This is a genomic window from Collinsella sp. TM05-38, from assembly GCF_003466445.1.
Lineage (GTDB): Bacteria > Actinomycetota > Coriobacteriia > Coriobacteriales > Coriobacteriaceae > Collinsella.
Map to the genome: position 1 here is coordinate 986 of NZ_QSPM01000015.1, position 56544 is coordinate 57529.

Annotated in this window: 49 protein-coding genes, 4 tRNA genes, 1 other RNA gene and 3 pseudogenes; 18 read left to right on the forward strand and 39 right to left on the reverse strand. The window is 61.0% G+C overall.

Annotated features, from left to right (window positions below):
* The 6 genes from rfbA to DXD49_RS08320 all read right to left on the reverse strand — a co-directional run.
* Positions 1-843: glucose-1-phosphate thymidylyltransferase RfbA (gene rfbA, locus DXD49_RS08295; RefSeq protein ID WP_117794737.1), on the reverse strand; the 843-nt coding region annotated here is incomplete at its 3' end.
* Between the two features lie 3 nt (positions 844-846).
* Positions 847-1716: a glycosyltransferase family 2 protein gene (locus DXD49_RS08300; RefSeq protein WP_117794703.1), complete on the reverse strand. Its 870-nt coding sequence runs from the start codon at positions 1714-1716 to the stop codon at positions 847-849.
* Complete coding sequence (locus tag DXD49_RS08305) at positions 1717-2418, reverse strand: sugar transferase (RefSeq protein ID WP_199569017.1); 702 nt, start codon at positions 2416-2418, stop codon at positions 1717-1719.
* Positions 2419-2502: 84 nt separating this feature from the next.
* A complete protein-coding gene (locus DXD49_RS08310; RefSeq protein ID WP_117794705.1) occupies positions 2503-3093 on the reverse strand; it encodes a hypothetical protein in 591 nt (196 codons plus the stop codon).
* A gap of 326 nt (positions 3094-3419) precedes the next feature.
* Positions 3420-5183, reverse strand: a complete 1764-nt coding sequence (gene thrS / locus DXD49_RS08315) for a threonine--tRNA ligase (RefSeq protein WP_117794706.1) — start codon at positions 5181-5183, stop codon at positions 3420-3422.
* A gap of 236 nt (positions 5184-5419) precedes the next feature.
* Entirely contained in the window at positions 5420-5851 is a 432-nt protein-coding gene (locus tag DXD49_RS08320; RefSeq protein ID WP_117794707.1) for a zinc ribbon domain-containing protein, read from the reverse strand.
* Between the two features lie 407 nt (positions 5852-6258).
* On the opposite strand from DXD49_RS08320, the gene DXD49_RS08325 reads away from it, so the two are divergent.
* The 4 genes from DXD49_RS08325 (at position 6259) to DXD49_RS08340 (ending at position 11088) form a co-directional block, all read left to right on the forward strand.
* Positions 6259-7713, forward strand: coding sequence for an NAD(P)/FAD-dependent oxidoreductase (locus DXD49_RS08325; RefSeq protein ID WP_117794708.1), 1455 nt, complete (start codon positions 6259-6261; stop codon positions 7711-7713).
* A gap of 1 nt (position 7714) precedes the next feature.
* Positions 7715-9103, forward strand: a complete 1389-nt coding sequence (locus DXD49_RS08330) for an NAD(P)/FAD-dependent oxidoreductase (protein ID WP_117794709.1) — start codon at positions 7715-7717, stop codon at positions 9101-9103.
* A gap of 3 nt (positions 9104-9106) precedes the next feature.
* Positions 9107-9499: a DUF1667 domain-containing protein gene (locus DXD49_RS08335; RefSeq protein WP_117794710.1), complete on the forward strand. Its 393-nt coding sequence runs from the start codon at positions 9107-9109 to the stop codon at positions 9497-9499.
* Positions 9500-9999: 500 nt separating this feature from the next.
* Complete coding sequence (locus tag DXD49_RS08340) at positions 10000-11088, forward strand: Xaa-Pro peptidase family protein (RefSeq protein ID WP_117794711.1); 1089 nt, start codon at positions 10000-10002, stop codon at positions 11086-11088.
* A gap of 151 nt (positions 11089-11239) precedes the next feature.
* Here DXD49_RS08340 and DXD49_RS08345 read toward each other — a convergent pair whose 3' ends face one another.
* From DXD49_RS08345 to DXD49_RS08425, 19 genes and pseudogenes are all read right to left on the reverse strand, one after another.
* The gene (locus tag DXD49_RS08345; RefSeq protein ID WP_117794712.1) at positions 11240-12583 is read right to left on the reverse strand and encodes a folylpolyglutamate synthase/dihydrofolate synthase family protein; all 1344 of its coding nucleotides are present in this window, start codon (positions 12581-12583) and stop codon (positions 11240-11242) included.
* A gap of 243 nt (positions 12584-12826) precedes the next feature.
* Positions 12827-15523 (reverse strand): valine--tRNA ligase, encoded by a 2697-nt coding sequence (locus tag DXD49_RS08350; RefSeq protein ID WP_117794713.1) that lies wholly within the window; start codon positions 15521-15523, stop codon positions 12827-12829.
* 287 nt (positions 15524-15810) lie between these two features.
* The gene (gene clpX, locus DXD49_RS08355) at positions 15811-17220 is read right to left on the reverse strand and encodes an ATP-dependent Clp protease ATP-binding subunit ClpX (protein ID WP_117794714.1); all 1410 of its coding nucleotides are present in this window, start codon (positions 17218-17220) and stop codon (positions 15811-15813) included.
* 1 nt (position 17221) lies between these two features.
* Complete coding sequence (locus tag DXD49_RS08360) at positions 17222-17842, reverse strand: ATP-dependent Clp protease proteolytic subunit (RefSeq protein ID WP_117794715.1); 621 nt, start codon at positions 17840-17842, stop codon at positions 17222-17224.
* 163 nt (positions 17843-18005) lie between these two features.
* Entirely contained in the window at positions 18006-19307 is a 1302-nt protein-coding gene (tig, locus tag DXD49_RS08365) for a trigger factor (protein ID WP_233540282.1), read from the reverse strand.
* Between the two features lie 89 nt (positions 19308-19396).
* Positions 19397-19480, reverse strand: a tRNA-Leu gene (locus DXD49_RS08370).
* 13 nt (positions 19481-19493) lie between these two features.
* Positions 19494-20090 carry an FAD binding domain-containing protein gene (locus tag DXD49_RS08375; RefSeq protein ID WP_233541779.1) on the reverse strand — a complete coding sequence of 199 codons (597 nt, stop codon included), beginning with the start codon at positions 20088-20090 and terminating at the stop codon, positions 19494-19496.
* 236 nt (positions 20091-20326) lie between these two features.
* Positions 20327-21682 (reverse strand): NADP-specific glutamate dehydrogenase, encoded by a 1356-nt coding sequence (gene gdhA / locus DXD49_RS08380; protein WP_117743617.1) that lies wholly within the window; start codon positions 21680-21682, stop codon positions 20327-20329.
* 263 nt (positions 21683-21945) lie between these two features.
* Positions 21946-22042 (reverse strand) — tRNA-Sec (locus tag DXD49_RS09685).
* 101 nt (positions 22043-22143) lie between these two features.
* Positions 22144-22371: pseudogene (locus tag DXD49_RS10075) on the reverse strand (SelB C-terminal domain-containing protein); the annotation flags it as partial.
* A 52-nt stretch (positions 22372-22423) separates the two neighbouring features.
* Positions 22424-22915, reverse strand: a complete 492-nt coding sequence (locus DXD49_RS09945; protein ID WP_233541780.1) for a hypothetical protein — start codon at positions 22913-22915, stop codon at positions 22424-22426.
* Between the two features lie 17 nt (positions 22916-22932).
* Positions 22933-23982, reverse strand: coding sequence for a hypothetical protein (locus DXD49_RS08390; RefSeq protein ID WP_158564886.1), 1050 nt, complete (start codon positions 23980-23982; stop codon positions 22933-22935).
* Between the two features lie 185 nt (positions 23983-24167).
* Positions 24168-25004, reverse strand: coding sequence for a formate/nitrite transporter family protein (locus DXD49_RS08395; protein WP_117794738.1), 837 nt, complete (start codon positions 25002-25004; stop codon positions 24168-24170).
* A gap of 316 nt (positions 25005-25320) precedes the next feature.
* A tRNA-Gly gene (locus DXD49_RS08400) sits at positions 25321-25394 on the reverse strand.
* A 6-nt stretch (positions 25395-25400) separates the two neighbouring features.
* Positions 25401-25477 (reverse strand) — tRNA-Pro (locus DXD49_RS08405).
* A gap of 91 nt (positions 25478-25568) precedes the next feature.
* Positions 25569-26927: a branched-chain amino acid transport system II carrier protein gene (brnQ, locus tag DXD49_RS08410; protein ID WP_117794718.1), complete on the reverse strand. Its 1359-nt coding sequence runs from the start codon at positions 26925-26927 to the stop codon at positions 25569-25571.
* A gap of 118 nt (positions 26928-27045) precedes the next feature.
* Positions 27046-27546 (reverse strand): MBG domain-containing protein, encoded by a 501-nt coding sequence (locus DXD49_RS08415; protein WP_117794719.1) that lies wholly within the window; start codon positions 27544-27546, stop codon positions 27046-27048.
* Positions 27547-27699: 153 nt separating this feature from the next.
* Complete coding sequence (locus DXD49_RS08420) at positions 27700-28179, reverse strand: molybdenum cofactor biosynthesis protein B (RefSeq protein WP_117794720.1); 480 nt, start codon at positions 28177-28179, stop codon at positions 27700-27702.
* A gap of 10 nt (positions 28180-28189) precedes the next feature.
* Positions 28190-28597, reverse strand: a complete 408-nt coding sequence (locus DXD49_RS08425; protein WP_233541781.1) for a hypothetical protein — start codon at positions 28595-28597, stop codon at positions 28190-28192.
* 217 nt (positions 28598-28814) lie between these two features.
* Between DXD49_RS08425 and DXD49_RS08430 the strand changes: the two genes are divergently transcribed.
* Complete coding sequence (locus tag DXD49_RS08430; protein ID WP_117794721.1) at positions 28815-30236, forward strand: chloride channel protein; 1422 nt, start codon at positions 28815-28817, stop codon at positions 30234-30236.
* A gap of 84 nt (positions 30237-30320) precedes the next feature.
* Complete coding sequence (locus DXD49_RS08435) at positions 30321-31283, forward strand: diacylglycerol kinase family protein (protein WP_117794722.1); 963 nt, start codon at positions 30321-30323, stop codon at positions 31281-31283.
* Between the two features lie 21 nt (positions 31284-31304).
* Here DXD49_RS08435 and DXD49_RS08440 read toward each other — a convergent pair.
* The 4 genes and pseudogenes from DXD49_RS08440 to DXD49_RS08455 form a co-directional block, all read right to left on the reverse strand.
* A pseudogene (locus tag DXD49_RS08440) lies at positions 31305-31613 on the reverse strand (peptide chain release factor-like protein); the annotation flags it as partial.
* 156 nt (positions 31614-31769) lie between these two features.
* Positions 31770-32348, reverse strand: a complete 579-nt coding sequence (locus DXD49_RS08445) for a xanthine phosphoribosyltransferase (protein WP_117762870.1) — start codon at positions 32346-32348, stop codon at positions 31770-31772.
* 157 nt (positions 32349-32505) lie between these two features.
* Entirely contained in the window at positions 32506-33810 is a 1305-nt protein-coding gene (locus DXD49_RS08450) for an MFS transporter (protein ID WP_117794723.1), read from the reverse strand.
* A gap of 141 nt (positions 33811-33951) precedes the next feature.
* Positions 33952-35235, reverse strand: a complete 1284-nt coding sequence (locus DXD49_RS08455; RefSeq protein WP_117794724.1) for an O-acetylhomoserine aminocarboxypropyltransferase/cysteine synthase family protein — start codon at positions 35233-35235, stop codon at positions 33952-33954.
* A 233-nt stretch (positions 35236-35468) separates the two neighbouring features.
* Here DXD49_RS08455 and DXD49_RS08460 point away from each other — a divergent pair, with 233 nt between their 5' ends.
* Complete coding sequence (locus DXD49_RS08460; protein WP_117794725.1) at positions 35469-35915, forward strand: C-GCAxxG-C-C family protein; 447 nt, start codon at positions 35469-35471, stop codon at positions 35913-35915.
* 67 nt (positions 35916-35982) lie between these two features.
* Here the strand turns inward: DXD49_RS08460 and DXD49_RS08465 are convergent, their stop codons facing one another.
* From DXD49_RS08465 to rpsA, 3 genes are all read right to left on the reverse strand, one after another.
* Positions 35983-36621 carry a YigZ family protein gene (locus tag DXD49_RS08465; protein ID WP_199569023.1) on the reverse strand — a complete coding sequence of 213 codons (639 nt, stop codon included), beginning with the start codon at positions 36619-36621 and terminating at the stop codon, positions 35983-35985.
* Between the two features lie 330 nt (positions 36622-36951).
* Positions 36952-37313: RNase P RNA component class A (gene rnpB / locus DXD49_RS08470), an RNA gene on the reverse strand.
* Positions 37314-37656: 343 nt separating this feature from the next.
* A complete protein-coding gene (gene rpsA / locus DXD49_RS08475; RefSeq protein ID WP_022095232.1) occupies positions 37657-38823 on the reverse strand; it encodes a 30S ribosomal protein S1 in 1167 nt (388 codons plus the stop codon).
* Positions 38824-39138: 315 nt separating this feature from the next.
* On the opposite strand from rpsA, the gene DXD49_RS08480 reads away from it, so the two are divergent.
* Entirely contained in the window at positions 39139-39897 is a 759-nt protein-coding gene (locus DXD49_RS08480; RefSeq protein WP_117794727.1) for an HAD family hydrolase, read from the forward strand.
* An 87-nt stretch (positions 39898-39984) separates the two neighbouring features.
* On the opposite strand, the gene DXD49_RS08485 is transcribed toward DXD49_RS08480, so the two are convergent.
* On the reverse strand, positions 39985-40374 hold the full coding sequence (locus DXD49_RS08485) for a hypothetical protein (RefSeq protein WP_118098410.1): 390 nt from the start codon (positions 40372-40374) through the stop codon (positions 39985-39987).
* 298 nt (positions 40375-40672) lie between these two features.
* Between DXD49_RS08485 and trpS the strand changes: the two genes are divergently transcribed.
* From trpS to DXD49_RS08505, 3 genes are all read left to right on the forward strand, one after another.
* Positions 40673-41722, forward strand: coding sequence for a tryptophan--tRNA ligase (gene trpS / locus DXD49_RS08495; RefSeq protein WP_117794728.1), 1050 nt, complete (start codon positions 40673-40675; stop codon positions 41720-41722).
* Between the two features lie 149 nt (positions 41723-41871).
* A complete protein-coding gene (locus DXD49_RS08500; protein WP_255413642.1) occupies positions 41872-42555 on the forward strand; it encodes an HAD-IIB family hydrolase in 684 nt (227 codons plus the stop codon).
* Between the two features lie 51 nt (positions 42556-42606).
* Positions 42607-42939 (forward strand): MGMT family protein, encoded by a 333-nt coding sequence (locus DXD49_RS08505; protein WP_117794729.1) that lies wholly within the window; start codon positions 42607-42609, stop codon positions 42937-42939.
* A 455-nt stretch (positions 42940-43394) separates the two neighbouring features.
* On the opposite strand, the gene DXD49_RS08510 is transcribed toward DXD49_RS08505, so the two are convergent.
* Positions 43395-44645 (reverse strand): MFS transporter, encoded by a 1251-nt coding sequence (locus DXD49_RS08510; protein ID WP_117794730.1) that lies wholly within the window; start codon positions 44643-44645, stop codon positions 43395-43397.
* Positions 44646-45039: 394 nt separating this feature from the next.
* Between DXD49_RS08510 and DXD49_RS08515 the strand changes: the two genes are divergently transcribed.
* The 5 genes and pseudogenes from DXD49_RS08515 to DXD49_RS10080 form a co-directional block, all read left to right on the forward strand.
* The gene (locus DXD49_RS08515; RefSeq protein ID WP_117794731.1) at positions 45040-46059 is read left to right on the forward strand and encodes an SPFH domain-containing protein; all 1020 of its coding nucleotides are present in this window, start codon (positions 45040-45042) and stop codon (positions 46057-46059) included.
* 63 nt (positions 46060-46122) lie between these two features.
* Entirely contained in the window at positions 46123-46314 is a 192-nt protein-coding gene (locus DXD49_RS08520) for an Arc family DNA binding domain-containing protein (RefSeq protein WP_117743601.1), read from the forward strand.
* A 343-nt stretch (positions 46315-46657) separates the two neighbouring features.
* Complete coding sequence (locus DXD49_RS08525; protein WP_117794732.1) at positions 46658-47278, forward strand: helix-turn-helix domain-containing protein; 621 nt, start codon at positions 46658-46660, stop codon at positions 47276-47278.
* A gap of 95 nt (positions 47279-47373) precedes the next feature.
* Positions 47374-47733, forward strand: a complete 360-nt coding sequence (locus DXD49_RS08530) for a hypothetical protein (RefSeq protein ID WP_117794733.1) — start codon at positions 47374-47376, stop codon at positions 47731-47733.
* Between the two features lie 478 nt (positions 47734-48211).
* Positions 48212-48295 (forward strand): annotated as a pseudogene (locus DXD49_RS10080) (helix-turn-helix transcriptional regulator); the annotation flags it as partial.
* A gap of 414 nt (positions 48296-48709) precedes the next feature.
* Here DXD49_RS10080 and DXD49_RS08540 read toward each other — a convergent pair.
* Entirely contained in the window at positions 48710-50023 is a 1314-nt protein-coding gene (locus DXD49_RS08540; RefSeq protein ID WP_117794734.1) for a serine dehydratase subunit alpha family protein, read from the reverse strand.
* 267 nt (positions 50024-50290) lie between these two features.
* Here DXD49_RS08540 and rpiB point away from each other — a divergent pair, with 267 nt between their 5' ends.
* Positions 50291-50758 (forward strand): ribose 5-phosphate isomerase B, encoded by a 468-nt coding sequence (gene rpiB / locus DXD49_RS08545; protein WP_055251633.1) that lies wholly within the window; start codon positions 50291-50293, stop codon positions 50756-50758.
* A 234-nt stretch (positions 50759-50992) separates the two neighbouring features.
* Here rpiB and ndk read toward each other — a convergent pair whose 3' ends face one another.
* From ndk to DXD49_RS08560, 4 genes are all read right to left on the reverse strand, one after another.
* On the reverse strand, positions 50993-51397 hold the full coding sequence (ndk, locus tag DXD49_RS08550) for a nucleoside-diphosphate kinase (RefSeq protein ID WP_055251725.1): 405 nt from the start codon (positions 51395-51397) through the stop codon (positions 50993-50995).
* Positions 51398-51783: 386 nt separating this feature from the next.
* The gene (gene argH, locus DXD49_RS08555) at positions 51784-53214 is read right to left on the reverse strand and encodes an argininosuccinate lyase (protein ID WP_117794735.1); all 1431 of its coding nucleotides are present in this window, start codon (positions 53212-53214) and stop codon (positions 51784-51786) included.
* A gap of 118 nt (positions 53215-53332) precedes the next feature.
* Positions 53333-53503, reverse strand: coding sequence for a hypothetical protein (locus tag DXD49_RS09690; protein WP_158550218.1), 171 nt, complete (start codon positions 53501-53503; stop codon positions 53333-53335).
* A gap of 234 nt (positions 53504-53737) precedes the next feature.
* Positions 53738-54964, reverse strand: coding sequence for an argininosuccinate synthase (locus DXD49_RS08560; RefSeq protein WP_035138001.1), 1227 nt, complete (start codon positions 54962-54964; stop codon positions 53738-53740).
* Between the two features lie 553 nt (positions 54965-55517).
* Here DXD49_RS08560 and DXD49_RS08565 point away from each other — a divergent pair.
* Positions 55518-56345 carry a Cof-type HAD-IIB family hydrolase gene (locus DXD49_RS08565; protein ID WP_117794736.1) on the forward strand — a complete coding sequence of 276 codons (828 nt, stop codon included), beginning with the start codon at positions 55518-55520 and terminating at the stop codon, positions 56343-56345.
* The last annotated feature ends 199 nt before the right edge of the window (positions 56346-56544 follow it).

Here is a 56544-nt window from a genome sequence, read left to right on the forward strand (position 1 = left end):
GCCGTAGACCGACTTGCCGTAGGCCTTGGCGGCCTCCTCCAGCTCGGCGGTCGTGATCCAGCCGTTCTCCCAGGCGATCTCCTCGGGCACGGACACGGGAAGGTCCTGGGAGTGCTCGACGGCGCGGACGAACTCCGCGGCCTCGTGCAGGCTCTCCATGGTGCCGGTGTCCAGCCACGCGTAGCCGCGGCCGAGGGTGACCACGGACAGCGTCCCCTCCTCAAGGTACATCTGGTTGAGCGTGGTGATCTCGAGCTCGCCGCGGGCCGAGGGCTTAACCCCATGCGCCTTGGCGGCCACGTCGCCCGGGTAGAAGTACAGGCCGGTGACGGCGTAGGAGCTCTTGGGCTCGGCGGGCTTCTCCTCGATGGAGACGGCCCTCCCCTCGCCGTCGAACTCCACGACGCCGAAGCGCTCGGGGTCGTCGACGTGGTAGCCGAAGACCGTGGCGCGGCCCGACTCTGCGTTCTGCACGGCGCGCGTCAGGTGGCGGGACAGGCCGTTGCCGTAGAAGATGTTGTCGCCGAGCACCAGCGCGCACGGCTCGCCGTCAATGAACTCCTCGCCGATGGTGAAGGCCTGCGCCAGGCCGTCCGGGCTCGGCTGCTCGGCGTAGGAGAGGTTCACGCCGTAGCGCGAGCCGTCCCCGAGCAGGCGCTCGAAGTTGGGGAGGTCGGTCGGCGTGGAGATGACCAGGATGTCCCGGATACCCGCCAGCATGAGGGTGCTGAGCGGGTAGTAGATCATGGGCTTGTCGTAGACCGGAAGCAGCTGCTTGGAGGTCACGAGCGTGAGCGGGTACAGGCGGGTGCCGGAACCGCCGGCGAGGATGATGCCTTTCACTGGCTATGGCCTTTCTTTTTTAGCGGCCCTACGGCCAGCACGGTTTCCCAGAAGGCGGGCGCAACAGTCGACACCGAAGGCGATGAACTCGACTAAATTGCCCTCCCGGAGAAGCTGAGAGGAGACAGACTTGACGAGCCGGCTCCCTTCACCGATCTCACTTGCCTGCATGAGGTCGTTCGCATGCGTTTCGAGAAAGAAGCCGACGGCACGGTTGCGGGCATACTGTTGGGATGGCGTCAAGTTGTGCGAGTGATAGACCTCGGCACGTGGCTCATAGGCGACCTTCATACCCGAGGCGATAAACCTGGCGGCCATGAGCATGTCCTCGTTGGTGTTGACATGCTCGAATCCACCGCATTCGAGATATGCAGTTCGTCGATAGGCGGAACAGGTGTCGGAGGCAAAGAACGTCTTAATACCGTATTTTTTGAGATCACGTTTTGAACGGACGGAAGAAGAGTCAGGGTAGTTGAAACCACGCACCAGCTGTTCAAAACGGCGAGCATCGGCCTTGGGTAGTTGCCTACCACTAACAAGAGCAATCTCCGAATCATCTACCATAGGAGCAACAAGCAGCTCAAGGTAATCATCGGAAACAGGCACGGCATCTTGGGTGAGAAAACAGACAAAATCGCCACGTGACTCCCTCAGTGCCAAATCCCTTGTGCCGCCATGGTTAAAATCCTGCCGATCAATTTGCAATAGGCGAACGCCTTTATGCTTCTGGATTAACTCGATAGTTCTATCTTCCGATGCGGAATCGACGACCAAAATCTCAATCGGCTGTATTGACTGCCGTCCGAGCACAGTCAAAAGTCCCTCGATATCATGTTCCGCATTAAGGGTCGGAATGATGACGGAGATGTCCATCTATCGCCCCGTCCTCTCTTTACCGAACATAGCGCCGAAAGTGCCGGTAAAGCACTTCCAATCCATACGGAAGCAGCGATTCTGAACGTAGCGAAGTTCTATCTTTTGCCTCAGACCACTCTCAAAGGTCGCTTCATTGCGATCAGTCGCTTGCCAAAGTCCAGTAATTCCAGGCTGAACTGAGAGCAGCTCAGCCTTTTCTCCATCCGAAAAATGCTGCTCAAGCTCATCCCTTGTAATGGGACGGGGGCCAATGACTGAAAGATCGCCGTTCAGCACATTGAGAAACTGAGGCATCTCATCGATGGAGCATTTACGAATGAATTGACCAATCTTGGTAATGCGGGGATCATCGTCGACTTTGCGTTCGACTTCCCACTGATGTAGCTGCTCAGGACTCAAATACTTCTGCACATCACCCGCATCGGCGACCATACTACGAAGCTTGAAGATCTTGATGGTCTTTCCGCCCTTGCCGACGCGCTCTTGCGTATACATAGGACTGCCGGGTGATTCAAGGCTAATGAGCGCGCACACGATGGCGATGGGGATAAGCAGCAGCACACTCATCAAAAGACTGAATACAAGATCAAACAGCCTCTTAATAAAGCGGTAGCCAAGCGTACCGCTCGGTTTAATCTCTTTAATAGCCAGTGCATCCCCCACAGATACACAGCTCTCAGTTACTTCTTTAGCAGCCACAGTCAAACTTACGTTCCTGTCCCCAGGAACCCCCCCCCCATCTATGAATCCAAAATCAAGTAATTTGCCGGCGCAACGTCTCCCTTACGTTTTGCTGGGCACGTCTAACGGAAGCAGTTCCCTAAATGTGGAGTCACCCTCGCCCACGTCTACCAGGCACCAGCGTTTATGACGGTCGATCTTCTTTACGCGGGCCTCTTGCCCCACCAAGGGCCCCTGTTCTATGTGCAGCACACCGTCTTCTATGCGCGCAACGCTGTTGCGCACCACGCCGTCGTCGTCCAGTACACTGCGGTACCAATCCTGCGCATCGTCCGGCATGGGCATGTACGCCCGCTCCCTACTACCGGCGATGCGACAGCCAAAGCTCAACTGGGCCAAAGCCCTATCGAGCGCGGCGGCATCGTGCGTGGCGACGAAGAAATATTCCTTGTACATAGGTTTGGTTTGGAGCGACCAGGCGCCATCCCGCTTAAACCAGAACTCCTTCTGCATCACAAAAGCGTCCTGCAACAGGTTGTGCGGGATAATGCGGCGGACCTTTTCGCAGGTCTCGCGCTCTTTTCCATGGGGGGTGTGAACCAGATACCAGCGGACGCGGCCGTGCTGGCTGTTGGTGGTGGCGCCATTAAATGCGCCCGGTAGCTGCTCTTGGCGCCGTGCCGTCTGTTCCATGTTCTCGCCCCCTCTTTTGGCTTTGCGATGCACGCAAATGCAGGGGCGTTTAGAACAGGCTTCTCGCTCGCAGCTAGGCGCAGTCGCAAAAGTACAGGTTTTTGTATCTTTCGACAAACGACATTATACGAGCAATTAATCAGCGTTTGTCCAGATTACGTAAAATGCACTGCCGGTAGATATATCTCCATACCCCTCTACAAAAACCTGTACCTTTTTGTGCAACAAAAAAAGCCGCTCGACCAGCGGCTTTTCTCATTTTGGCATGAAAAAAGGCGACAGCCCTTTGTGGACGGTCGCCTTTGTTAATTGTTGTGGTGCTTGCCTTAGGCGCGGGTCTTGATCTCCTCGGTCACCTTAGCAACAAACTCGTCGACGCTCATCTGAACGGTCTCGTTGGAGCGGTCGCGGACGGAGATGTTGCCGGCCTCGACCTCCTTCTCGCCCAGGATGAGCATGTAGGGAACGCGGTCGATGCTGCGAGCCTCGCGGATCTTGTAGCCGATCTTCTCGTCGCGGTCGTCGCAGACCACGCGAATGCCGGCCTCCTCAAGCTTGGCGCACACCTCGTGGGCGTAGTCGCGGCTCTTCTCGGAAACCGGAAGTGCCTTGACCTGCACGGGAGCCAGCCAGGTGGGGAACTTGCCCGCAAAGTGCTCAATCAGAATACCGATGAAGCGCTCGATGGAGCCAAAGCATACGCGGTGCAGCATGATGGGGCGCTTCTTGGTGCCGTCGGCGTCCACATACTCCAGGTCAAAGTTGAGCGGCATCTGGAAGTCGAGCTGTACGGTACCGCACTGCCAGGTACGGCCGAGCGAGTCCTCCAGGTGGAAGTCGATCTTGGGACCGTAGAAGGCGCCGTCGCCCTCGTTGACCTCGTAGTCCATACCCAGCTTCTCCAGAGCGGTGCGCAGGCCCTCCTCGGCGCGCGCCCAGTCCTCGTCCGAACCCATGGAATCCTCGGGGCGGGTGGAAAGCTCTACGTGGTACTTAAAGCCAAACTTCTGGTACACGGAGTCGATGAGGTTGACCACGCCCACGATCTCGTCGGTCAGCTGGTCGGGACGCACAAACAGGTGGGCGTCGTCCTGGTTAAAGCAGCGCACGCGGAACAGGCCGTGCAGGGCGCCGCGCAGCTCGTGGCGGTGCACCAGGCCAATCTCGCCGGCGCGAATGGGCAGCTCGCGATAGGAGTGCGGCTTAGAGGCGTACACCAGCACGCCGCCCGGGCAGTTCATGGGCTTAATGCAGTACTCTTCGTCGTCGATGACGGTGGAGTACATGTTGTCCTTGTAGTGGTCCCAGTGGCCCGAGGTCTTCCACAGCTGCTTGTTCATGATGAGCGGCGTGGAAATCTCCACGTAGCCGGCCTTGTGGTGGATCTCGCGCCAGTAGTCCAGCAGCGTGTTCTTAAGGATCATGCCGTTGGGCAGGAAGAACGGGAAGCCGGGAGCCTCGTCGCGCATCATAAAGAGGTCCATCTCGCGGCCGATCTTGCGGTGGTCGCGCTTCTTGGCCTCCTCCAGCATGTGCATGTGCTCGTCGAGCTCTTCCTTGGTGGCGAAAGCGACGCCGTTGATGCGGGTGAGCATCTTGTTGTCCTTGTCGCCCTTCCAGTAAGCGCCCGAGACGCCGGTGAGCTTAAAGGCCTTAAGGGCCTTGGTGTAGCAGATGTGGGGGCCGACGCACATGTCGATGTAGTCGCCCTGCTGGTAGAAGGTGATGCGGGCGTCGTCGTCCAGGTCGCCGATGTGCTCGACCTTGTACTTCTCGCCGCGCTCCTCCATAAGGGCGATGGCCTCGGCGCGGGGCTTCTCGTACACGGAGAATTTGAGGTTCTCCTTGACGATCTTTTTCATCTCGGCCTCGATCGCGGGGAAGTCGTCTTCGCTGATCTTGACGCCCTCGGGCAGGTCGACGTCGTAATAGAAGCCGTTGTCGGTCGCGGGACCGTAGGCAAAGTCGGCCTGGGGGTACAGGCGCTTGATGGCCTGCGCCATGATGTGCGCGGCAGAGTGGCGGATGACGTGCGTGACCTCGTCCTGCGGGAGCTCGGCCACCGAACCGTCATTGTAGAGTGCCTTCATGAGTATGTTTTCTCCTCTCGGATGCCTGGTGCAAGTGCGTGCGATGCGCTCGGCGTTTTTGACTTGCATCATTATAGGCAGGTTGCCTTGGTATACAAGCGCCCGCCGCACCTTAATGGCACGGCGGGCGATTTTCTACGCATGCTTCATCGTGTGGGGCGCGGGGTGTGGGGCGCGCGCGGCTTGCGTGTGGCGCGAGGTGCCCGTGGCTTGCGGCCGGCCCGGCGATGGATGCGTTACTGGATGCGAGTTCGGCAGTAGGGGCAGACCTTCCAGTGCGCATCGAGCGGGCGATGGCAGCTGGGGCACACGTTGCGAACCTGGGTGTCGCACACCGGGCACACGACAAAGTCCTTCTCGATAGGCGCGCCGCACTGCGGGCAGGTGCCGTACTGGGCAAGCTGGCGCTCGCGCAGGGCCATGTCCAGCTCCTGCTCCTCGCGGTCGGCAGCGTAGGAGTGCGGGCGAAGGACCAGGTAGGCGATGAGGCCCACAAACGGGATGAGGGCGATAACGCCCCATGCCACGTAGGCGCTGGCGCCGCGGCGGCGAGCGTCGATGAACACATAGACGACCGACAGCACGTACAGGGCGATGATAAAGCCCACGAAGGCATAGATGACGCCCATAAGCTGCGGCGACATGAGCTCGTTGATGTATTTGGACATTGGGGTGTACCTTTCGGAATAATTACAGTCCGGTCAAGTTTACCACGGGGTTTGTTTATATGGGACCACGGCTGGGTATGGGGCTGGCGCGGACACAAACATCTCAATCTGTAACAGGTGGGAGCGGAATCCGGGTCTAGGTGTTACAGATCGAGACGAACGGAAGGGGCGCCAGACTAACGTCTCAATCTGTAACATCTGGAACCCAAATCCTCGTCTAACTGTTACAGATCGAGGCGAACGGTTTCCATAGTTGTCGGCAGACGAGGTTGTCGACGTTACCGGGTCTCGCCTCGTCTGCCGTTGGCGGGTGTTGCGGAGCTGTTCGCCGCATTGACGCCGCTCTGGGGACGCGCAGACCGTAGGATAGTCTTATTGACAGCCTGTCAACTCGTCTGGGAGGCACTGTGACAGAAACGTTTGATATCGCGATTGTCGGCGCGGGCATCACCGGATGCGCCATCGCGCGGCAGCTCGCGCGCTATGACCTGTCCATTTGCGTGGTCGAGGCGGCTAACGATATTGCGCTGGGCGCGTCCAAGGCCAACGGAGGCCTGGTGCACGCCGGCTACGATCCGGCGCCGGGCACCGTAAAGGCGCAGGTCAATGCCCGCGGTTGCGAGCTATATGGCACGTGGGCCCAGGAGCTCGGCTTTTTGTTCCGCCGCACCGGGTCGATGGTGCTGGGCTTCAACGATGAAGACCGCGCGCACCTGGAGAAGCTGCGCCAGAATGGCATTGCCAACGGCGTGCCCGAGCTGTCGATTATCGGCCCCGAGCGCATCCACGAGTTGGAGCCGCGCGCGAGTGCCGAGGCAACGTGTGCGCTGTGGTGCCCCTCGACCGGATTTGTCGATCCGTTTGAAGTGGCCATCGCCGCGCTCGAGAACGCCGTCGCCAACGGCGTGACATTTATGCGCTCCGCACCCGTGGAGGCGATTGAAGTTGCGGGCTCGGGCGACGACGCGCGCTTTACGCTGGCGACGCCCGCTGGCAACGTGCGCTGCCGTTACCTGATCAACGCCGCGGGCAACGGCGCCGCCGACATCTCGCATATGGCGGGCGCCGAGGAGTTCCAGATGGTCTGGCGTCAGGGCAACATCGTGGTGCTGGACAAGGAGCCGCGCACGCTCATGCCGCTCTACCCCGTGCCGACGCCGGTGTCGAAGGGCGTTATCGTGACGGGCACCGTGCACGGCAACACCGTGATCACCGCGACGGCCGCCGTGCGCGAGCCGGGCGACACGCAGACCTATGCGAGCGATGTGAACGCGCTGCTGAGCGGCGCGCGCAAGCTGGTGCCCGATCTGGATACGCGCCGCGTGGTGCGCGCGTTTGCCGGCGGGCGTCCGGTCATAAAGGGGACGAACGACTTTTTTATTGGGCAGTCGGCCGTGGTGCCGGGGCTATTCCAGGCGGCGGGCATTCAGTCGCCGGGCGTGGCGAGCGCACCGGCCATTGCCGAGCGCATGGAACAGGTCCTGCGCGATGCCGGCGTGGACCTGCGCGAACGTGCCGATTGGGACCCGATCCGACGCGCGCCGGACGACTTTGACCGCGCGCCGCTTGCGCGCAAGGAAGAGCTCATTGAGTCCGATCCCGCGTGGGGGCAGATTGTCTGCCGCTGCGAGACGGTGCCCGAGGCCGAGATTGTGGCCGCGATTCGACGCCGCCCGGGCGCGGTTTCGGTCGAGGGCGTCAAGCGCCGCTGCCGCGCCGGCATGGGCCGCTGCCAGAGCGGCTTTTGCCAGAGCCGCGTGGTGGCGATTCTAGCCCGCGAGCTGGGCTGCGACCCCAGCGAGGTGCTGCTGGAGGACACTGGCTCGTGGCTGGTTGAGGGACCGCTGAAGGGGGTGCGCTAGGATGGCAACGCTTGATATGCGCGACGAACGCGCAGAGGCAGGAGCCGTAGCGTCGGTGTCGACGCAGGCATTCGACGTGGTCGTTATCGGCGGCGGGCCCGCCGGCATGGCGGCCGCGCTTTCGGCGCATAAGGCCGGCGCGCGCGTGGCCATCGTGGAGCGCGAGCAGCACTTAGGCGGCATCCTGCGCCAGTGCATCCACCCCGGCTTTGGCCTTTCGCACTTTAAGCAGGAGCTCACTGGCCCCGAGTACGCACAGCGCTTTATCGACCAGGTGCGCGCGATCGGCATCGCGCTGTTCTTGAATAGCATGGTGCTTGGGATTGATAACGGCAAGAGCACGGAAGCGGACTCGGGCACGGGTGGCTCGGGGAGCGATGCCTCGGTTCACACCGTCACGCTCATGAGCCCCGCCGGTATGCTGCAGCTCACCGGGCGTGCCGTTGTCCTTGCCATGGGTTGTCGCGAGCGCACGCGCAGCGAGATCAAGATTCCCGGCAGCCGACCCGCCGGCGTGTTTACGGCCGGCCTGGCGCAGCGATACATCAATATCGAGAACCTCAAACCCGGCTCGCGCGCCGTCATTTTGGGCTCGGGTGACATCGGGCTCATCATGGCACGCCGCTGCACGCTCGAGGGGATTTCCGTCGAGGGCGTGTACGAGCTTATGCCGTACGCCAACGGTCTGCGCCGCAATGTTAAGAACTGCCTGGACGACTTTGGCATTCCGCTGCACCTGTCCACCACCGTCACGCGCGTGATCGGGCACGACCGCGTGGAAGCCGTCGAGGTGAGCCAGGTCGACGAGCGCCTAGCGCCCATTCCGGGGACCGAGCGCGTTGTTCCGTGTGACACACTGCTGCTTTCGGTGGGATTGATTCCCGAGAACGAGCTTTCGGTTGCCGCGGGTGTAGAGCTTGACCCGCGCACGCGAGGCGCCGTGGTGGACCAGAGCCTGCAGACGGGCGTACCAGGCATCTTTGCCTGCGGCAACGTGCTGCACGTGCACGACCTGGCCGACAACGTGACGACCGAGTCCGAGCGCGCTGGCGCAGCTGCGGCGGCGTGGGCGTTGGGCGGCGCCGAGGCGTGCGCTGCGGGCACGGGCTGCGAGCTCACGGTCTCCCCTGCCGGCATTGCGGGCTACGCGCTGCCGGGACGCATTACGGCTGTGGCGCTCACCAAGCTCAACTTCCGCGTACGCCGACCGGTCGATACCGCTCGAGTACGCATCTTGGCCAACGGCGAAGAAGTGTTTGCGGGCAAAGTCCGCGCGTTTAAACCGAGCGTCATGGAAAGCTTCCCGCTGCCGGCAAAGGTCATCAAACAAGCGCTCGACCTGGGTGCCAGCGAGATCGTCCTATCCGTCGATCCCATCGAGGAGGCATAAACTATGAGCGATAACGTGACCGAAACGCTGCAGTTCAACTGCACGACATGCCCATCCGAGTGCCTCCTAACCGTAGAGGTTGAGCGCGACGCCAATGGCGCTGTGGTGGAAGTTCGCTCCGTGACCGGCAACAACTGCCCGCGCGGTGATACGTTCGCACATCAGGAGCTAACCTGCCCCATGCGCGTGCTCACGACGACCGTGGCCGTCTCCGGCGGCGACGAAGCCCTGCTCCCCGTGCGCACGGCCGAAGCCATCCCGCTGGCACTCCACGCCCAAGCCATGGACCTCATCCGCGGCGTTGTCGTCGAGGCCCCCATCCGCATGGGCGACGTCGTGCTAGAGAACCTCCTAGACACCAACATCAACCTAATCGCCAGCATGGACATCGAGTAGCTAATTTGGGACGGGGCTCTTTTAGCTACCCCGCCATCCACCCCGCCCCTCCTCAATTGCGGTGAAATAGTTCCTGATTTCCGCCAAAACCCCGGCATCCAGGAACTATTCCACCGCAACTATCCTTGGAATCGGAATTTAGATTGTGCCTACTTTAGTGCCATTTCAAAACTATGCCGGATTACGGGGCTAATTCGGAGACCCCCATCCATACAGACATTTTTCGATATTTGATAAGCCGTCTACCTGCGGTTTTAATCTCGCGATTTTTCCCATGATCAAGTAATACAGGTCCAGCCCCGTAATCCACCATACTTTTGAAACCAGCCCATTTGGAATGGGCCTCTTTTGACATCTTTTACTGCTTGATAGGCTGGTCATGCCAAGGAGTGTCCCGAAGTGCCGGCATAAAAGGAACGTCCCTAACTGCCGGGCTAAAGGAACGTCCCTATGTGCCGGGCTTGGGATACCATGGTGGCAGCCTAGCGAAAGGATGTTTCATGGCACATGTCGATGACCAGCGCGTGGCGCGCGTGCTCGATGCGCTCGAGGCTCAGCACCCCAGTGCTCAGCTGCTCGTGAATGACCCGTGGTCGATCTATTACCTAACCGGCTTTTATGCCGATATGTTCGAGCGTTTTTGCGGCGTGCTGCTCGCGCGCGGTGCCGAGCCGGTGATCCTAGTCAACGCCCTGCACCAGCTGCCAGAGTATGACAATGCCCGCGTTGCCTACCACACCGATACCGATATCGTGACCGACGCCATCGCGAGTGAGATCGACCCGACCAAACCGCTCGGCATCGATACCGTTATGCGCTCCGGCTTTTTGATGCCGCTCATGGAGCGCCATGCTGCAAGCGAGTTTTTCCTGGGTGACTTTGCCGTCACCGCTGCACGCACCTACAAGGATGCCGCCGAGCAGGAGCTCATGCGCGTGTCCTCGGCCGCCAACGACGCCGTGATGGCCGATGCCATCAAGCTCGTCCACGAGGGTGTAACGGAGCGCGAGATTGCCGACCAGATGCTCAGTCTGTATCGCAAGCACGGCTGCGAGGGCTTTAGCTTTCCGCCCATCGTGAGCTTTGGCGCCAACGCCGGCGACCCGCATCACGAGCCCGACGATACCGAGCTTAAACGCGGCGACGCGGTGCTGTTCGACATTGGCGGACGCCATCGCAACTACTGCTCGGACATGACGCGCACGTTCTTTTGGGGCGAGCCGGACGAGGAGACGGCGCGCATCTACGATATCGTGCGCCGCGCCAACGAGGCCGCCGAGGCGCTCATCGCACCGGGCGTGCGCATGTGCGACCTGGACCGTGCCGCGCGCGACGTGATTGAGGACGCGGGCTACGGCGAATACTTTACGCATCGCCTGGGTCACTCGATCGGCCTTCAGGACCACGAGCCGGGCGACGTCTCGCTCGTCAACGAGCAGGTCGTAGAGCCGGGCATGGCGTTCTCCATCGAACCGGGCATCTACCTCCCCGGCCGCACCGGCGTCCGCATCGAGGACCTAGCCCTGGTGACCGAGAACGGCGTCGAGATTCTCAACGCCTACCCCCACGACGCCATGCGCCTGGACTAGGCTCATCCCCAACTGAAGAGGAAACTTGGGTAGCTAATTTGGGACGGGGCTTTTTTAGCTGCCCTATGTCAAATGTGGTTTCCTGCTTCGAAGACTCCGGGTAGGGTAGCTAAAAAAGCCCCGTCCCAAATTAGCTACCCTCCAGGATGGGTTAACGGAGCAGACCGGCTACTTCGCCGGCTAGGGTGATGGTGCCGGCGGCTACGAAGGGCTCGCCCGCGGCATCGAAGGCAGCGAGGGCCTCGGGCACGCTGGGGTACACGCCTGCGAGCTTATCGGCATCAACGAGGGCGGCAAGCTCCTCCGCCGGCAGGGCGCGATCGGAATCGGTCTGGGTCACGACCACGCGGGGGAATGCCGGAACCAGAACGTCAACGATGCCCGCCACGTCCTTATCGGCCAGCGCGGCACACAGCAGCGTGGGGCGATTCTCCACGCACGGATCGATCTCGTCCAGCGCGCTCACAAAGTTCTCGCAGCTCTGAGGGTTATGGCAGGCGTCGATCAGCTTGAGTGGATCGGTCCCCAGCACGTCAAAACGACCCGGCGTGGGGCAACCCATAAGCGATGCATCCAACGCATCGTGATCGAGCTCGCGGCCCAGATACCCCTCGCAAAGCATAATCGCGCACGCGGCATTCTGCGGCTGATAGGCCGGCTTGACCATGCTCGACGTATAGATGGCACGCGGCGTAGTACAGCTAAACTCCACGGTATCGCCTACATGCGCCGGTACCTTGGTCGTGGAATGGCTCACCACCAGCGGCACCACACCGCACTCGCGGCAGCGCGTATCCATTACGCGCTGAACGCTCGGCTCATGCGTGCCCTCGCCCAAAACAACCAATCGCCCAGGCTTAATAACCGCAGCCTTCTCCCCCGCAATGGCCTCGAGCGTATCGCCCAAAATACGTGTGTGATCGAGCCCAATACCCGTAATGGCGACGGCCACGGGATCAGTCGCACTCGTAGCATCCCAGCGTCCGCCCATGCCAACCTCAAGCACGGCAACATCCACGCGAGCCTCGGCAAACACCACAAGTGCAGCAGCCGTCAAAAGGTCAAACGGCGTGATGGTATAGGCGCGCTCCCCCGCCGCCACACGACGGGCATTCACTCGATGCCCCGCCTCAACAGCGGCCGAAACGCCACGGGCGAATGCCTCATCGCTCACGACGCATCCATCGACTTCCATGCGCTCGGGATAGCGCACCAGCTGTGGCGACGTATACAGCGCGGTCTTGAGCCCCTCACAACGAAGAATGGCAGCCGAAAAACGCGTAGTCGAAGTCTTGCCATTGGTACCGGCAACCTGAATGCAATCAAAGTACTCGTCCGGATGCCCCAGCTCATCGAGCATATCGACAACCGTCTCGAGCAGAGGCCCAGCATCCCCAGAAATCCGCCCCGTATCAGCAGCCAGCCCAACAGCCTCATCAAACGAAAGCAAATCAAACTCAAAAGGAACGGTATACAAGCCAGAACGCTTAGGCATTTTTAGAACCGCCATTCATAGAAAAAAACAGTATAGGTTGAGGATAGTCAGCGAAAACGCCTCTGATGAGCCAAGGTGCCGTGAAACAAGGGCGCATAGGGCTTATGCCCATGCGCCCGAAGTTGAACGGCAGATTGGCCATCAGAGGCGTTTGCAGCGTCGAGTCAGCCGCCGTTCGTTAGAACGGCGGAATAGGTGTCCGCAGCGGAGAGCAAAGCATCGGGACGCGCCCCTCAGTAAGCCCTACGAGAAGTCAGCAACCTGAGCAGTCAGCGCCGCCAGGATCTCCTTGAGCTCAGCTGCACGGTCCCTCTTCTTCTGGACCACTGCGGGCGCGGCCTTGGCCACAAAGCCCTCGTTGGCGAGCGTCTTCTCGCAGCCGGCGAGCTCCTTCTGAGCCGCGGCGATCTCCTTTTCCAGGCGCGCCTTCTCGGCCGAAAGGTCGACCTTGCCCTCGAGCACCACAAAGACCTCGACGCCGCTATCGACCACGGCGATGCTCGCGGCCGGCTTCTCAACGTCGGTACCCATGACCAGCGAGGTGGTGTTGGCCAGCGGCTCGATGGTCGAGCGCAGGCTCTCGAGCTTCTCGATATCCTCGGCACCGGCGCGCACGACCACGTCGAGCTCGGCCTTGGGGCTCAAGCGATAACGCGAACGGGTGGCGCGGGCGGCGGAAACGACGGTACGGCACAGCTCAAACGCGCGCTCGGCAGGCTCGTCGACGTACTTGGCGTAGTCGGCGGGCTCCGGCCACTTGGCGATCATGAGCGCCTCGGCGCGGTCCACGTTGCCCTCGGCGTCCAGATCGAGCACGCTCGCCGGCATGTTGTCCCAGATCTCCTCGGTAACAAACGGCATGAGCGGGTGCATCAGGCGAATGGAGGTGTCGAGCACAAAGATTAGGTTGCGCTGCGCCTGCAGACGGCCCTCGCCCTTCAGGCGGGCTTTGGTGACCTCGACGTACCAGTCGCAGACCTCGTTCCAGAAGAACTGCTGCACGCCGCGGGCCATGTCGCCAAAGGTGTAGTTCTCGATGCCCTCGGTGACCATCTTCACGGCCTTGGCCAGACGGCTGAACATCCAGGCGTCGGCCGGCGTCTCCACGACGGGCTCGCCGGGCGTGTAGCCCTCCATGTTCATGAGCAGGAAGCGGCTGGCATTCCAGATCTTTGTCACAAACGACTTGGCCTGCTCGGTACGCGGGCTGTCGATGAGCTGCTTGGTCTTCTTGTCGATGTTCGCGTCGAACTTGACGTCCTGGTTGTTGGTGCACAGCGTCAGCAGGTTGTAACGCATGGCGTCGGCGCCGTACATGCCAATGAGGTCCATGGGGTCAACGCCGTTGCCCTTGGACTTGGACATGCGGCTGCCGTCCTTGGCAAGAATCGTCGGGTAGATGACGACGTCCTTAAACGGCACCTCGTCCAGGAAGTACAGTGAGCTCATGACCATGCGGGCAACCCACAGCGCGATGATGTCGCGTGCAGTGACGAGCGCCGTCGTGGGGTGATGGCCCTCGAGCAGCTCCGGCTTTTGCGGCCAGCCCTGCGTGGCGAAGGTCCACAGCTGCGAGCTGAACCAGGTGTCCAGCACGTTCTCGTCCTGACGCACGTGATGGCCGCCGCACTTGGGGCACACATCGGTGTCCTCGGTGAGGGCGTCCTCCCAGCCGCAGTCCTCGCAGTAGAACACGGGGATGCGGTGGCCCCACCACAGCTGGCGGCTGATGCACCAGTCCTTGAGGTTCTCCATCCAGGTAGTGTAGGTCTGCGTCCAGCGCGCGGGGTGGAAGGTGACCTTGCCGGAGTTGACGGCGTCGAGCGCCGGTCCCTTGAGCTTGTCGACGGCCACGAACCACTGCTCGGACAGCCACGGCTCCAGGGCGGAGTCGCAACGGTAGCAGTGCATGACGGAGTGATCGTGCTCGTCGACGTGGTCGAGCAGGCCGTGCTCGTCGAACCACTTGATGACGGCCTCGCGGCACTCGTCGCGGTTCATGCCGGTGAACTCGCCGTAGCCCTCGACGACCACCGCGTGCTCGTCGAAGATATTGATCTGCGGCAGGTCGTGGGCCTGACCCATGGCGTAGTCGTTGGGGTCGTGGGCCGGGGTGACCTTGACAAAGCCGGAGCCAAAGTTGGCGTCGACGTGCCAATCCTCAAAGATGGGGATCTCGCGGTCGACGATGGGGAGCTTGACGGTCTTGCCCACAAAGGCGGCCTTCTCGGGGTCCTTCGGGGAGACGGCAACGCCCGTGTCGCCGAGCATGGTCTCGGGGCGCGTGGTGGCGACGACGATGTAGTCCCGGCCGTTGACCGGCTCGGTCAGCGGGTAGCGCAGGTGCCACAGGTGGCCCTTCTCGTCCTTGTACTCGGCCTCGTCGTCCGAAATAGCGGTGGTGCAGTTGGGGCACCAGTTGACGATGCGCTTGCCGCGGTAGATCAGGCCGTCGTGGTACCAGTCGCAGAACACCTTGCGCACGGCCTGGGCGTAGTCTTCGTCCATGGTAAAGCGCTCGTTGTCGAAGTCGACGGAGCAACCCATGCGCTTGATCTGCTCGACGATGATGCCGCCGTACTCGTGGGTCCAGTCCCAGCAGGCGTCGACAAACTTGTCGCGGCCAATCTCCAGGCGGCTAATGCCCTCGCTCTTGAGCTTTTTGTCAACCTTGGTCTGCGTGGCGATACCGGCGTGGTCGGTACCCAGCACCCAGCGCGTGGACTTGCCGCGCATGCGGGCCATACGGATGATGGCGTCCTGGATGGAGTCGTCGGTAGCGTGGCCCATGTGGAGCTTGCCGGTCACGTTGGGAGGCGGAATGGTGACGGTACAGTCGCCCACGCCCTCGCGGCGCTTGTAGTAGCCGCCGTCGAGCCACTTCTGCAGGATCGCCGGCTCGTTGGTCGACGGATCGTAGTTCTTGGGCATCTCTTCCATATATCTCTCCCTGTCCCGCCGGGGAGGAATGTAGGCCCGATTTTCGTTCGGTCAGGTCCTGGGCTCGCTCGAAGACCACATTAAGTGGTCTTCGGCTCGTGCGGAATCTACGAAAAACGGGCCTACATTCCTCCCCTTAGGTATCGATTACTTCAGTCTGAATTGACTTCGCTTTGGCTTAAACAAACACACAGAATAGCACAGGTAGTTGGGGTTATTGCGTATATATAAAATAGCCTCCGACCGCGGGTGGTCGGAGGCTATTTGCAAGCACGTATTTGGCTGGTTTAGCCGTAGATGCGCTGGGGTTGCTCTTCGCCCTTTACGGAGGCTTCGGTCACGACGACCTTGGTAACGCCCTCCTCACTGGGGAGGTCGAACATCGTCTGCTGCAGCACGTCCTCGCAGATGGAGCGCAGGCCGCGGGCGCCGGTCTTGCGGGCAAGTGCCATGCGGGCGATCTCGTGCAGGGCCGCGTCCTCAAACTCAAGCTCAACGTCCTCGAGCTGGAACATCTTGCGGTACTGGCGCACCACGGCGTTCTTGGGCTCGGTCAGGATCGACACCAGGTCGTCCTCGTCGAGCGCCTGCGTCTGGGTGACGACCGGCGTGCGTCCCACAAACTCGGGGATCATGCCAAAGGCGTTGAGGTCCTGCGGGAGCACCTGACGCAGCAGGTCGTTCTCGTCGACCGAGGTGGGGCCGGCAATCTCGGAGTTAAAGCCCACACCCTTGTTGCCAACACGGTCGGCGATGATCTTATCCAGGCCCACAAAGGCACCGCCGCAGATAAACAGGATGTTGGTCGTGTCGATCTGCAACAGCTCCTGCTGGGGATGCTTGCGGCCGCCGGTGGGCGGAACGCTTGCCACCGTGCCCTCAAGAATCTTAAGCAGTGCCTGCTGAACGCCCTCGCCCGAAACATCGCGGGTGATGGACAGGTTCTCGGCCTTGCGGGCGATCTTGTCGATCTCGTCCACATAGATGATGCCCACCTGTGCGCGCTCGATATCGCCATCGGCGGCGTTGATGAGCTTGAGCAGGATGTTCTCCACGTCCTCGCCCACATAGCCGGCCTCGGTGAGCGCGGTGGCGTCGGCGATGGCAAACGGCACCTCGAGAATACGCGCGAGCGTCTGGGCAAGCAGGGTCTTACCGGTACCGGTGGGACCGAGCAGCAAAATGTTGGACTTGGCGAGCTCCACCTCGTCCATATCGTCGTCGAGCTGCGCGTTCGAGCCGTCGTCATAGGCCGAAAGCGCAGCGCCGCCCTCAATCACGCGGCGGTAGTGGTTGTACACGGCAACCGACATGGCGCGCTTGGCATCTTCCTGGCCCATGACATAGGCCGAAAGCTCGGCATAGATCTCGTGCGGCGTCGGCACGTGCGTAATGACCTGACGCATATCGTCCTCGAGCTCAAAGCCCTCGGCCTCGGTATCCACAGCGGGCTGAGATGCGGCCTGGCCGTGGTCGTTGAGAAAGCCCGGCAGCTTGCCGTTGCGGGCGGCGTCCATAAAGTCCGAAGCCAGCGACTCCTCCAAAATCTCGGAGCAGGCGGCAACGCACTCGTCGCAGATAAAGATGTTGGTCGGACCCTTAACAAGGCGGCGAACCTGACCCTGCTCTTTTCCGCAGAAGGAGCAGCGGATGGGGTTTCCGTTCTCGTCGAAGTTATCCTGCATGTTACCCGCCATCCTAGGCGTCCTTCGCGGCCAAGTCGCGAGAGGTGACGATACGGTCGACCAGACCGTAGTCGAGGGCCTCGGCAGCGGTCAGGTAGTTGTCGCGCTCGGTATCGGCCTGGACCTTCTCGATGGGCTGGCCCGAGGCGTCGGACAGGATCTGGTTGAGCTCGCGACGGGTCTTCTTGATCTCCTCGGCAACGATCTCAATCTCGGTCTGCTGGCCCTGGGCGCCACCGCTGGGCTGGTGAATCATGACCTTGGAGTGCGGCAAGCAGAAGCGCTTGCCCTTGGCGCCGGCCGAAAGCAGCACGGCGGCCATGGACGCGGCCATGCCCACGCAGATGGTGGAGACCTGCGGCTTAATAAAGTTCATGGTGTCCAGAATCGCCAGGCCGGAGTATACCTCGCCACCGGGCGAATTGATGTAGAGCGAGATATCCTTCTCGGCATCCTGGCTCTCAAGATGCAGCAGCTGGGCAACGACCAGGTTGGCACTGACAGAGTTGATCTCCTCGCCCAAGAAGATGATGCGGTCGTTGAGCAGGCGCGAATAGATATCGTAGCTGCGCTCGCCGCGCGGCGTCTGCTCGATAACGTATGGCACGAGGGCGGAATCGAACTTAGCGATCATACGCATCTCCATTTCTCTCTTGCGGACCAAATTGGTTCTAGATAAACGTACGGTGCCCGCATGCTATGCATTGGCTGGCACCGTACGAAGCAACCGGATAACCGGCTTATAACTTTACCCCATCACGGGCACACGCATGCGCTCGCGGACAAGGTGGCGAGAATTACTCGGCGTCCTTGGCGGTCTCGTCGACCTCGGTCACCTTGGCGTTCTCGACCAGGTGATCGACGGCCTTGGAGCGACGGATGGACTCGCGGACGGCGGGCATGCGGCCATCGGCGATGAACTCGGCCTTGGAAGCCTCGACGTCCTTGACGCCAGCCTTCTCGAACTCGGCGTTGATGTCGTCCTCGGTGACCTCGATCTTGAGCTCACGGGCGAGGGCGTCGAGCGCCAGGGACTCACGGGCAACGTCGTTGGCCTGCTTGTGCAGGTCGCCGATGAACTGCTCCATGGTCAGACCGGAAGCGGGCAGCCAGGTGTCCAGGGTCATGCCGCGGGCAGCAAGGTTGGACAGGAAGTTCTGGCCAAGCTCCTCAAAGACGGATTGCTCGTAGTCGGCGTCCATCTCCTCGAGCTGCAGACGCTCGGCGAGAGCGGAGACGCAACGGTTCTCCTTCTCGGCCGGGAGGCGGGAAGCCTTGTCCTGCTCGATCTCGAGCTTGATGGCGTCGCGCATGGCCTCGATGCTGTCGAAGCCAAAGTCGGACTTGACGAGCTCGTCGGTGAGCTCGGGGGTGTTGCGGACCTTGATGCCCTTGACGGTGACCTCGACGGTGTGGGTCTCGGCCTCCTCGCCCTCCTCGACCTCGTCGGTCCAGGTGACGGTCTTGACGTCGTCAACGTTAGCGCCGATCAGGGCCTCGTTGAACTCCTTGGGGTTGCTGTCGCTACCGGCGATGAGCATACGGCCCTCGGCGGCGAAGTTATCAGCGTTCTCGACGGCCTTGAGGTCGACGGTCACATAGTCGTCAGCCTCGACGGCGCGGCCCTCGACGTCCTCGAAGGTGGCGCGGTAGTTGAGGAGCATCTCGACCTGGTTGTTGATCTCGGACTCGGTGACCTCCGCGGGAGGCATCTCGATCTCGACGGCATCGAAGGAGGAGAGCTCAGCGGCAGGACGCAGGGAGAACTCGACAGTGTAGGTGTAGTCCTCGTGATCCTTGGCGAGGTCGAGCTCCTTGTAGTCACCGTTCTTGGTGGGGACGATGTCCAGCTCGTTGAGGACGGCGGGCTCGTTGGCGGCGATCAAGTCGTTAGTGGCCTGAGCGAGGGTAGCCTCGGCGCCAAGAGCGGAGTCGATAACCGGACGGGGAGCCTTGCCGGCACGGAAGCCCGGGAAGCGGTACTTCTTGGCGGTGTCCTTGTAGGCCTTCTTGATCGCGGCGTCGACGTCGGCGGCCGGGATGGTGACCGTAGCGGTGAGCTTGGCGTCCTTGACGTCAGAAGCGGTGATGTTCAACACGTTCCTCCTCATACTGCCCAGCTTATCTGAGGTGCTGGTACCTTTTATGCAACAAAGAGTCGCGACGGCGGGAGCCGACGCAAGTGCGTTGGTGCGGGCGAAAGGACTCGAACCTTCACGGGAATCCCACCAGAACCTAAATCTGGCGCGTCTACCAATTCCGCCACGCCCGCATGAGCGCACAGACTAGGAATGATAGCAGATACGAGCGGCAAGCGCACGCACACGTTTTTGGCTCACGACCTCACCACGAGTTGCCGATGGCTCAGGGTAGCTAATTTGGGACGGGGCTTTTTTATCTACCCCACCAAGGCATTCGAGCTCGGGGCCGAATTCGAAGTGTGGGTAGCTAAAGCGTACGGCCTCGTAGCTCGCGCGGTAGTCGTGTTTGACAACCACGATGTGCTCGATCACGTCGCGCACGTAACCCATGTCCACGAACTCGGCGAGCAGCACGCGGCCGGCACCCGTCAGCTCTACATAGGAATCGAGCGCGAGGAAGGCGGAGAGCACGTCCGAGAAGCCAAAGCGGCCGTAGATGCTGCCACCCACCGTGGCGGTATTGCGCAGCTGCACGCCCACGATGTCGTGGACGGCAAACTCAAACACATTGTTGACGAGCGCGTTGAGCTCGGCATGGCGCTCGAGCTGGCGCAGGGTGCACATGGCGCCGATGCGAAACTCGGTCTCGGTCTCCTCGATCTGATCGAGTCCGCAGGCCGAAAGGTCAATCGCCGTCGCCACGCGACGCGATCCCAGGCGCATCCAGATGCCGCCGCCCACAATCTTGTTGTTGCGGTTTTACTGCAAGAGCTCATAGGCTTCGGCCGCGTTTCCAACACGGACGTAGGTACCGAACTTGAGCAAGTTCTCCCCCATCTCTTTACTTTTCCAGTACCTCTAAGTGTACCAAACGAGGGCGCACGACCCTCGCCACCATAGAAAAAGGCTCCCGGCCGATATGGTCGAGAGCCTTAGGTGCATCAGCTGGTGCTGAACGGAGCTATGTTGAGCTGGATTTAGCAGACGCCCTGAGCGAGCATGGCGTCGGCGACCTTCAGGAAGCCGGCGATGTTGGCGCCCATGACAAAGTTGCCCTCCTGGCCATACTCCTTGGCGGTGTCGTCCACGTTGTGGAACATGCCGCGCATGAGCTGCTCGAGCTTACCGTCGACCTCCTCGAAGGTCCAGGACAGGTGCTCGGCGTTTTGGCTCATCTCCAGGCCGGACACGAGCACGCCACCGGCGTTGGCAGCCTTACCAGGCATAAAGGCGACGCCGTTCTCCTGGAAGTAGGTCGTGGCCTCGATGGTCGTGGGCATGTTTGCGCCCTCGCCGACTACCTTGCAGCCGTTGGCGACGAGCGCCTGGGCGTCCTCGAGCAGCAGCGTGTTCTCGCGAGCACAGGGCAGCGCGATGTCGCAGGGCAGCTGCCACACGCCGCGGCCGTCGCCCTCGTGCCACACGGCGTTGGGCTTCTCGTCAACATACATGGCGAGCGTGACGCCCTTATCGTGACCGGAACGCTTCTGGTTGTAGACGTGCTCGAGCACGGAGTAGTCGATGCCGTCGGGATCCTCGACCCAGCCGTGAGTATCGGAGCAGGCCAGCACCTTGCCGCCGAGCTGGGAAACCTTCTGGACGGCGTAGATAGCGACGTTGCCGGAGCCGTGAACGACGACGTTCTTGCCCTCGAAGGAGTCGCCGCGGCTCTTGAGGTACTCGTCCACAAAGTAGACCAGGCCGTAGCCGGTGGCCTCGGTACGGGCGAGCGAGCCGCCAAAGGAGAGGCCCTTGCCGGTGAGGACGCCGGTCCACTCGTTGGTCAGGCGCTTGTACTGACCGAACATGTAGGCAACCTCGCGGCCGCCAACGCCCAGGTCGCCGGCGGGAACGTCGGTGTTGGGGCCGATGTGGCGATAGAGCTCGGTCATGAAGGACTGGCAGAAGTGCATGATCTCGTTGTTGGACTTGCCCTTGGGGTCAAAGTCGGAGCCGCCCTTGCCGCCGCCCATGGGAAGGGTGGTCAGGCTGTTCTTGAGGATCTGCTCCAGACCCAGGAACTTGAGCATACCCAGGGTGACCGTCGGGTTAAAGCGCAGGCCGCCCTTGTAGGGTCCAATGGCAGAGTTGAACTCGACGCGGTAACCGCGGTTGACCTGAACCTTGCCCTGGTCGTCGACCCAGGGAACACGGAACATGACGATGCGCTCGGGCTCGACGAGGCGCTCAAGCAGGGCGGCCTCCTCGTACTCGGGGTGGGCGTCGAGCGCCGGCTGGATGGTGCCGAGGATCTCGGTCGCGGCCTGGATGAACTCAGGCTGCTCGGGATAGCGGGCCTTGAGCTCTTCGAGAACTTTCTGCGTGTAGCTCATGCTTCCTCCAATGATGGGAAACGAAAAGTGTCGGTCGCGGCACCCTATGCGCCGCGAGCTTTATCGTGTATGGATAATATCGCACTGTTGCGGCAAAGTTACGAATAAGACCGCGGGCGGATGTTTCATTTTGATTACGATGCAGGTAGATGGGTTTTTGACCGCCTGACGTGCAAATCGCGTGTTTCAAAGCTGTTTCTCGCACGTTTCGAAACCACCACAAAGGGGACAGGCACCTTTGTGGTGGTTTTGGCGCGATGCGTTGGCGGGAACGTATGTGAATCGAACACATCCAAGACGTTTTGCACGCCTCGCAACGGTTTTGAGGACCGCGGGGCCCACCGGGGCCCATCCGTTCCCAAGCGTGGCGGTATTTTACCAAACCGAACAGACCATAACCGAAAAGAGCGATGCGGAGGCCGCTGGCGCAGCGGTCTCAGACCGCCGGCGTCCTTGTCGAGCACTGTAAAGCGCACGGCATCCAGGTGCTCCAAGATGCTAATGGCTCGCTTGCGCGATACGCCCAGGGCTTCGCGCAGCACACTCGTGGTGGCAGCGCCGCTGGCAGCCTCGATAGCCGTCGCAACAACCCCACGCGCATGAGCCTCGGCGGCGGCGGACAAGGCAACGTCACGCTCGACCTTAACGATCGAGCGGTTGAGCGAAAGCTCGCGCAGGGCGCGCGTCATGGTGTCGCGATCGAGCTGAAGCTGCTCGCCCACCTCGGGAAGCGTCGGCGCATTAAGACCCGCCTCGTCCAGCAGGGCAACGATACGCTGGCCGGCCTCGCGTACCACGCGTATCGCCGCAGCAGCGGAATGCGGGTCGATCACCTCGGCACCTTCGACGGTGCACACGCCACGCGCGCTCCCCCGCCGATAGGGCCCGCGCGCGGCGACAGCGCGAAAGCAGAACGCGTCCGCCACCAAGCAGCGAAACTGGCGAATACGACAGAATGACGGCATGATCGCCGGCACGCATCGGCAGCGGCCGTTCCAGGCGCACCTGCACCACGCGCGTCTCGCCGACCGCAATAGGCGATTCGTCGTCCAAAAGCATAATGCGGCCGAGCACCTCGGCCGTGCCCGCCATGACGTGCACGCGCGTACCCGAAGCAAGAACGCCGGATCGCACGCCATCGCGCCCCACATATGTCAGTTGCATCAAAAAGCGCAGCGTCTGGCCCACGCGACCCTCGACGCCGAGCATCTCGCCGCGCTTGAGGCCCGCCACGCCATCGCCCACCAGGTTCAGGGCGACGCGCTGGCCGGGAACCGCGCACTGGGTATCCCCGTGAACCTGCCCCCGCGCACGCGACAGCGCGTTTGCGACGGCAGCGCAACGAGCTCATCGCCAACCGAAACGGGACCGTCGTGCAGCGTACCCGTCACGACGGTCCCGGTGCCGCGGATGCTAAAGCAGCGGTCGATGGGAAGACGGGGCGCGGCGCCCGAGCCCACGGCTGCCTCCAGGTGCTCCGACCAGCACGAGCAAACCGCGTTATCGAGCGCCGTAAGCAGCTCTTCCAGGCCCTCGCCCGTCTTGGAGGACACCGGCACTATCGACGCCCCCGCAAACACGGTCCCGTCCAGAAACGCCTCGACATCGAGATCAAGGTCGGTGTCGTGCAAAAGCGTACGAACGTCAAACAGCACCTGGTCGTGCCGCACGCGCGTCACGACCGGCGTATCGGGCTCCTGAACCAAGGCGCGCTTGAGGCCATCGGCGGATAGGCGCCCATCGACAGGGCAGACGGCAACGCAAAATGTTGGGAGCTCGACAGTCGGCAGCGATCCGCCGCCGGGAGTAGAGGCGCCCTCGACAACCTGCAGCTCCACGACCTTTTCGAACTGAGCCTCGCGAAGCTTGCGCAGCAGACGCGCGGCGTGCTCTTCGCGACCCCCACGGGCACAGGCCGCGACGTCATACTCAAGCGTGCTGTAGCCGCGGGCGACATCGGTCACCGCCTGCACCGCTGCGGGAGCAAGCGGAGCGCGGCCCAGATTGGCGTGAATCACAACGCCCGTCGCGTTGACGGCAGGGCGCAGGGTCGGCAGCGACAGTCGGTGGCACCGCTGCTCGATGGCCAAGGCGAGCTCGCGCTTATTCCTAGCGGGGGTGCCAGAGCGGATCGCCTCGCGCTCGGCATCGAGCTCGGCATCAATCGCCTCGCGCACAATCATGTCGCCCGCATCGCCGGCAGCCTTCATGACCGGCCACTCGGCCAGCAGCTCGTGAGCGGCGGGAATGGAGCGCAGGCGGTCGCGCACCTCGGCAGGCGTGGATTCGCAGTCGCTCATGGAAAGTCTTTCGACATGTTCAATAAAAAGCGGGTCCCCTTTGGCCGTCATCGGCCAAAATGTGACGAGACGTATGCAAAAGGGACAGGTCCATTATGGCAGCTCGCGACAAGACGGCGAAGCGCCTCGTCCAAAACCTGCCAAAATAAACCTGTCCCTTTTTGGTCGGTTATGGGTTGGGTCCTTTAGGCCTCTTTATTGGCGTAAATAAACCAGTAGCCCAGCGCCACGATCAGGGCGCCGCCCACGATATTGCCCAGCGTGGCGACCGAAAGGTTGAGCGCCAGCCCGGCGGCGTTGAGGGCATCGGCGCCGGCGACATCGGCTCCATAGCCGCAGGAATGCATCAAAATGCCCATGGGCAAAAAGTACATGTTGGCAACGCAGTGCTCAAAACCGCAGGCCACAAAGGCAGCGATAGGCAGCAAAATGCCCACGACCTTATCGACCACGGTCTTGCCGGCAGTGCCGATCCATACGGCAAGGCAGACAAAGATGTTGCACAGAATGCCGCGGAAGAAGATGGTAACGGCGTCGATCGTAACCTTACCGGCGGCGACGCTCACCATGGTGTTGGCGACGGCCTCGCCGTTGAGCTTATAAATAGCTGCCATGTAAATCAAAAAGACAACGAACAGGGCGCCGGCAAAGTTGCCGGTCCACACAATAGCCCAAGCCTTGAGCATCTGGACGAGCGTGATCTTTTTGCTCTTAAGCGCGCAGACCATAAGCGAGTTACCGGTAAACAGCTCCGCGCCGCAAATGAGCACGAGCACCAGTCCCAGGCAAAAAGCAAGACCGCCCACGAAGCGCTGGGCGCCCCAGCCAAGCGTGGGATCGCTCAGAAAGACCGTGAAGAACAGGCCGCCGAAGGCGATAAACGCGCCGGCGAACATGGCGAGCAAAAAGGCCTTCGAGACCGGCAGGCTGGCCTTGGCAACACCGGCAGCCTCGGTCTTGGCCTCGATCGCGGCGGGCGCCAGGCAGTCGGGAGTGGGATATTCTGCCTTACTTTGTGCCATGGCAATCACTACTTTCGTACGATGTGGGACAAACATTGGTCATAAACATGTCCCGCGAAGATGGGAAAACAAACGCGAGCCAAATTAGCATATTGGCCTGCGATTATATAGCTTGGAGCGGGCGACGGGAAGTCCAAGGATTTGCTTCGCAAATCCTTGTTTCGCTGCGGGCCTTCGGCCCTTGCGTGCTGCGCTGGAAAATGCTCACGCTTTTTCTCAGCTCCGCACCCTGACGGGTTCGATTCCCGTCGCCCGGCGCGTAAACGAAAACAGCTCTGATTCCCAAAGGAAACCAAAGCCGTTAAAACAATTCTTATGGAGCGGGCGACGGGAATCGAACCCGCGTCATCAGCTTGGAAGGCTGGGGTTCTACCATTGAACTACGCCCGCAAGATATGGTCGGGACGACAGGATTTGAACCTGCGACATCCTGCTCCCAAAGCAGGCGCGCTACCAAACTGCGCCACGTCCCGAAGGTGTTGAGCAGCTAAGGTCTAAACCTTGCGTGTCCCAAAGCGAAGGAAATTATAGGGGAGACTCCCCGCCTGTGCAAGTGACGATACCCTAGCTCCTCGAATGTGCGACAAACCGGCTGTGGAGCAGGCCGATCACAAACGCCACCACGGCAACCGGCGCCCACGCGGCTCCAATGTCTGCCAGCGGCAGCGCATCGAACGGCAGCCACGCGCCCGTAAAGAACGCATCGCGGACCGAGGTGATCACGCTCTGGACCGCGACAACGCCGCCGACCCAGACCCACACCTGCGGATGCGCGTCGCAAAAACCGTGCACCAGACCCATAAGCACCAGCACGATGGCGACGGGGTACAGGGCGTTGAGCATGGGCACCGAGAACAAGAGGATCACGTCGAGACCCACGTTGGAGAGCACGCACGAAAACGCCGCGAACACAAAGGCGAGAACCGCAAAGGGACGGCGCATGGCCTCCTCGGAAGCCTCCGCTCCCCCTTTGACCACATACGTCTCGCAGAAATAGCGCGAACAGCAGCTGATGAGCCCGATGCACACGTTCATGCAAGCGAGGAAGAAGATCGCAAAGACCACGACCGTGCCGGCAAGGCCAAAATGCATGGAGGCAGAGCGAGCGAGGATGGCGGCGCCATTGGTGGCATCGGGCATCACGGTGCTGAGTTGCGTGCCGGCAAGTGCTAGGCCGCAGTAGATGATGGCCATGAGCACACCGGCGATCACGCCGGAGCGCGAAATCTCGAAGGCAACGCGCTTGTCATCGGTAACACCCAGCTCGTGGATAATCTCGGCGATGATGATGCCAAAGGCGAGCGAGGCGAGCAGGTCCATGGTCTGGTAGCCGGTCAAAAAGCCCTGCACGGCAGCGCCGGCATTATAGGGAGCCTGCGACGCGGCAGCGGGACCCAGCGGCGAGACCACGGCGGCACCCACGACCAACACGATAAGGGCAATGAGCGCGGGGCCCGTAATACGGCCGAGCACGCGCGTGATGACGCCGGGACGCAGCGTGAGCGCAAATGCGACGATAAAGAATCCGACGGCGAACACCAGGCGAGCCGTGGCGAGCGAGACGCCCTCGGGCAGCAGCGGCACCAGCATCTCGAAGGCTGTTGAGCTCGTGCGCGGAATGGCCAAGCACGGGCCGATGGCCAGATACACCGCCGCGACAAAGAATTCGCCAAACTTGGGGTGCACGCGGCCGGCAAGCTCGCGGGCCGTGCCAGCAAGCGCGACGGCGATAAATCCCATGACGGGCAGGCCGATGGCGGCGATGAGAAAGCCGAGCATGGCGACCGGCGTGGCAGAACCTGCCTGCAGCGCCAGCAGCGGCGGAATAATGAGGTTGCCGGCGCCAAAGAGCATCGAGAACAGGGCAATGCCGACAGTGAGGACATGGTCGAAGCGCAGGCCGCGGGGAGCGGATGAGGCCATGGGACCACCTTTCGAGTCGAGACAAAAACGGGACGGGCAAAAGACCCGTCCCGCAAGTATATATGCTTTAGCAGACTAAATCGTGCAAAGCTTCAATCTAGCCACCCCTTTTGAGCCGTTACGCGTCCGAGCGACGACGACGCAGCAACTCGAGCGCTATTGCGATAAGCGCAACGGCGCCCGCAGCCACGGCGACTGCCAATGGCGCGTGATCGCCCGTATCGGCGAGCTGCTGAGCGCCCGACTTGGACGAAGCCTTCTGTCCGGGGTTTTCCGCACCATCGCCCCTTGCCTTATCGGCTGCGGAGTCAGCCGAACTACCTGGTTTTGCCGGATCCCCAGAATCCGACTGGTCGGAATCGGGCGTCCCGGGCTTATCCGGGTCCGGGTTGCCGGGCCCCGGCTTCTTCTTCACCGTCAGCGTACCGGGCTCAGCCGTGACATCAAAGTTCGGGTCGGTGACCGTCGCCTCGATCTGGTACTCGCCCGCCGGGGAACTCTCGTCGGTAACGCAGGAGTACTCGACCTTCACGCCCGAGGTATCGACCGCCCTCTCAAGGCTCGAGGTGAACGCGGGGTTCGTCTCTCCCTCGAAGCGCTCGGTGTCGTCAACCTTCACCGTTACTAGATTATGCTTTCGCGCGAATAATGTTTATGATAAATATCTCTCGCCTGATAATTTTATTTTACCAATAACCACGAGACGGCCCGCACTGTCGCTGCATAAAAAGGCGGAGCAGCCCGTAAGGTTACTCCGCCGCAGGCAGTGCGCTTATTTGGCGTGCCCGCCGCCCGCCGTCATCTGGGCCGCATGCTCCAGCTGGTCGCTCACGGCCTCCCAGCTTTCGCGGGCCGCTTTCGTGGATCCCGGAAAGTTGATGACAAGCGTATACCCACGCTGCATGCACACAGCGCGCGAGAGCATGGCGCGGCGCGTCTTGGTCATGGAGTATGCGCGGATCGCCTCGGCAATACCCGGAACGTCGCGGTCGCAGACGGTACGCGTCGCCTCGGGTGTCATGTCGCGCATCGAAAGCCCCGTGCCGCCGCAGGTGAGCACGACATTGGCGTGGCACTCATCGGCGGCTTCCACAATGGCATCACCGATTTCGCTGACGTCGTCGCGCACGACCACATGTGAGGCGACCGTCCATCCCTGCGCCTCGATAAGCTCCTCGAGTGCGGCACCTGCCTCGTCCTGGGCAAGGTCGCGCGTATCCGAGCACGTCACGATCGAAATCTTCAACTCCATAGCATTCCTCCTATAGCACCGTTCCCTCGGGCAGATCGACGCGGACAACATCCACGACATCTCCCGCCTTGAGCTCACACGGCCCTTCGTCAATACGCAGCAGGCAGTTGGCCCGCTGCATCGTGCCGAGTAGCGCCGAATTCTGCGTCTTGGCCTCGGTCACCAGCAGCTCACCGGTCTCGGGGTCGCGCAAAACCGTGGTGCGATCGAAGAAGCGTCGGCCCTGGCGCTTCTTCACGCCGTGCGTCAATATCGCCTGCTGCACGGGACGCGTACCCTCGGCAAAGCCGCGCATCTTGCGGATCGCGGGGCGGGCGAGCATCTCAAAGCCCGCATACGCCGCCGCGGGATTACCCGAAAGCCCCAAAAACGGCTTGCCCCCAAGCAGGCCAAACGTGATGGCCTTGCCGGGACGCATCGAGATGCGATCTTACATGCCACGGCGCGCAACGGCGGCGCCGATTCTTTATGTTTGGTTCAGTATAATCCCCTGCTGCCCGCTCAAGACATGGCCCGCAACGGCAAATACACCTGTCGGCTACGCGCCTCTCGTAACAGATCCGAAACCTGCCAATCGCCTTGAGACTGAGGGCGCCGTCCTATAATGCATGCATCACAACAAAAAAGAGGACGTTATGGCTTTTATCGATAAACGTGAAAATACACTCGACCAGTCTGATGACGCCCGTCAGGACAAAGACGGCAGAACCTTCTCTCCGGCCGACTTGATCATCAGCGGTCGCAACCAGCTCACCCGCTCTGAGCAGCTCTTGGCCGCCGACACTCGCCGCAATGCCCGCAACATGCTCGCGAGCGCCAAGTTGCTCGTGCTCGTCGTCATCGTCTCGCTCGCCATGGGCGTTGCCGCTTGGGCGTTTTTGGCCTCGCTGAATATCGCGACCGACTATCGCGAGCACCATGAGTGGATTTACGCGCTGCTTCCCGTTGTGGGCGTTGCCACCGCATGGGTGTACAAAAACCACGGTCTCGCCGCCAAGCGTGGCAACAACCTGGTCATCGACTCCGCTCTGGGCACACGACTCATCCATGCGCGCATGGCCATCCTCACGTTTGTGTGCTCCACGCTCACGCACCTAACGGGCGGATCGGCCGGTCGCGAGGGAGCCGCAGTGCAGATTGGCGGCACCATCGCCAGCAACATCTCGAGCCTCGCCCACCTCAAAAAGCATGACCACCACGACCTCATGCTCGCCGGCATCTCGTCGGCCTTTGGCGCCGTATTCGGTTCGCCCCTTGCCGGAGCTTTCTTTGGCATGGAGATGTGCTTTATCGGCAAGATCGACTACACCGCGGGCATCTACTGCCTGGTCGCCTCGTTTACCGGCTACTTTACATCACTCGCCCTGGGTACCGAGTACGAAGCGAATGTCATCGCCAGCGTTCCCAACATGACACCACGGACGGTTGCCATCGTTGTTATCAGCGCAATTATCTTCGGCCTGACGGCACGCCTCTTTGCCTGGTCGGTTCGAACCGTCAAGAGCCTGTACGGTCGCTTTATCACCAATTACCTCGTTCGCGCACTTATAGGCGCACTCGTGGTTTTGGCCGCCTATGCCCTCCTCGACGCCTGGGACTACGCCGGCCTTGCCACCTGGCTCTCGGGCGCCGGATTTGCAGGCAACACCACCCTGGCGGACGCAGTCATCAAGTTGGTCGTCACAGCGCTTACCCTGGGCGCGGGCTTCCAAGGCGGCGAGGTCACGCCCCTGTTTGGCATCGGTGCGGCGCTCGGCGGATGGATCGGCTGCCTCGCTGGACTCGACCCGAGCTTTATGGCGGCCCTCGGCATGCTCGGCGTCTTCTGCGCCGGCCTCAACGTGCCCATCACCACCTGCATGATGGCTATCGACCTGTTCCATGGAACGGCCGCAGGCTTCTTTGTCATCGTCTCGTTTATTAGCTATCTCGTCGGCGGACACCGCGGCGTATATGCCGCGCAGCGCATCATCTCACCCAAACGCCGTTCACTTATTGTGGACGAGGGCGGCACGGTGGCGGATGCTATCGAGCGCCACAACGACCTGATAGAGTAGACGTAGTAATCACCGTGCAGCCACAATCGGGCAATTCGACCTGAGCGCGACCGCACCGTCATGCCACACGCCGGGAGTCGCCCCATGCACGCAACTGATTTTGGTCGCACGCTCATCATCGCCAACCCCGCTGCCCAGTCGGGCGCGGCGCGCGAGGTTGCCGAGCGCCTGCAACGCTTTTTGGACATGACGGCGCGCGCGTCCCAGTTTGACTTGGTGCTGACCGAGCGCATGGGGCATGCCAAGGAACTTGCCGCACAGGCCCAGGGCTTCCGCACGGTTATCGCACTCGGCGGCGACGGCGTGATCCACGAGGTTGTCAATGGGCTCATGACGCAGGAAGAGGCCGTCCGTCCCGCCCTTGCCGTCCTGCCCGTGGGCTCCGGCAACGATTTTGCCCAGACGCTCGGAATCGACGATTTCTCCGGTAAGGATTTTGGCGCGCTGCTCACCTGTGAGCTGCAACGTCAGGACATCGGGCGTATTCGCTCATGGAATCCCGCAAGCGGAAGCGGCGAGGCCTCGGTGGAGTACTACGACCAGACGCTCTCGGTCGGCATCGATGCCGCCATCGGCCTGGGCACCACCGAGTTGCGCAAGAAGACCGGCTTGACGGGTGCTCCGCTCTACACTCTCACAGGGCTTGAACAGTTTGGCCTGCGCTATCGTAACTACCCCATGACGGTCACCTTTGACGGCGCCCCCGCCGAGCGCGTGCGGGCGATTATCATGGCAATTCAGCTGGGCCCCACCTATGGCTCGGGCTATCGCATCTGTCCCGATGCCGACCCCTGCGACGGCATACTCGACGTATGCTACGCCTGCGGCCCCGTCCCCCGCGCGGTTGCCCTACCCATGTTCCTTTCGGCCAAGGACGGCCACCACACCAAGTTGCCGCCGGTTCGTATGCGCCGCTGTCGCCATGCCGAGCTCACCTTCGAGCAGCCCGATTACCCCATCCAAGCCGATGGCGAGCCCGTTGTCGCCTCGCGCATCGAGGTCGACGTCCTCGGCGGCGCCCTCCAAGTTTGGCATCCCACCCGCTAGCAAGACCAGTGGAACAAGCGACTACTCGTCCCTGCCCGGCTTGCGTCGGTTGGCCTTTTTAATGGCATTGAAGTGCTTATCGTTGAGCCTGCGCTGGCGAGAGCGCTGGGGCACCTTGGTCTTTACGCGTCGGCGCGGTGGACGCCCGCGGCGCTCAAGCTCGGCGCGCAGCTTGCGCAGGCAGCTCGCGCGATTTTGGAACTGACTACGGCTTTCGCGCGCCGTCACGGTAATCCCTGTGGGCACATGCTTCATGCGCACCGCCGAGTCCGTCGTGTTCACGCCCTGACCGCCCGGACCTGTCGCGCGAAACACCTGCACCTCGCAATCGCGCGCCAACTCCTCAGCCGACATCGCGGCATAGCCCGCATACTCGCGCCATCCCATCTTGTTCTCATCCATATCAACACCTCCCCTCATACAAAAAAATGTGACAAAGGGACAGTCCCTTTGTCACATCGCATACCAATCGCTTGTGTTGCGCGCTTAGGCGAAGGTGATCTCGCCGTTCTCGCAGTCCATATCGGCGATACGGGCCAGGCTCTCAACGCGGAAGCCACGCTCGCGGAGCTTATCGCCACCGCCCTGGAAGCCCTTCTCCACCGCAATGCCAATGCCGGATACCTCGGCACCCGCAGCCTCACAGATCTTGATAAGACCCTCGAGCGCGCAGCCGTTGGCCAAGAAGTCGTCGATGATCAGGACCTTGTCGCCCTCGGACAGGAAACGCTTACCAACGATGACCGGGTACTCCTTTTGCTTGGTAAAGGAGTAGATGGTCGTGGCATACTGCTCGCCGTCGAGGTTGATGGACTGCGCCTTCTTGGCAAAGACCACCGGCACACCGCCAAAATGCTGAGCCGCGATGCAGGCCATGCCAATGCCCGAAGTCTCAATCGTCAGGATCTTGTTGATCTCGACGCCCTCGAACAGACGGGCCCACTCGGCGCCCATGTGGTCAAACAGCTCAACGTCGCACTGGTGGTTGAGGAAGGCATCAACCTTAAGGACGTTACCGGCCTTTACGATGCCGTCATGGCGAATACGATCCTCAAGCTCCTGCAAGGCGCAACCCCTTCTCGCGGCAACGATACCGCGCGATTAATAAACGTTGTTCGGTAGTCTACCACGGACCGACCCCCGCCCGCCCCACAAGCCGCATCGCACCACAAACCAGTCTTTTTGGGACGGCGCGAATCGTGGCAGACAGCCTCCCAACACACTAATGGCGGGCGCGTATCCTCACCAAACGCACCATGGCGAGCGCAAAGCCCACTGCCGCCACAGCCATGAGCACGTAGAATACCGAGCGAAAACCAAACAGGAACACATCCGGACGACCTGCAACAATACTGGTCACGGCCTCGCCCATCGCCACGCTCATCTGCCCATACAGGATATGCGATGCCGCTGTAATGCCCACTGCCATACCCGCATAGCGCGCCAGGCTACCCAGGCTGCCCGCAAAGCCGAGCGCTTCGCGCGGAGCCGAGCCCATATACAGCGAGTTATTGGGGCTCTGGAAAATCGACGTACCGCACGACATAAACGCGACGCAACACACGATCACAGGGATGGAAGAGTGCTCGTCGAGCGTGCTTACCGCAAAAAGACCGCATACGTACACGCCTAGGCCGACCGCCGTGGGACCCTCGCAGCCAACACGGTCCGAAACCGTTCCCGAAAGCGGGCCGATAAAGGCATTCACCATCGGCAGCGCCAAAAAGAGCAATCCGGAAATGTCGGAACCAAAGCCGTGGGCATCCTGAAAATAGAACGGCAGGATAAACTCTGATGCGCCAATACCAACGAACACGATGAGCATGCAGGCGAGGTTGATGGTGAAGGCCGAATTTGCAAAGCAACGACGAGCGGCCTCGATCAGGGACATGGGGCGCTCGCCAGCCTCCGGCTTAACATGCGGCAGCGTGTAGAGCCCCACGATAAACGAGATGACGCCAATGGGCAGGTTGATGAGGAAGATACTCTCCCAGGGAAAGCTTGCCACCAGCATGCCGCCCAGCACGGGGCCACACATCATGCCGAGGGCCACGAAGGTCGCGAGAATGCCCATGGCGCGGCCGCGCTCGCGCGCCGGAAACGACTCGGTGATGATACCCATGTTATTGGCCATGGCCGCCGCGCAGCCGACGCCCTGCACAATGCGTGCCAGAATAAGAACTTCGAGCGAACTCGACAGCCCGCACAGCAACGATCCGACCGTAAAGACGATTACACCCAGCTGGAATACGCCCACCTTGCCGCGCACGTCGCCCAAGCGGCCAAACGGCAGCATAGCCACGCATGTCGCAAGCAGGTACACCGAGCTCACCAACTGGATGTGGTCGAGGCCCACGCCCAGCTCCTTTTGCATCACGGGCAACGCCACGGTCACGACGGTCGAATCCAGACACGACATAAACGTCATGATGAGCACGGTAAACAGAATCGCCCATTTGTTCTTGCCATGGGTGTCGCCCTCTAGGGCAATGTGCTCGCGGCGCAGCTGCCCTGCAGTTTTCTCCATATCCATCCTTTCGAGTGGCCCAACGCAAAAACGGGGCCCCAATCGCCTGCAAACAGTCGCGATTGGGGTCCCGCCTACGGAATCGGAACGAAAGGTCACCGAAGCTTTCTGCCAGCATCGGCGCCTTGTGCGAACGCTAGCCTAGCACTGCTCAAGCGCCTGCTCAAGGTCGGCAATCAGATCGGCCGTGTCCTCGAGGCCGCACGACAGGCGCACCATGTCGGCGGAGATGCCACAGGCGATGAGCTCCTCATCGTTCATCTGGCGATGGGTGGCGTTTGCCGGATGCAAGCAGCAGGTGCGCGCATCGGCCACGTGCGTAGCGATCTGGGCGAGCTTAAGGCTCTTCATAAAGGTCTCGGCCGCCGCACGACCACCGTTAAAGCCAAAGCTCACGACGCCACAAGTACCGTTGGGCATGTACTTCTGAGCCAGGTCATAGTACTTGTCGCCCTCCAGACCCGGATAGCTCACAAAGCGCACCTTGGGATGGCTCTGCAGGAACTTAGCGACCGCTAGGCCGTTCTCGCAATGACGCGGCATGCGCACATGCAGGCTCTCGAGCGAGCTGTTCAAGAAGAACGCCGCTTGCGGGTTCTGCATGGGGCCGAGGTCGCGCATAAGCTGCGCGGTGGCCTTGGTAATGAAGGCACCCTCGCGACCGAACTTCTCGGCATACGTCACGCCGTGGTAACTCTCGTCGGGCGTGGTGAGACCCGGGAACTTGTCCGCATGGGCCATCCAGTCAAACTGGCCGTGGTCGACGATCACGCCGCCCAGGTAGGCAGCGTGTCCATCCATGTACTTGGTGGTAGAGTGCGTAACGATGTCGGCGCCCCACTCAAAGGGACGGCACATCACGGGCGTCGGGAAGGTGTTGTCGACCATCAGCGGCACGCCATGGTCATGCGCGGCCTTGGCAAAGCGCTCAATATCGAGCACGGCAAGGGCGGGGTTGGCGATCGTCTCGCCAAAGACGAGCTTGGTGTTGGGCTCAAACGCTGCCTCCAGCTCCTCATCGGTGCAGTCGGGGGCGACGAACGTGCAGGTCAGCCCCATACGGCCCATGGTATGGGCGAGCAGGTTATACGTACCGCCGTAAATAGCAGAGCTTGCGACCACGTGATCGCCGGCGCCGGCCACGTTAAAGATCGCAAGGAAGTTAGCAGCCATGCCCGAGCTCGTGAGCATCGCAGCAGTACCGCCCTCCATCTCGCAAATCTTGGCGGCAACCAGATCGCACGTGGGATTCTGCAGACGGCTGTAGAAGTAGCCCGACTCCTCCAGGTCAAACAGCTTGCCCATGTGCTCGGACGTGTCGTACTTCCACGTGGTTGACTGGTAGATAGGCACCTGACGCGGCTCCGCATCACCCGGGCGATAACCGCCCTGAACACATGTAGTACCGATGGTCTGCTCGCTCATATCCGACTCCCTTACTTGGGTTTTGTTTTATTCGGTTCACGATACCGCTACCCCGCACCCCTCTCAACCCATCCCGCCAATAGGTTATGGGACAAATTAATCAGGTTTATTTGTCCCAAATCTTAAGAAAGCGTTCGATGGCGAAAAACAATAAGATATGCGCTGGGGTCTCGATGAGTGAGTGCGCCAGCAAGGGTACCATAGGCGGGTACACCGTGATCAAGGAGACAACGATGAAGCAAATCGATACTGCCCAGCTCGACGCCGCCGCCTGCCAAGCTCAGGCTGCCGAATACCACGCCCGCGGTTTTAACTGCGCACAGGCCGTCGCCTGCACGCTCGCGCCTGCCGTCGGACTCGACCCCCAGGTCGCCTTTACCCTCACCGAGGGCTTTGGCGCCGGCATGGGCGGTATGACCGAAACCTGCGGCGCCATCTCGGGCGCCGTGGCCATCATGGGCTTTGTAATGAGCGACGGCATGGAAAACCCCAAGTCCAAGGGCAAGACCTACAAGCTGTCGCACGAGATCGCCAAGCGTTTTGGCGAGAAGAACACGACGACCGTCTGCGGCACGCTCAAGGGCATCGGATCGGATAAGGGTCCGCTCCGCAGCTGCCCCGGCTGCATCGACGATGCCGTCGAGATCGCCTGCGATATGCTAAAGCAGCTCGCCGAGTAAACGGCAGCAACAGAAAACGACGGCCGGCACGCTTGGGATCCATCCAAAAGCACGCCGGCCGTCGCCGTTAGAACTCAGCAAATTCGGGAGCGCCGACCTCGATCTCCTCGCGACCGGCCATAAGCTCGCGCATCTTGGCGCAAAACGACTCCTGCTCCCCCGCCTTAAACACCAAATGAATCGTCACGGCATCCGCGTAATCGGTATCCGAAACCTTGGCACCACAATCCTGCGCCAAGCGAAGCACCTGCTCATACTGCGGATAGGCCACACGCACGTCAACAGGCACGACGCTCGTCATCTCGACGATCTGCCCGGACTCCTGAGCCGCCGCCACCGCCGCCTGCGTCGCCGCGGTATAGGCGCGCACCAAGCCACCAGGCCCCAGCAGCGTGCCACCAAAATAGCGCGTTACCACGCAGCAAACATTTTTGAGCCCAGCACCGCGAAGCACCTCGAGCGTCGGCATGCCGCTGGTTCGACTCGGTTCACCGTCGTCGCTCTGACGCTCGCGTCCATCGACCAAAATCCAAGCGGGAACATTGTGTCGAGCATCGTAATGACGCTTGCGGACCATCTCGATAAAGGTATTCGCCTCATCCTCAGACTCAATATGGACCAGCTGGGCAATAAACCGGCTCTTACGGTCCACAAACTCGCCCAAAGCCTCAATATTCGATTGCAGAGTAAAATAGCTGTCCAACAAAGCCCCTCAACAACAAGCAAAGCAACAAACAGCCTCAATAATACGGCAAAGGCCGTACCGTTTACCCCGGTAAATAGAACGGCGACGCCGATGACCAGGCAAAAACAGCGAGACGGCGTCAGCTGAGTCGATTTGGCCCGAAAGAGGAGGGAGCACGCCTTATGGCGGCGACCGACGAATGAGCGCTAAATCGGCAAGCTGACGCCGTCGAAGGCGAGAACCCGTCAGCGCGAGCAAGGTGCCTTGAAAGCTGAGGGCATTGACCTTATGGTCATGCCCGAAGGCTTGAAAGGCAGATTGCCGCGCTGACGGGTTCGCAGCGTCAACAAAGTGCTGAGTGGGCCTATAAGCCGGGTTCTGTCGTGAACGGTCATTTATCTTGCCTGCACGTTACCGTGCAGCTCCACGCACGCTACCCGAACGCGGACCGGGCCGGCCCATAGCGTTCCTATTCGCGCTTGCTCCGGATGGGGCTTGCCAAGCCGCCGTGTTGCCACGACGCTGGTGGTCTCTTACACCACCGTTTCAGCTTTTCCCTTTACGCTTTGCGGCGCAGGTGGGAGTCTTCTTTTCTGCGGCGCTTTCCGTCGGATCACTCCGCCCGGCCGTTAGCCGGCATCCCGCCCTCTGGAGCCCGGACTTTCCTCACGCGTGCTGCAAGCAGCACATCGCGCGACCGTCTGGCCCACTCAGCAGTGAAAGAGTGTAGCACACCGTCAGCATAGGCAGCGGCACAACACAAGCGCTCGACACGATAAACCAAGAACCATGTCATGCAGTACAATAGGAACGCCGATGGGCAACGTTGTCAGTCGAGACGCGACCGCGCTCCGCACCCCTCCGTCTACTCGGTGCGTTCCCGCCTCCTCCCCGAGGCGGGATGTCGGCGTTTTTTCATGCACCGACAACTCAATAGCAGGCGAATAGCCCAAGCAGCGTTACGCGCAGGCACTACCGAACATCTCGGCAGTAAATGCAAAAAGGGACCCGTCCATTACGGACGGATCCCTTAAAACAAGTAATCGTCAAACCGATTTACTCGGCGTCGGTCTCCTCGTCCTTCTTCTCGGAAGGCAGCGGGGTAACCTCGATCTCGACGCCCAGAGTCTCAGCAGCGGACTTCATGGACAGGGAGATACGACGACGGTCGAGGTCGATCTCCATGACCTTGACCTGAACCTTGTCGCCCACGTGGGTGACCTGAGAAGGCTGATCGACGTGCTTGTTGGCCATCTCGGAGATATGCACCAGGCCCTCGATGCCCTCGCCCAGGTCGACGAAAGCGCCGAACGGGACAAGCTTGGTCACAGTGCCCTCGACGATAGCGCCGACGGGATACTTCTTGACCAGTGCGCGCCACGGATCCTCGGTGGTCTGCTTGAGACCCAGGGAGATGCGCTCGCGGTTGAGATCGACGTCGAGAACCTCGACCTCGACCTCCTGGCCGACCTTGACAACCTCGGAAGGATGGTTGACGTGGTTCCAGGAGAGCTCGGAGATGTGGATGAGGCCGTCGATACCGCCGAGGTCGACGAAGGCGCCGAAGTCGACGATGGAGGAAACGGTGCCCTGGAGACGCATGCCAGACTTGAGCTTGGACAGGATCTCGGAGCGCTCGGCCTTACGGGACTCCTCGAGCACGACGCGACGGGAGAGGACGACGTTGTTGCGGTTGCGGTCCATCTCGATGACGCGGGCCTCGATGCGGGTGCCCATGTAAGAGGTGAGGTCCTTGACGCGACGGAGGTCGACGAGGGAAGCGGGCAGGAAGCCGCGCAGGCCGATGTCGAGAATCAGGCCGCCCTTGACAACCTCGATAACCTCGCCCTCGACGTTCTCGCCGGAGTTGAACTTCTCCTCGATGCGGTTCCAAGCACGCTCGTACTCGGCACGCTTCTTGGACAGGACCAGACGACCGTCCTTGTCCTCCTTCTGGAGAACCAGGGCCTCGATGGGATCACCGAGTGCAACGATGTCTGCAGGGTTAGCGTCCTTGCGGATGGACAGCTCGCGGACCGGGATAACGCCCTCGGACTTGAATCCGATGTCAACGAGCACCTCGTCATGCTCGATCTTAACGACAGTGCCGTTAACGAGATCGCCCTCATCAAAGTCGGTAATCGTACCGTCGATGAGGTTGTTCATCTCCTCCTCGTTGACATCGTCAAGAGAGAAAATGGACGAGTTCTGAATCTCACTCAAAGGTGGACCCCTTTCGAACTACGGGGCCCCGATTGCTAGGACCTACAGAAGGGTGCGACGAGCACACAACGTTTAGGAACACTCGGGAGCCGACAGATACTGATGTGACGCTTATGCAATCACGTTCGTATAGATTACGGGGAAATCGCTTCGATTTCAAGCGTGAACTGCGATTTTTTACTCGTATGGAGACTTTTTCGCAATCTTGTGAACGACTGTCTCCACAAGTTGACGATGAGCAGCTAGGCACACTGCTTTGGGGTAAAGTATCCCAGACATACGATTCTGGAACGATTTTTCGAGAAAGGTGCCCGCGTGCTCAAAGCAGTCGTTTTCGATATGGACGAGACGCTTCTTAGCATCAACCTCAACGCGTTCATCCTTCGCTATTTTAAGGATGTCTCGTCGATGCTCGCGGATATCGGACGTCGCAGCCGCGGGGGCACGATGGCGCGCCTCGGCACCATCCTGGTCGACCTCAACGCCAATCGCCGCAGCAGCACGGACAATCGCACCAATCTTGAGTTTTACCAGACCGAGGTCGAGCGCCGGTGCGGCATTTGCCTCTCGGACCCACTTATCTACGAGGCGTTTACCTACTACGATCACGAAGTTCTGCCGTACAAGAACGATGACATGATCAACGCAAAAGCCATGCCGGGTGCGCACGCCGCGCTTCAAGCCGTACAGGACGCAGGGCTGCGCTGCGCGCTCTTCACCAACCCCAGCTTTCCTCAAGGCGCCATCGAGTGCCGCATGGGCTGGGGCGAGCTGACAGACGCGCCCTTCGAGCTCGTAACGCACATGGGCAACGCTACGCGCTGCAAGCCCGATGCCACATATTATCTAGAGCAGCTGCAGGTCATGGGGCTCGAGCCACATGAGGTCCTCATGGTGGGCAACGACCCCAAGCGCGATTTCCCCAGCCCCGACTGCGGCATTCAAACCGCCTATGTGGGCCAAGGAAAGCCCGGCCGAGCCACCTGGCGTGGAACCATGGAAGACTTCGCCCGCGACTTTAACGCCGTAGCAGAAGCCTTCTACGAGCACCAAATAGCCGACGAACTAAGCTAGTCCCCAAATCAGGAATGGGGCGCACGTTTGCCCCACGCTTCATTACGTGGGCAACGGCTTGAGGGCAAGATGCGATGCCCCAGTGTCCTAGGCCGTGATCATTTTGACGCGTTCGCCGATTTTGGCGTCGCGCTTGTCGGAGATAACAGTAAAGCCCTCCAGGTCGCACACCTTTACATTTGAAAACACGTGGAACTTGGAGCTATCGGCGAGTACGTAACTCGCCTGGGAATTCTGCATCACGATACGTTTTTTGATAGCCTCGGGATAACCTGGCGTCATGATGCCGCGGTCCTCGTCCACCGCGTTGACACCTATAAACGCCCGGTCAAAGTACAGCTCGCGCAGCGCGCTCTCAACCATAGGACCGGTGAGCGAGCAGGTAACGGGGTTGAAGTCGCCGCCAATTACCACCACCTTAGCAGCAAGCTCGCCCGTAAACCTACATGCATAGCCGTTGGTGGTGTAGATAGTCACCGGCTTGTCGACGAGCAGGCTCAGGAGCGCCGTCGCGGTGGTACCGGAGTCGACAGCGAGATGAGATCGTCACGCCCGAAGACCCCGCTTTCGCCGCCGAGGAGCGCGCGGCGCACGTGGCCCATGAGGAGCGGCTCGAGCATATCGAGGGGCTCCTTCCCAAGAAGGGAAACGACCCTGCGGGACAACACGGCGAAAACCATCGTTGATTCCGGCAAGAGACGCCGTTTCTCTGGTAGCTTCATCTTCAACCAAGACCGACAATGCCGGCCAGGCACTCAACCCAAAAGGAGACAGCATGCCCAACGAGCTCAGCTATGAGGTCAGCCTCGAGCGCAGCAACCAGATCCGCGCCGACCTGCCGCAACACCCCGAGAAGTACACCATGCTCACCGGCGACCGCCCCACCGGCCGCCTGCACCTGGGCCACTACTTCGGTACCCTCAAGGGCCGTGTCGAGCTGCAGGACATGGGCGTGCACACCAACGTGCTCATCGCCGACTACCAGGTCATCACCGACCGCGACAGCACCGACAACATCCAGGACAACGTCTACAACATGGTCATCGACTACCTGGCCTGCGGCCTGGACCCCGACAAGACGATGATCTACACGCACTCCGCCGTGCCCGCGGCAAACCAGCTCATGCTGCCGTTCTTGTCGCTCGTCTCCGAGGCCCTGCTGCAGCGCAACCCCACCGTCAAGGCCGAGATGGAGGCCAGCGGCCATGAGCTCACCGGCCTTTTGCTCACCTACCCCGTGCACCAGGCGTGCGACATCTTGTTCTGCAAGGGCAACGTGGTGCCGGTCGGGCGCGACCAGCTGCCGCACATCGAGCTCACCCGCACCATCGCACGCAAGTTCAACAACCGCTACGGCAAGGTGTTCCCCGAGGTCGACGCGCTGCTGTCCGACACGCCGCTGCTGCCCGGCTTGGACGGTCGAAAGATGAGCAAGTCTTACGGCAACGCCATCAACATCTCGATGACGGCCGAGGAGACCGCCAAGCGCATCAAGAAGAGCCAGACCGACGGCGAGCGTATGATCACGTTCGATCCCGAGGCGCGCCCTGGCGTATCCGGCCTGCTCTCCACCGCCGCGATCTGCACCGGCCGCTCCGAGGTCGAGATCGCCGAAGAGATCGGCATGGGCGGCTCCGGCCAGCTCAAGAAGTACGTCACCGAAAGCGTGAACGAGTACTTCGCCCCCATCCGCGCGCGCCGCGAGGAGCTCGTGCAGGATATGGACTACGTCAAGGACGTCCTGCACGAGGGCAACCGCCGCGCTAACGAGGTCGCCGAGGCCACGCTCGCCGAGGTGCGCGAGGCCATGGGCATGGTGTACTAGCATGTACCGCCTTGTTGCAAGCGATATGGACGAGACCTTCCTCGACTCCAATCACGCCATCCCCGAGGCGAACATCCGCGCGCTCAAGCGCATGAAGGAGCTGGGGGGTTCTGTTCGTCCCCTCAAGCGGGCGCTGGTACTCGTCCATAATGCACAATTTCGCGGCCGTCGATGCGTCGCTGCTCGAAGGCGGATACGTTCTGTCGTACAACGGCGGGTTTATCAACCGCGTGGGCGACCCCTGCCCGCTCACCACCTGCGGACTCTCGCGCGACTGTGCCGAGCAGCTCTATCAAAAGGGCCTTGAGCTGGGGCTTAGCATGCACATCAACGTCGCCGACGGACACGTCTTCGTGCCCGATGCGGACGACGACGAGCGTGCGTACCTCACCTCGATCAGCGGCGTGACGCATATCTCGAGCGCAGACCACCCCGACCTGTCCTTCCTGGATGGGCGCGACATCGTGAAGATCCTGTTTGTGAACAGGGACTTTGACGCGCTGCAGAAGCTCGGGGGCGATCTTGAGCCCCTGGCGCAGCGCCTTGGCGTCGAAATTACGTTCTCCTCGAAGCGCTACCTCGAGTTCATGCCCGCAGGCGTGAACAAGGGAGCCGGCCTGATGCGCCTGGCCGAGATGCTCGGTATCCCCATGAGCGAGGTCATCGCGGTGGGTGACTCCGCCAACGACCTCTCCATGATCCAGGCCGCTGGACTCGGCGTGGGCGTGGCGAACGTCACCGATGACGTGCGCCCCCACTGCGACGCCGTGCTCGAGACCACGGGCATGGACGGCGCGTTTGAGGAGCTTGTCGAGAGGTTCTTGGAGGCGTAGCGCGTCCGCTGCTCGCAGGCGCGCCGATACCCGCGCACTGAAAGGTTTGTGATGGCTGATAAGAACCGCGAGGGCTTCTTCGAGAGCGTCTACGAGATGGTCGCACAGGTTCCCTCGGGGATGGTCGCCACCTACGGGCAGATCGCCAAGCTCGTCGGCGAGTCCAGGCGAGCCCGTTACGTGGGATATGCCCTGCATGTCAACCCTCAACCGGGCGTCATCCCCTGCCATCGCATCGTGTTTGCCGACGGCCGCCTCGCTGCGGGCTTCGCCTTTGGCGGACCTGAGGCGCAACGTGAGCTGCTCGAAGCCGAGGGTGTCGAATTTCTCGACGACGGCCGAGTCGACCTCACCCGGTACCGCTGGCCTGCGGGCGTGATGTAGGGGCGCGAGGAGCGACAGGCAGGCCCGTTCCCCGGCAGTGCCCATACCACCCGCGGGCATGCGCACCGTGAAGCAATCGAGGCTGTCCGTTGCCTCGCTGCGCTCGCGCGCGCCGCGGCGGGCGACCCATGCAGTGAGCGGGCCGACGATGAACACGGTCATACCGACGCGCAGAATGGATTCGAGCAGATTACTCATAGGGGCCACCGCCTTGGGCTCTGGAGATTAACTGCAGGAAACGCTGCCAGAACGATGGGATGCGCACAACGTAAGGAGCCGCGTATCGGCAAGCGGCGGCATCGCAATCGCCCGGCGAACAGATGATGATCGGCGCCGGGCCAGACGAATTAAACAAAAGGGTGGTCGACGGCGCCCTCGCAGGCGCACCGTCGACCACCCTTCACGTCGCAGCGACCCTACGAGCCGTCCGAAACGAAACGCACTCCGCCAGAGCGCTACCCAATCTTGCGGATGCTCGGGATCGCCCAGGTGATGCCTGCTAGGATCACCATTGCAGCACCGATAAGCACGAAGCACGCGCTTACGCCGATGGCGTCCGCGAACAAGGTCGATGCGACGAGCCCCACGGGCATAGCCCAGCTGCAGACCGCTCCGTACAGGCCGAAGACGCGGCCCATGCACTCGGGATCGACGCGCTCCTGCATGAGCGCCATCTGCGGCGCGCTGTACAGCGGACTCGAGACCCCCATCGCGAACGTAAGCCCCAGAAACACAACGAGCGCGGAAGGGGGCACGAGGCCGCCCGCGAGCGTGCCCGCTCCGAAGAGGCCGATGGCCAGCGTGCACGAAAGCGCGCGGTTCTTAAGGCCACCCGTCGCCCCGATCCAGCCGCTCGCCGCGATCATGCCGACCGAGAACGCGATCTCCGCGATAGCCGACTGCGTAGTGGTACCCCCAAAATGGTCGAACACCATGAGCGGGAACAGCGCGGATATGGGCGAGAACAGGACCGAGAAGGCGAAGCCGATCCAGAGCATGGCGAACAGACCGTGATGGCGTTTGAGCTCGCGGTACCCGTTGGCCGTCTCCAATAGGAAGGCCCGCACCGCGTGGTGCGACGCCTCGGCGTTCTCCTCGGGCGTATGGCGCTCGGGCGCCGGCGTCTTGATGCCGGAGGTCGCCACCGCGATGCTCGCGAGCACCGCCCCGGCGACATCGAGCGCGATCATGAAAGTCAGACCAAACGCCGGGTAGACCGCCGCGGCGATGGCGTTGCCGATGATATAGCTACCCGACTGCATGAACTGCAGCATGCCCGCCAGCTTGCCGAGCACCTCGGGCGGGGCGATGAGCGGTGTGAGCGCGTTGAAGGCGGGCGTATGGAGCGTGCTGCCCAGCGCACGGACGAACAGCACCGCCGCCACAACGGCGACAGAAAGGTCGCCCCGAAGCGAGCCGAAGACAAGCGTGAGGCTCACGGCCGCGATGAAGAGATCGGCGCCGATCATGAGACGCTTGATGGACGTGCGGTCCACGATGGTGCCCGCGAAGGCGCCGAGGAGCGCCATGGGCAAGAAGGCCGCCAGGCTCACGAACGACAGGGCGCTCGCGGAGCCGGTGGTGAGGGTGACGTGCCAGATGAGACCCATCTGCAGAATGGAGCTCGTGAGCACGGAGAAGAACTCGCCGATCCAGACGATGGCGAGCGAGCGCTTCCAAGAAGCGCAGGGATTCGGTTGTGTCATGGAATAATCCTTTGATGCGATCGGTGGTATGCAGCGAAGTACCGGTCGCTCACGCGACCGTGGCTAGAGCCAAATCCTCATGGAAGCAAGCATGGTGCAGCTCCCCTTTCCAAATCTAGAGGTAAACCTTCAGCCGTGAGTGGGGCTATTATAGGGACTTGCGAGCCAAGATGCAACAGGAAGACCTCTACGGAGCGTAGATGCCGGGCGCCCCGAACCACTTATGCCATGAGAGACGGCATCCGATTCTCCTTGACTTGGTCTCAATGTGATATCACAATGCAATCAGCAGTCGCACGGACTGCTCGGGGACTCGCCTCCTCCCCATCGCAATCTGGAGCGCGGCGCCGGGGACGTCACGCAAACGCCGGCGCAGTCATGAAAGGAACTCACAATGAGCGTGGAAAAGCAACTCAAGGCCAAGTCGGGCTACGGCATGCTCGTCGCCGTGGCGGTGGCGCTCATCGTCATCATCGGCCTCTTTATCTGGAGCACCATCGGGCTCGCGAGCACGCCCGACGGCGTCGACGCGCCCGCAGTCTACGGATGGGGGCTCGGCCTCAGCATCCTCGCGTTTTGCCTGTGGTTCATCCCACTCAACGGATTCTTCTCGCTGCAGCCCGGCCAGGCGCGCGTGTGCATCCTGTTCGGCAAGTACGTGGGCACCGTCCGCGACGAGGGCTTCTTCTGGGCCAACCCGTTCTTTAGCAAGAGCATGGGCGGATCGGCCGGGATCGGCGAGATGATCGAGCTCGAGATGAGCGATTCCAAGGCCGCCAAGGCCGCGGCGCAGAAGGCCGCCAAGGGCAACCCCACCACTATCTCCACCCGCGTGCGCACCCTGAATGGCGAGCGCCTGAAGGTCAACGACAAAATGGGCAACCCCATCGAGATCGCAACCGTCGTGGTGTGGCACGTCGCCGATACCGCCAAGGCGCTCTTCGACGTCGACGACTACCAGAGCTATGTCGCCATGCAGGCCGAGACGGCGCTGCGCCACGTGGCGAGCGTGTACGCCTACGACCACCTGGAGGACGAGTCCGATGCCGCCGGCGCCATCACGCTGCGCGCCAATGTGGAAGAGGTCTCCGAAGCCCTGCGCCGCGAGCTCGCGATGCGCCTGGCACCCGCCGGCGTGGAGGTCGACGACGCCCGCCTCACCCATCTTGCCTACTCACCCGAGATCGCCCAGGCGATGCTGCGCCGCCAGCAGGCCGAGGCCGTCATCGCCGCGCGCAAGAAGATCGTCGAGGGCGCGGTTTCCATGGTCGAAATGGCCGTGAAGGAGATGGCCACCGGCGGCACCATCGAGCTGGACGACGAGCGCAAGGCGCAGATGGCCAGCAACCTCATGGTGGTGCTCTGCGGTGAATCCGAGGCGCACCCGGTGCTCAACGCAGGCTCGCTGTACTAACCCCAACACCAATGAGTAATTTGGGACGGGTGCAGAATTGCACATTCAACAAGAAGGCACGTCATGGCACGCAAGCAGTATCCACTCCGTATAGACCCCGCTATCTGGGAGGCCGTCCAACGCTGGGCGGACGATGAGATGCGCAGCGCCAACGGTCAGGTGGAATGGATCTTGCGAGACGCCCTCAAACGCGCGGGAAGGCTGCCGAAGAAAGAGCCCTCATCCAAGGACGCGCCCAAAGGCGAGGAGGGCTAAGCTGGGAAGACAGGGCTCGGCCGCTGCCGACGTCGGGACAAAGCCGCGCCCCGCGCCGCGGTCGAGGCAGAGCTGAGCCCCGCCGCTCCAAAGTCGAGCCGAGCGGTGGGGCCAACACCAACCCAAAGCAAGCTCGCCCCCTCTATACGCACCAACCGGTCCCCGGAGGCATCCGCCTTTGGGGACCGTTCTTTTCCCAGCTAGATGTCGTATATAAAGCCTTTTGACAGCTCGATTTTGCCCCGTGGGGGTCAAATATAAAGACCTTTGATGGTACGATGCTCGCGTCAATGACATGGTGGCTCTCGACAGGGGTCACCCCGACCCTCTAGGGAGCAAACGCATGGAGCTGGGCTCGCACATCAAGGAGCATCGCACGGAGCTCGGACTGTCCCAAGACGATCTGGCGGAGCGCATCTACGTGTCGCGCCAGACCATCAGCAACTGGGAGTGCGGCCGTACGTATCCGGATGTCCAGAGCCTGCTGCTGCTTTCCAACGTGTTCGGGGTGACCGTGGACTCCCTCATCAAAGGAGATGTGGAAACCATGGCACAGGTAATGAACGAAGCAGTTAAGAAGTACAACGCCCTCTCCACGATCACGGTCGCGAGCGCGGTCGTGTTCCTGGCGCTGAGCGCGTGGGCGGCGTTCCAGTTCGAATGGGGCTGGGGCGCCCACATCGCGCCCACCGCGGCGTTCGCCGCCGTGGCGCTCGTCGTGATGCTCGTGGCGTTCGTGTATATGGAGCGCATGAAGAAGCAGCACGACCTCGTCACGTACCGCGAGGTGCTGGCGTTCAGCCGCGGCGAGCAGGTCGAGCGCGACACGCTCGAGGGACACCGCGAGCGCGAGATGAACCCCTGGGTCAAGGGCGCGCGTAACGGCGTGCAGATCATCCTCGGCGCGATCGCCGGCGGCATGGTTGGCGTCGGCATCGGCATGCTCGCCAAGATGTTGAGCTAGGTAGATCTGCAGACCGGATGGCCTTTCGCCGGCACGATCGCCCCCGTTCCCGCCCCTCGTGGCAGAATGGGGGCGATTCTCGTTGAGGAGGCCCCATGAACGCAACCGCGCGCGCATCGCTCATCTCCGCAGCCGCCATCGCCGCCGCATGCTGGGCGGTTCCCGCCCTCCCGGTCGGCGCCGTCCCGCCCGATGCGGGGATGTTCGCCATGATGGCGCTCCTCTACGCCCTTCTCCCAATCATTGCGGTCGCCCTCGGCATGCTCGCCGCGGGCTCCGCGCGAACGCTCTTCTGGGTGCCCGCGGCGCTCGGGGCCGCCTTCGCCCTCCTGTTTCCCCTCGCGGTCGAGGGCAGCCAGGACATCGCGTTCTACGGCATCGCCTACGCCGCAATCGGCTACACCGCCATGGTCCTGCGCGTCAGCATGGCCAAGCGGTGTCGCCCACCACGTTGAACCAGATGTCCATAAAGGGCCGTACGGGTCCGGCACTTTCGGTGCACCCATCTGATCTTTGGGCGCCTACCGGATCTTCGGTGCGTCTACCGGATCTTCGGTGCGTCTACCGGATCTTCGGTGCATCTGTGAACCATTTTCCATTCGGTTTATCATGCTCAGGTGCACCGAAGTTTTCAAAGTGCTCCGAAGATGAAATGAGATGCGCATTGGGCGCCCAACGTTTCAAAGAGCTCGGTGCGTATCTAGCCAATCAAAGAGGCCCGCATATAGGGCGCACATCACTCCAATCGCACCACGATTCATGAATCTCCCAGCTCACAAGCGTGTACAACAGATTTTGCAGCGGGCGGTGAAGTGTTCCGCGTAAGATGTACAACAGATTCGATAGCGCACCCGACGTGTTCGCGGGACGCTCCTTCACGACCGGGAGGTGACGATGGACATCAGCAACCAGATCAAGACGAGGCGCGAGGCGATGGGGCTCTCCCAAGAACAGCTCGCCGAGAAACTCTACGTGTCGCGTCAGACGATCTCGAACTGGGAGCGGGACAAGACGTATCCGGACGTCCAGAGCCTGCTCATGCTGAGCATCCTATTCGACACCTCCATAGACACGCTCGTGAAGGGAGACGTGACCGTTATGGAAGAGGCAGTCGAAAGAGACCGCAAGCGCATGGGAACGCGGATGCTATGGCTGGCCGTGCTGATGCTCGCGTTGCTGGCGGTGGCGTTCGCGCTGATACTGTCGCCGGCGTTTAACTGGATGGAGGGCACCTGGGGCGTCGGCGTCGCCGCGGCTGCGGCGTTCCTGCCGGCGATAGCGGCGCTTGTTGTCGCGACCGTCCTCGAGCGCATCAAGCGCGAGAACGACCTGGTGACATACCGCGAGATCCTCGCTGTCCGCAATGCAGACAGGTGCTTTACAGCCACAAGCGCGATAGTTTCAACAACAAGATGCAGTGCCCCAGAGCCCCTAGCAGTCGACGATGGTCTTGCCGATCATGATGTTGAGGATCTCGACGTCGGTATCCTTCATGCCAACGCGGCCCACATAGCCCATGCTGGCGATCGTCTCTTCCACCGTATCCTGAATCAGGCCCTCGCCGGCACGGAAGCCGCGGCCCTGCATGGCCATATCGTGGCCCAGAATCGCCGCATCAACGGCAGCGGAAATCTTAGCGGCGCAGCTTGCCTTGGCGCCATCGCACACGATGCCGCCCACGTTACCGAGCGTATTGGAGACCGTCGCGCCGATCTGCTCGCGCGTGCCACCGCACAGCCAGGTAATCGCCGCGCCGGCACCGCACGCAGCGCAAATAGCACCGCAAAACGCCGAGAGCGCACCAATATAGCTCTTGATATGCACGGCAATAAGATCAGACAGCATCACGGCGCGCACCAGGCGCTCGTGGTCGCAGCGCAGGTAATCGGCATATTCCATAACGGGCAACGCACAGGTAATACCCTGGTTGCCCGAGCCGCACACAATGGCGACCGGTAGCGCACAGCCGTTCATACGGGCGTCAGACCCGGCGGCCGCACGCGCACGCGCACGGCAGGCGACATCGTCGGCGCGAGCGCCCAGCAGCGTACGGCCCACCTCGGCGCCCCAAGCGTTCACCAAGCCCTCGGCGCTAATAGCGCCGTTCAGCTCAATCTGACGCTCAACGGCAGCGCGGGCGCCCTCGATGTCGCCGTCCTCGATAAAGTCAATGATAGACTCAATCGACATGGGCGTATCGGCGGCACGCTCGGCCACGACGAGCTCGGCGCAGGCGGCACACTCCCCCGCCGACTTGCCACACATCGGAATGCCATCGAGTGTATGGCACGTAACATTGGTGTGATGGTCGGTGATCTCGACGACCGCAGTATGACCTCCGGCCGTGGCAGTCACCTTAATGTAGAGGTTGGGCACACCCTCGACAAGCGACACATCGCAGTAGTCGGCATCGGAGAGCAGCTCGGTCACGCGAGCACGGTCTGCATCGCCAACACTCTCGAGCACCTCGAGCGCGCTCTTGGCGTCACCGCCCACGGCACCCAGCACGGCCGCGGCCTCAATACCGTGCATACCGCCCGAGTTGGGCACGGTCACGCTCTTTACGTTCTTGATGATGTTGCCCGAGCAGGCAACATCCATATGTTCGGGTTCGCAACCGAGCGTCTGGCTCGCCAGCGCCGCCGCATAGGCAACGGCAATGGGCTCGGTGCAGCCGAGCGCACAGACAAGCTCGCGGTTCAAAACACCACAAAACGCGGTATCACGGATGGAATCGGTAGGCATAGGTATCTCCTACATGTATAACGGGTTGCTCTCGCAAGTATCAACTTCTCCATTTGATAACAAGGCACCAAAAACCGCAAGTCGAGTTCCGGCAGACGGCCGCCAGAAGCAAATTGGCGGCATTTTTCGTGATGGACTGATGTTCGTGTCCGCTAAAGCGTTTGACCAAAAAACGCCCGAGTGTTTAGGCAAAAGACGCGCTATCATGCAGTCGAACGCGGTAAAACCTTTAGCAATTCCGCCGCACGGACCAGAGAGGAACCACTCATGAAGATCGGTATCGGCAACGACCACGCCGCCGTCGAGCTCAAGAACATCATTTCCGAGCACCTGAAGGAGCGCGGCTGCGAGGTCGTGAACTTTGGCACCGACACCTCCGAGAGCTTTGATTACCCCATCGCCGGCTACAAGGTGGGCAAAGCTGTAGCCAACGGCGACGTCGATCTGGGCATCCTGATCTGCGGCACCGGTGTCGGGATTAGCTTGGCCGCCAACAAGGTCGAGGGCGTTCGTGCCGTCGTGTGCTCCGAGCCCTTCAGCGCCAAGCTCTCGCGCATGCACAACAACACCAACGTGCTCGCCTTTGGCGCCCGCGTCGTGGGCTCCGAGCTCGCCAAGATGATCGTCGACGAGTGGCTCGATGCCGAGTTCGAGGGCGGCCGTCACGAGCGTCGCGTCAATCTCCTCAACGAGATCGACCAGACCCGCGGCCTCAAGGTCGTCGACGAAGCTTAAAGACCTACAACGCCATACGCCAACGAAAACCCCCGTCCGGAACGCAAATCCGGGCGGGGGCTCTATATTAGATTTTTGGGGCATGCCTAGAAATCTACCTTTCGCAGTCCATGTGCGACAAAAGGTAGATTTCTAGCCATATCCCAAAAATCTACTGGGATAAAAAGGGCGCCGCGGATGGAGTTCCGCGGCGCCTAAGCCACACGCTAACAGCTTTAAGGAGTCAAAGCTGGTTTAGCCAAAGAAGCGCTTGATCTCGATCTCGGCGTTCTCCAGGCAGTCGGAGCCGTGAATCACGTTGGCGTTGACATCGACAGCGAAGTCGCCGCGGATGGTGCCGGGGGCAGCATCAAGCGGGTTGGTAGCGCCCATAAGAGTGCGCATCTTGGAGACAGCAGAAAGACCGGAAACGACCATCTTGACGACCGGACCGCTCGTCATAAAGTCGCAGAGACCGCCAAAGAAAGGCTTGTCGGCCAGATGAGCGTAGTGCTCCTCGACGGTAGCGCGCTCGAGCGTGGTCATCTCCATGCGCTCGATGACAAGGCCGCTGCGCTCAATGCGAGCAACGATCTCGCCGATCTTGCGATCGCGCACGGCGTCGGGCTTAATCATGATGAAGGTCTTCTCGATAGCCATAAGGTAGCCTTTCAAGTAGGTTCGCGCGTGCCCAAGTCCCATTCCGGCACTCGCCTGGACTGCATCGTAACAGAGTTTTAGCTGCAGTTAAACAAAAAGATGTTTATTGAATCGCTGCAATTAATTGAAGCGTTCCATATGTGTCACTTCTGTTTCGAAGCCCGACTAGAGTACCATCCGACTACCCATCAACCGCACCGAACCGAGCGGACGGTCGGTTGCCGCCTGTGAACGTACCCCCCTTCACAACCTGCCCAAAGGTCCTACAGAAGTTCTCGACAAGCCCCTCCCCCATTACAACAAAATACAGACGCCCACATCAGCAGACGCCCGTAAGAAGCAAAAACGATTTATCAATAAATGGCCAATAAGCCTCAAGCAAACCCTTACTTTGCCCCGTGGCCCATCTCGACGACCTTGGTCAGCGATCCAAACACGCCCTCGTCGGCCACGAGCTGTACCTCGGCACGCTCCAGCTGGACGGCAACGGCGGCAGGAGCGGTACCGCCCTCGGTCGTGCGCGCAGCGACAATCGACGGGATATCGAGCGCCTCGGTAATATCGCGCTCAAAGAGCGGACTTGCCTCCTGGAACACCTCGAACGGCAGGTCCTCAAGATTGCAGCCGTGCTTCTCGCACATCAGGACCAGATGGCCCACCACGGCGTGCGCCTCGCGGAACGGCAGGCCGCGCTTAGCCAGGTAATCGGCAACGTCGGTAGCCGCAAGGTGACCCACGCCGCACTCGCGCGCCATGGCATCCTCGTTGACAGTCCAGGTCGAAATCATGCCGGCCATAACGGACAGGCACTGCATGAGCGTATGGGCAGTATCGAGCGCACCCTCCTTGTCCTCCTGCAGGTCCTTGTTATAGGCCAACGGCAAGCCCTTCATGGTCACCAGTAGCTGCACCAGGTTGCCGTAGACGCGGCCGCTCTTGCCGCGGATCAGCTCGGCAAAGTCGGGATTTTTCTTCTGCGGCATGATGGACGAGCCGGTGGAGTAAGAGTCGGAAAGCGTGATAAAGCCAAATTCGGAGCTCGACCACAGCACGATCTCCTCGGAAAAACGCGACAGATGCATGGCCATAACGGAGCCAGCGTAATGCAGATCGAGCAGGAAATCGCGATCGGAAACAGCGTCGAGCGAGTTAGGGATCACACCCGCAAAGCCAAGTTCGGCAGCCGTCATCTGGCGATCGAGCGGATAGCTCGTGCCGGCAAGCGCGGCAGCACCCAGCGGGCAGTTGTCGGCGGCATCAAAGGCGGCCTTTAGCCGTGTAAAGTCGCGCGCGAACATCCAGGAATACGCCAGCAGATGATGCGACAGCAGCACGGGCTGAGCATGCTGCATGTGCGTGTAGCCAGGTAGAATCACTTTGTCGTACTTCTTAGCCGCATCCACCAGCACATGGCGCAGCTCAAGATTGGCCTCCATGAGCTCCCTGGCCAGCGCCTTGACGCCCAGGCGCGTATCGGTCGCCACCTGGTCGTTGCGCGAACGTCCGGTATGCAAGCGCTTACCGGCCTCGCCGATGCGACGCGTCAGCTCGCTCTCGATGGACATATGGATGTCCTCGTCGTTGATATCGAAGGTAAAGTTGCCGGCATCGATATCCTGTTCGATTCCGGTCAGGCCCTCGGCAATCGCCTGCTCGTCCTCGGCACTGATGATGCCCTGGGCCGCCAGCATTTTGGCATGCGCCTTAGAGCCAGCGATATCCTGCTTATAGAGATGTTTGTCGACCGGCAGCGACGCGCCAAACTCCTGCGTGACCTCGGCCACGCCCGCCTCAAAACGACCGCCCCAAAGAGCCATGGAACCGTCCCCTTTCTCCAAATACCAAAACAAGCGCCCAAAGCAATGCGCCATATCGCTAAAGCGATTTTTCAACCGCTAGTTTTACACATTCCCCACCGTGTGCGGAGCCATGTAGCTAATTTGCAAAGAAGTGACGCGCCATGCACTTGGCGCCCAACGTCTCTCTCCGGATGTTGCCCTGCGAACCATCGATCCAGGCCTTCAGGCTCATAGGGACGTCCTCGACCCTTGCAGCATCGAACTCGGGCGCGAGGGCAAGTAAAGCATGCGCGATAGCATTGAACATAATGGATACTCCTCATATATATAGGCGCAGAGCCGCCAAATTGATAGAAGGAGCCCCGCCGGACAACCCCGGCGGGGCTCGGACTCAGCCGCAGACGCGGCTCATATATGCGGGCGGAACGTAGGGGCCACCGATGTTAAGAAGTGTCAGCAAGCATAACGAAAGGTAGGGGCCCCGTGCGCCCGTTTTGTATCACGCGGATGGGCCGCGCGGATACCAAGGGAAGGAAAAGCCTTAGGCCTGGGCGGCAGCGGAGCTGGGGCCCTGGACCTTTGCCCACGTCTTGAGCGACAGCGTGTCGATCTCGATAAAGCCGGCGCTGGCCTTCTCGTCAAACGTAGTGTCGCGGTCGTAGGTGGCCAGACCGTAGTCGTAGAGGCTAAAGGGGCTCTTGCGGCCGACAACGTGGCAGTTGCCCTTAAAGAACTTCAGACGGACGGTGCCGGTCACGAACTTCTGGGTGTCGGCCATAAAGGCGTCGAGCGCGTTTTTGAGCGGGCTATACCACTGGCCGTTGTACACGGCGGTAGCCCAATCCTGCTCGAGCTTGATCTTGGTCTTGAGCAGATCGCCCTCAACGCAAATGTCCTCGAGCGCCTTATGGGCGGTGATAAGCGTCAGGGCGCCGGGAACCTCGTAGCACTCGCGGCTCTTGAGGCCCACCAGACGGTCCTCGACCAGGTCGAGACGGCCAAAGCCGTTGTCGCCCGAAATCTTGTTGAGGGCGATGACGATCTCGGAGAGCTTCATCTTCTTGCCGTCGACGGCGACGGGCTTGCCGGCCTCAAACTCAATCTCGGTGTAGGTCGGGGTGTCGGGCGTGTCCTCGGGATTCTTGGTCATAACCCAAGCGTCGTCGAGCGGCTCGTTCCAGGGATCCTCCAGATGGCCGCACTCAATGGCGCGACCCCACAGGTTGTCGTCGATGGAATAGGGGTTGTCGTTGGCACCCTCGGGAACCGGCACGTTGTGGGCGTGGGCATAGGCGACCTCGTCGGGGCGGCACTTCAGATCCCACTCACGAACCGGAGCGATAACCTTAAGCTCGGGATCGAGGGCCTTGACGGCAGCCTCAAAACGAACCTGGTCGTTACCCTTGCCGGTGCAGCCATGGGCAACGTAGGTCGCACCAAACTCGTGAGCGACCTCGACGAGCTTCTTGGCGAGCAGCGGACGAGACAGGGCGGAGAGCAGCGGGTACTTGTTCTCATACATGGAGTTGGCAGCGATGGCCTTAGTCAGGAACTCATCGGAGAATTCGTCGCGCAGGTCGAGCACCTGGCAATCGAGAACGCCCAGGTCGAGTGCCTTCTGCTTCTTGGCGTCCAGACCGGTCTCCTCCTGGCCCACGTTGCCGCAGACGCAAACGACATCGAGATTCTTCTCGTCTTGGAGCCACTTGACACATACGGATGTATCAAGGCCACCAGAATATGCGAGAACGACTTTTTCCTTGCTCATGGCTGTTTCCTTTCGCCCTTGGTAGCTAGTTAGAACATCGGTCAGTTGCAAGTCATTTCAAGGTCAAATACCGTGCAATATCAGGTTAAATAGCAAAAATCAGCACATACATGCCCTAGAAACATGCAGCAATGTCGTGCTAAAACCCAACGACCTCAAAATGACTCTGTTGAGGCAATTCGCCCCATGCGGACAGAGACGATTGTTATCGTCGTCGGGAAATTGCGCGCTGGCGTCGGATGGCATTGTCTGCAGTGGTGATGATCTTTACGAACTGCATCTGCCTCTCCTTTCACATATCGCCGGGCGCAATTCAAATATCGCAAACGGTACCTTTTCCTCGGTAAGCGGTTGTTTTTCCGTCTCCGTTTTCGATGGTCGCTATATTACGCTAAAGTGCCCGCAGTACAAGCGACAAATTCAAATTTCTGAAAAGTTTTTCATTACTTTGTGAATCGTGATGCAAACAGGCTTCGTTCCTGCGAAAATACGCTCGATTACCAACCGGAGGGTTATTCCGCCCGAAACAATTTAGAAACGGAAAGGCGCTTTTATGCAAACTTACGAATCGGACGCCGCTATCGGCAACATCAAGATCCTTGCCGTCGATATGGACAAGACATTGCTGACCGACGAGCGCGTACTGCCCCAGGGCCTCGATGAGCGCCTGGAAAAGCTCGCCGAGGCTGGCATCGTGTTCTGCCCCGCCAGCGGACGTCCCGCCCCCAAGCTCGAGGAGATGTTCGAGGGCATCAAAAACCGCCTTGCTTTCTGCCCCGATAACGGAGCCTGCGTGATCTACCGCGGCAACTATATCTATAAGAGCACTATCGATGTGGCGCTGTATCAGCAGGTCTTGAGCCGCGCCTCGGAGGATCCGCGCGCTGTCCCCGTCCTGTGCTGCTTCGACGAGTTTTACGTGCTTGCTCGCGACCACCAATACCACGACGAGCTCAGCGTTTACTACAACACGATCAACTACGTCGATACCTTTGAGGGCCTCGACGTCGACTCCAACAAGATCTCGATCTTCTTCCCCGCCTACGATGCCGAGCCCGCATTTCGCGAGGACTATAGCCCCGCGTTCTCGGACCAGCTCTACGTCACCAATGCCGGCCGCGAGTGGATCGACTTTATGAACCTGGGCGTCGACAAGGGTTCGGGCGTCGCGCACCTGTGCGAGCAACTCGGCATCGATATCGCCGATGCCGCCGCCGTGGGCGATACCTACAACGACATCCCCATGTTGGAGCGCGTCGGGCATAGCTATATCGTGGACAATGCCGAAGAGCATATGAACGCGCACGCCAAGTGGCGCATTCCGAGCAACAACGACGGGGGCGTACTGGCGCTCATCGATGCCATCTTGGCGGCTCGTTAACGTTGCTCGTCGGACCCGGCCGGGCGAGGCCCTAGGTTTACTTACTTGCCGCCGAGATGGCGTCTTGAGTGTCTAGTTACTTAGCTGAAATGATTTGAGCAGAGGGGAGCCCCTTGTTGGAAGGGGCTCCCCTCTGTTTTGGTTACTGTGGGATAAATTAAGGCTCTGTTAGACCAGGATTGACATTCCGCCCCGTCAT

Excerpts from the sequence above, each read along its gene's own strand:
- DXD49_RS08300 (WP_117794703.1), bottom strand. The coding sequence starts at position 1,716 with ATGGACATCTCCGTCATCATTCCGACCCTTAATGCGGAACATGATATC.
- DXD49_RS08310 (WP_117794705.1), bottom strand. The coding sequence starts at position 3,093 with ATGGAACAGACGGCACGGCGCCAAGAGCAGCTACCGGGCGCATTTAAT.
- thrS (WP_117794706.1), bottom strand. The coding sequence starts at position 5,183 with ATGAAGGCACTCTACAATGACGGTTCGGTGGCCGAGCTCCCGCAGGAC.
- DXD49_RS08320 (WP_117794707.1), bottom strand. The coding sequence starts at position 5,851 with ATGTCCAAATACATCAACGAGCTCATGTCGCCGCAGCTTATGGGCGTC.
- DXD49_RS08330 (WP_117794709.1), top strand. The coding sequence starts at position 7,715 with ATGGCAACGCTTGATATGCGCGACGAACGCGCAGAGGCAGGAGCCGTA.
- DXD49_RS08335 (WP_117794710.1), top strand. The coding sequence starts at position 9,107 with ATGAGCGATAACGTGACCGAAACGCTGCAGTTCAACTGCACGACATGC.
- DXD49_RS08340 (WP_117794711.1), top strand. The coding sequence starts at position 10,000 with ATGGCACATGTCGATGACCAGCGCGTGGCGCGCGTGCTCGATGCGCTC.
- DXD49_RS08345 (WP_117794712.1), bottom strand. The coding sequence starts at position 12,583 with ATGCCTAAGCGTTCTGGCTTGTATACCGTTCCTTTTGAGTTTGATTTG.
- DXD49_RS08350 (WP_117794713.1), bottom strand. The coding sequence starts at position 15,523 with ATGGAAGAGATGCCCAAGAACTACGATCCGTCGACCAACGAGCCGGCG.
- clpX (WP_117794714.1), bottom strand. The coding sequence starts at position 17,220 with ATGGCGGGTAACATGCAGGATAACTTCGACGAGAACGGAAACCCCATC.
- DXD49_RS08360 (WP_117794715.1), bottom strand. The coding sequence starts at position 17,842 with ATGATCGCTAAGTTCGATTCCGCCCTCGTGCCATACGTTATCGAGCAG.
- gdhA (WP_117743617.1), bottom strand. The coding sequence starts at position 21,682 with ATGAGCTACACGCAGAAAGTTCTCGAAGAGCTCAAGGCCCGCTATCCC.
- DXD49_RS08390 (WP_158564886.1), bottom strand. The coding sequence starts at position 23,982 with ATGAGCGACTGCGAATCCACGCCTGCCGAGGTGCGCGACCGCCTGCGC.
- DXD49_RS08395 (WP_117794738.1), bottom strand. The coding sequence starts at position 25,004 with ATGGCACAAAGTAAGGCAGAATATCCCACTCCCGACTGCCTGGCGCCC.
- brnQ (WP_117794718.1), bottom strand. The coding sequence starts at position 26,927 with ATGGCCTCATCCGCTCCCCGCGGCCTGCGCTTCGACCATGTCCTCACT.
- DXD49_RS08420 (WP_117794720.1), bottom strand. The coding sequence starts at position 28,179 with ATGGAGTTGAAGATTTCGATCGTGACGTGCTCGGATACGCGCGACCTT.
- DXD49_RS08425 (WP_233541781.1), bottom strand. The coding sequence starts at position 28,597 with ATGCGTCCCGGCAAGGCCATCACGTTTGGCCTGCTTGGGGGCAAGCCG.
- DXD49_RS08430 (WP_117794721.1), top strand. The coding sequence starts at position 28,815 with ATGGCTTTTATCGATAAACGTGAAAATACACTCGACCAGTCTGATGAC.
- DXD49_RS08435 (WP_117794722.1), top strand. The coding sequence starts at position 30,321 with ATGCACGCAACTGATTTTGGTCGCACGCTCATCATCGCCAACCCCGCT.
- DXD49_RS08450 (WP_117794723.1), bottom strand. The coding sequence starts at position 33,810 with ATGGAGAAAACTGCAGGGCAGCTGCGCCGCGAGCACATTGCCCTAGAG.
- DXD49_RS08455 (WP_117794724.1), bottom strand. The coding sequence starts at position 35,235 with ATGAGCGAGCAGACCATCGGTACTACATGTGTTCAGGGCGGTTATCGC.
- DXD49_RS08460 (WP_117794725.1), top strand. The coding sequence starts at position 35,469 with ATGAAGCAAATCGATACTGCCCAGCTCGACGCCGCCGCCTGCCAAGCT.
- trpS (WP_117794728.1), top strand. The coding sequence starts at position 40,673 with ATGCCCAACGAGCTCAGCTATGAGGTCAGCCTCGAGCGCAGCAACCAG.
- DXD49_RS08500 (WP_255413642.1), top strand. The coding sequence starts at position 41,872 with ATGCACAATTTCGCGGCCGTCGATGCGTCGCTGCTCGAAGGCGGATAC.
- DXD49_RS08505 (WP_117794729.1), top strand. The coding sequence starts at position 42,607 with ATGGCTGATAAGAACCGCGAGGGCTTCTTCGAGAGCGTCTACGAGATG.
- DXD49_RS08510 (WP_117794730.1), bottom strand. The coding sequence starts at position 44,645 with ATGACACAACCGAATCCCTGCGCTTCTTGGAAGCGCTCGCTCGCCATC.
- DXD49_RS08515 (WP_117794731.1), top strand. The coding sequence starts at position 45,040 with ATGAGCGTGGAAAAGCAACTCAAGGCCAAGTCGGGCTACGGCATGCTC.
- DXD49_RS08520 (WP_117743601.1), top strand. The coding sequence starts at position 46,123 with ATGGCACGCAAGCAGTATCCACTCCGTATAGACCCCGCTATCTGGGAG.
- DXD49_RS08525 (WP_117794732.1), top strand. The coding sequence starts at position 46,658 with ATGGAGCTGGGCTCGCACATCAAGGAGCATCGCACGGAGCTCGGACTG.
- DXD49_RS08530 (WP_117794733.1), top strand. The coding sequence starts at position 47,374 with ATGAACGCAACCGCGCGCGCATCGCTCATCTCCGCAGCCGCCATCGCC.
- DXD49_RS08540 (WP_117794734.1), bottom strand. The coding sequence starts at position 50,023 with ATGCCTACCGATTCCATCCGTGATACCGCGTTTTGTGGTGTTTTGAAC.
- rpiB (WP_055251633.1), top strand. The coding sequence starts at position 50,291 with ATGAAGATCGGTATCGGCAACGACCACGCCGCCGTCGAGCTCAAGAAC.
- ndk (WP_055251725.1), bottom strand. The coding sequence starts at position 51,397 with ATGGCTATCGAGAAGACCTTCATCATGATTAAGCCCGACGCCGTGCGC.
- argH (WP_117794735.1), bottom strand. The coding sequence starts at position 53,214 with ATGGCTCTTTGGGGCGGTCGTTTTGAGGCGGGCGTGGCCGAGGTCACG.
- DXD49_RS09690 (WP_158550218.1), bottom strand. The coding sequence starts at position 53,503 with ATGTTCAATGCTATCGCGCATGCTTTACTTGCCCTCGCGCCCGAGTTC.
- DXD49_RS08560 (WP_035138001.1), bottom strand. The coding sequence starts at position 54,964 with ATGAGCAAGGAAAAAGTCGTTCTCGCATATTCTGGTGGCCTTGATACA.
- DXD49_RS08565 (WP_117794736.1), top strand. The coding sequence starts at position 55,518 with ATGCAAACTTACGAATCGGACGCCGCTATCGGCAACATCAAGATCCTT.